The organism is Pseudonocardia alaniniphila, from assembly GCF_022524485.1.
Taxonomy (GTDB): domain Bacteria; phylum Actinomycetota; class Actinomycetes; order Mycobacteriales; family Pseudonocardiaceae; genus Pseudonocardia; species Pseudonocardia alaniniphila.
Map to the genome: position 1 here is coordinate 1 of NZ_JAKXMK010000048.1, position 57,671 is coordinate 57,671.

At 71.0% G+C, this 57,671-nt stretch carries 52 protein-coding genes, 1 tRNA gene and 1 pseudogene; 37 read left to right on the plus strand and 17 right to left on the minus strand.

Annotated elements, in window-relative coordinates; genetic code table 11:
* Positions 1-780 precede the first annotated feature (780 nt).
* Positions 781-2,421, minus strand: coding sequence for a hypothetical protein (locus tag MMF94_RS38945; protein WP_241042507.1), 1,641 nt, complete (start codon positions 2,419-2,421; stop codon positions 781-783).
* On the opposite strand from MMF94_RS38945, the gene MMF94_RS38950 reads away from it, so the two are divergent.
* The 10 genes from MMF94_RS38950 (at position 2,356) to MMF94_RS38995 (ending at position 13,159) form a co-directional block, all read left to right on the plus strand.
* Positions 2,356-3,579, plus strand: coding sequence for a hypothetical protein (locus tag MMF94_RS38950; RefSeq protein ID WP_241042508.1), 1,224 nt, complete (start codon positions 2,356-2,358; stop codon positions 3,577-3,579). The two genes, MMF94_RS38945 and MMF94_RS38950, sit on opposite strands and share 66 nt — an antisense overlap.
* Positions 3,576-4,703, plus strand: coding sequence for an HAD-IIA family hydrolase (locus MMF94_RS38955; protein WP_241042509.1), 1,128 nt, complete (start codon positions 3,576-3,578; stop codon positions 4,701-4,703). The genes MMF94_RS38950 and MMF94_RS38955 overlap by 4 nt, the downstream gene beginning before the upstream one ends.
* Positions 4,700-4,882, plus strand: coding sequence for a hypothetical protein (locus tag MMF94_RS38960; RefSeq protein ID WP_241042510.1), 183 nt, complete (start codon positions 4,700-4,702; stop codon positions 4,880-4,882). The genes MMF94_RS38955 and MMF94_RS38960 overlap by 4 nt, the downstream gene beginning before the upstream one ends.
* A 2-nt stretch (positions 4,883-4,884) precedes the next feature.
* Complete coding sequence (locus MMF94_RS38965; RefSeq protein WP_241042554.1) at positions 4,885-5,676, plus strand: TlyA family RNA methyltransferase; 792 nt, start codon at positions 4,885-4,887, stop codon at positions 5,674-5,676.
* Positions 5,673-6,587 (plus strand): NAD kinase, encoded by a 915-nt coding sequence (locus MMF94_RS38970; RefSeq protein WP_241042511.1) that lies wholly within the window; start codon positions 5,673-5,675, stop codon positions 6,585-6,587. Before MMF94_RS38965 ends, MMF94_RS38970 begins: the two co-directional genes overlap by 4 nt.
* 34 nt (positions 6,588-6,621) lie before the next feature.
* Positions 6,622-8,475 carry a DNA repair protein RecN gene (gene recN, locus MMF94_RS38975; RefSeq protein WP_241042512.1) on the plus strand — a complete coding sequence of 618 codons (1,854 nt, stop codon included), beginning with the start codon at positions 6,622-6,624 and terminating at the stop codon, positions 8,473-8,475.
* A 107-nt stretch (positions 8,476-8,582) separates the two neighbouring features.
* Positions 8,583-9,767: a putative cytokinetic ring protein SteA gene (gene steA, locus MMF94_RS38980; protein WP_241042513.1), complete on the plus strand. Its 1,185-nt coding sequence runs from the start codon at positions 8,583-8,585 to the stop codon at positions 9,765-9,767.
* Positions 9,764-10,684, plus strand: coding sequence for a copper transporter (locus tag MMF94_RS38985; protein WP_241042555.1), 921 nt, complete (start codon positions 9,764-9,766; stop codon positions 10,682-10,684). Before steA ends, MMF94_RS38985 begins: the two co-directional genes overlap by 4 nt.
* Before the next feature lie 127 nt (positions 10,685-10,811).
* A complete protein-coding gene (locus tag MMF94_RS38990) occupies positions 10,812-12,527 on the plus strand; it encodes a CTP synthase (protein WP_241042514.1) in 1,716 nt (571 codons plus the stop codon).
* Positions 12,524-13,159 (plus strand): NUDIX domain-containing protein, encoded by a 636-nt coding sequence (locus MMF94_RS38995; RefSeq protein ID WP_241042515.1) that lies wholly within the window; start codon positions 12,524-12,526, stop codon positions 13,157-13,159. Before MMF94_RS38990 ends, MMF94_RS38995 begins: the two co-directional genes overlap by 4 nt.
* A 12-nt stretch (positions 13,160-13,171) precedes the next feature.
* Here the strand turns inward: MMF94_RS38995 and MMF94_RS39000 are convergent, their stop codons facing one another.
* From MMF94_RS39000 to MMF94_RS39015, 4 genes are all read right to left on the minus strand, one after another.
* Entirely contained in the window at positions 13,172-13,678 is a 507-nt protein-coding gene (locus MMF94_RS39000) for a DUF1707 domain-containing protein (protein ID WP_241042516.1), read from the minus strand.
* An 81-nt stretch (positions 13,679-13,759) separates the two neighbouring features.
* Positions 13,760-14,725: a phosphotransferase gene (locus MMF94_RS39005; protein ID WP_241042517.1), complete on the minus strand. Its 966-nt coding sequence runs from the start codon at positions 14,723-14,725 to the stop codon at positions 13,760-13,762.
* Positions 14,726-14,738: 13 nt separating this feature from the next.
* Positions 14,739-15,698 (minus strand): phosphotransferase family protein, encoded by a 960-nt coding sequence (locus MMF94_RS39010; RefSeq protein ID WP_241042518.1) that lies wholly within the window; start codon positions 15,696-15,698, stop codon positions 14,739-14,741.
* Between the two features lie 60 nt (positions 15,699-15,758).
* On the minus strand, positions 15,759-16,817 hold the full coding sequence (locus MMF94_RS39015; protein WP_241042519.1) for a tellurite resistance/C4-dicarboxylate transporter family protein: 1,059 nt from the start codon (positions 16,815-16,817) through the stop codon (positions 15,759-15,761).
* Between the two features lie 97 nt (positions 16,818-16,914).
* Between MMF94_RS39015 and MMF94_RS39020 the strand changes: the two genes are divergently transcribed.
* From MMF94_RS39020 to MMF94_RS39040, 5 genes are all read left to right on the plus strand, one after another.
* Positions 16,915-20,607, plus strand: coding sequence for a nitrate reductase subunit alpha (locus MMF94_RS39020; protein WP_241042520.1), 3,693 nt, complete (start codon positions 16,915-16,917; stop codon positions 20,605-20,607).
* A 1-nt stretch (position 20,608) separates the two neighbouring features.
* Positions 20,609-22,282, plus strand: a complete 1,674-nt coding sequence (gene narH, locus MMF94_RS39025; protein WP_241042521.1) for a nitrate reductase subunit beta — start codon at positions 20,609-20,611, stop codon at positions 22,280-22,282.
* Positions 22,279-22,920, plus strand: a complete 642-nt coding sequence (gene narJ / locus MMF94_RS39030) for a nitrate reductase molybdenum cofactor assembly chaperone (protein ID WP_241042522.1) — start codon at positions 22,279-22,281, stop codon at positions 22,918-22,920. The genes narH and narJ overlap by 4 nt, the downstream gene beginning before the upstream one ends.
* Complete coding sequence (gene narI, locus MMF94_RS39035) at positions 22,917-23,660, plus strand: respiratory nitrate reductase subunit gamma (RefSeq protein ID WP_241042523.1); 744 nt, start codon at positions 22,917-22,919, stop codon at positions 23,658-23,660. The genes narJ and narI overlap by 4 nt, the downstream gene beginning before the upstream one ends.
* Positions 23,661-23,769: 109 nt before the next feature.
* Positions 23,770-24,729: a LysR family transcriptional regulator gene (locus tag MMF94_RS39040; protein ID WP_241042524.1), complete on the plus strand. Its 960-nt coding sequence runs from the start codon at positions 23,770-23,772 to the stop codon at positions 24,727-24,729.
* 17 nt (positions 24,730-24,746) lie between these two features.
* Here the strand turns inward: MMF94_RS39040 and MMF94_RS39045 are convergent, their stop codons facing one another.
* The 7 genes from MMF94_RS39045 to MMF94_RS39075 form a co-directional block, all read right to left on the minus strand.
* Positions 24,747-25,814 (minus strand): aldo/keto reductase, encoded by a 1,068-nt coding sequence (locus MMF94_RS39045; protein WP_241042525.1) that lies wholly within the window; start codon positions 25,812-25,814, stop codon positions 24,747-24,749.
* A gap of 118 nt (positions 25,815-25,932) precedes the next feature.
* The gene (locus tag MMF94_RS39050) at positions 25,933-27,441 is read right to left on the minus strand and encodes a PucR family transcriptional regulator (RefSeq protein WP_241042526.1); all 1,509 of its coding nucleotides are present in this window, start codon (positions 27,439-27,441) and stop codon (positions 25,933-25,935) included.
* The gene (locus MMF94_RS39055; protein WP_241042527.1) at positions 27,438-28,535 is read right to left on the minus strand and encodes a DUF917 domain-containing protein; all 1,098 of its coding nucleotides are present in this window, start codon (positions 28,533-28,535) and stop codon (positions 27,438-27,440) included. Before MMF94_RS39055 ends, MMF94_RS39050 begins: the two co-directional genes overlap by 4 nt.
* A gap of 42 nt (positions 28,536-28,577) precedes the next feature.
* Positions 28,578-29,681: a DUF917 domain-containing protein gene (locus tag MMF94_RS39060; RefSeq protein ID WP_241042528.1), complete on the minus strand. Its 1,104-nt coding sequence runs from the start codon at positions 29,679-29,681 to the stop codon at positions 28,578-28,580.
* Positions 29,678-30,772, minus strand: coding sequence for a DUF917 domain-containing protein (locus MMF94_RS39065; RefSeq protein WP_241042529.1), 1,095 nt, complete (start codon positions 30,770-30,772; stop codon positions 29,678-29,680). The genes MMF94_RS39060 and MMF94_RS39065 overlap by 4 nt, the downstream gene beginning before the upstream one ends.
* Positions 30,769-32,340: a hydantoinase/oxoprolinase family protein gene (locus MMF94_RS39070; protein WP_241042530.1), complete on the minus strand. Its 1,572-nt coding sequence runs from the start codon at positions 32,338-32,340 to the stop codon at positions 30,769-30,771. The genes MMF94_RS39065 and MMF94_RS39070 overlap by 4 nt, the downstream gene beginning before the upstream one ends.
* Positions 32,340-33,683 (minus strand): purine-cytosine permease family protein, encoded by a 1,344-nt coding sequence (locus MMF94_RS39075; protein WP_241042531.1) that lies wholly within the window; start codon positions 33,681-33,683, stop codon positions 32,340-32,342. Before MMF94_RS39075 ends, MMF94_RS39070 begins: the two co-directional genes overlap by 1 nt.
* 151 nt (positions 33,684-33,834) lie before the next feature.
* Between MMF94_RS39075 and MMF94_RS39080 the strand changes: the two genes are divergently transcribed.
* Together MMF94_RS39080 and MMF94_RS39085 are read left to right on the plus strand one after the other, a co-directional pair.
* Positions 33,835-34,824, plus strand: a complete 990-nt coding sequence (locus tag MMF94_RS39080; protein ID WP_241042556.1) for an LLM class F420-dependent oxidoreductase — start codon at positions 33,835-33,837, stop codon at positions 34,822-34,824.
* Positions 34,825-34,870: 46 nt separating this feature from the next.
* Complete coding sequence (locus MMF94_RS39085; RefSeq protein ID WP_277398933.1) at positions 34,871-35,785, plus strand: site-specific tyrosine recombinase XerD; 915 nt, start codon at positions 34,871-34,873, stop codon at positions 35,783-35,785.
* On the opposite strand, the gene MMF94_RS39090 is transcribed toward MMF94_RS39085, so the two are convergent.
* Entirely contained in the window at positions 35,762-36,154 is a 393-nt protein-coding gene (locus tag MMF94_RS39090) for a DUF4406 domain-containing protein (protein WP_241042532.1), read from the minus strand. The genes MMF94_RS39085 and MMF94_RS39090 overlap by 24 nt on opposite strands.
* 49 nt (positions 36,155-36,203) lie before the next feature.
* Here MMF94_RS39090 and MMF94_RS39095 point away from each other — a divergent pair, with 49 nt between their 5' ends.
* The 11 genes from MMF94_RS39095 to MMF94_RS39145 all read left to right on the plus strand — a co-directional run bounded on the left by MMF94_RS39095 (position 36,204) and on the right by MMF94_RS39145 (position 45,600).
* A complete protein-coding gene (locus MMF94_RS39095; protein ID WP_241042533.1) occupies positions 36,204-36,956 on the plus strand; it encodes a DeoR/GlpR family DNA-binding transcription regulator in 753 nt (250 codons plus the stop codon).
* Between the two features lie 186 nt (positions 36,957-37,142).
* Positions 37,143-38,033 (plus strand): ParA family protein, encoded by an 891-nt coding sequence (locus tag MMF94_RS39100; RefSeq protein ID WP_241042534.1) that lies wholly within the window; start codon positions 37,143-37,145, stop codon positions 38,031-38,033.
* A gap of 2 nt (positions 38,034-38,035) precedes the next feature.
* Positions 38,036-38,890, plus strand: coding sequence for a segregation and condensation protein A (locus MMF94_RS39105; protein ID WP_379660487.1), 855 nt, complete (start codon positions 38,036-38,038; stop codon positions 38,888-38,890).
* Positions 38,880-39,566: an SMC-Scp complex subunit ScpB gene (scpB, locus tag MMF94_RS39110; RefSeq protein WP_417715113.1), complete on the plus strand. Its 687-nt coding sequence runs from the start codon at positions 38,880-38,882 to the stop codon at positions 39,564-39,566. Before MMF94_RS39105 ends, scpB begins: the two co-directional genes overlap by 11 nt.
* A 38-nt stretch (positions 39,567-39,604) precedes the next feature.
* A complete protein-coding gene (locus tag MMF94_RS39115) occupies positions 39,605-40,381 on the plus strand; it encodes a pseudouridine synthase (RefSeq protein ID WP_241042536.1) in 777 nt (258 codons plus the stop codon).
* A gap of 2 nt (positions 40,382-40,383) precedes the next feature.
* Positions 40,384-40,746, plus strand: a complete 363-nt coding sequence (gene aroH / locus MMF94_RS39120; protein WP_241042537.1) for a chorismate mutase — start codon at positions 40,384-40,386, stop codon at positions 40,744-40,746.
* Between the two features lie 164 nt (positions 40,747-40,910).
* Positions 40,911-41,585: a (d)CMP kinase gene (gene cmk / locus MMF94_RS39125; protein ID WP_241042559.1), complete on the plus strand. Its 675-nt coding sequence runs from the start codon at positions 40,911-40,913 to the stop codon at positions 41,583-41,585.
* Complete coding sequence (locus MMF94_RS39130) at positions 41,582-42,223, plus strand: lysophospholipid acyltransferase family protein (RefSeq protein ID WP_241042538.1); 642 nt, start codon at positions 41,582-41,584, stop codon at positions 42,221-42,223. Before cmk ends, MMF94_RS39130 begins: the two co-directional genes overlap by 4 nt.
* Positions 42,224-42,294: 71 nt before the next feature.
* Positions 42,295-43,719 (plus strand): ribosome biogenesis GTPase Der, encoded by a 1,425-nt coding sequence (gene der, locus MMF94_RS39135; RefSeq protein ID WP_241042560.1) that lies wholly within the window; start codon positions 42,295-42,297, stop codon positions 43,717-43,719.
* 44 nt (positions 43,720-43,763) lie between these two features.
* A complete protein-coding gene (locus MMF94_RS39140) occupies positions 43,764-44,423 on the plus strand; it encodes a response regulator (RefSeq protein ID WP_241042539.1) in 660 nt (219 codons plus the stop codon).
* Positions 44,424-44,463: 40 nt separating this feature from the next.
* Positions 44,464-45,600, plus strand: coding sequence for a sensor histidine kinase (locus MMF94_RS39145; RefSeq protein WP_241042540.1), 1,137 nt, complete (start codon positions 44,464-44,466; stop codon positions 45,598-45,600).
* Positions 45,601-45,607: 7 nt separating this feature from the next.
* On the opposite strand, the gene MMF94_RS39150 is transcribed toward MMF94_RS39145, so the two are convergent.
* Positions 45,608-46,060, minus strand: coding sequence for a MarR family winged helix-turn-helix transcriptional regulator (locus MMF94_RS39150; RefSeq protein ID WP_241042541.1), 453 nt, complete (start codon positions 46,058-46,060; stop codon positions 45,608-45,610).
* Positions 46,061-46,223: 163 nt separating this feature from the next.
* Here MMF94_RS39150 and MMF94_RS39155 point away from each other — a divergent pair, with 163 nt between their 5' ends.
* The 5 genes from MMF94_RS39155 (at position 46,224) to MMF94_RS39175 (ending at position 50,242) form a co-directional block, all read left to right on the plus strand.
* A complete protein-coding gene (locus MMF94_RS39155) occupies positions 46,224-47,285 on the plus strand; it encodes a substrate-binding domain-containing protein (protein ID WP_241042542.1) in 1,062 nt (353 codons plus the stop codon).
* 57 nt (positions 47,286-47,342) lie between these two features.
* The gene (locus tag MMF94_RS39160; protein WP_241042543.1) at positions 47,343-47,627 is read left to right on the plus strand and encodes an FmdB family zinc ribbon protein; all 285 of its coding nucleotides are present in this window, start codon (positions 47,343-47,345) and stop codon (positions 47,625-47,627) included.
* Positions 47,628-47,663: 36 nt separating this feature from the next.
* On the plus strand, positions 47,664-48,911 hold the full coding sequence (fmdA, locus tag MMF94_RS39165; RefSeq protein ID WP_241042544.1) for a formamidase: 1,248 nt from the start codon (positions 47,664-47,666) through the stop codon (positions 48,909-48,911).
* A complete protein-coding gene (locus MMF94_RS39170; protein ID WP_241042545.1) occupies positions 48,908-49,948 on the plus strand; it encodes an alpha/beta fold hydrolase in 1,041 nt (346 codons plus the stop codon). Before fmdA ends, MMF94_RS39170 begins: the two co-directional genes overlap by 4 nt.
* Before the next feature lie 220 nt (positions 49,949-50,168).
* Positions 50,169-50,242: transfer RNA gene (locus tag MMF94_RS39175), tRNA-Pro, on the plus strand.
* 101 nt (positions 50,243-50,343) lie between these two features.
* On the opposite strand, the gene MMF94_RS39180 is transcribed toward MMF94_RS39175, so the two are convergent.
* Both MMF94_RS39180 and MMF94_RS39185 read right to left on the minus strand, forming a co-directional pair.
* The gene (locus MMF94_RS39180; protein WP_241042561.1) at positions 50,344-51,093 is read right to left on the minus strand and encodes a tyrosine-type recombinase/integrase; all 750 of its coding nucleotides are present in this window, start codon (positions 51,091-51,093) and stop codon (positions 50,344-50,346) included.
* A 455-nt stretch (positions 51,094-51,548) separates the two neighbouring features.
* Positions 51,549-51,755, minus strand: a complete 207-nt coding sequence (locus tag MMF94_RS39185) for a helix-turn-helix transcriptional regulator (protein ID WP_241042546.1) — start codon at positions 51,753-51,755, stop codon at positions 51,549-51,551.
* 1,288 nt (positions 51,756-53,043) lie between these two features.
* Between MMF94_RS39185 and MMF94_RS39190 the strand changes: the two are divergent.
* The 4 genes and pseudogenes from MMF94_RS39190 to MMF94_RS39205 form a co-directional block, all read left to right on the plus strand.
* Positions 53,044-53,355: pseudogene (locus tag MMF94_RS39190) on the plus strand (cbb3-type cytochrome c oxidase subunit I); the annotation flags it as partial.
* A 650-nt stretch (positions 53,356-54,005) separates the two neighbouring features.
* A complete protein-coding gene (locus MMF94_RS39195) occupies positions 54,006-55,043 on the plus strand; it encodes a methyltransferase (RefSeq protein ID WP_241042547.1) in 1,038 nt (345 codons plus the stop codon).
* Positions 55,044-55,202: 159 nt separating this feature from the next.
* Positions 55,203-55,754: an asparagine synthetase B family protein gene (locus tag MMF94_RS39200; protein WP_241042548.1), complete on the plus strand. Its 552-nt coding sequence runs from the start codon at positions 55,203-55,205 to the stop codon at positions 55,752-55,754.
* Positions 55,706-56,413 carry an asparagine synthase-related protein gene (locus MMF94_RS39205; protein ID WP_241042549.1) on the plus strand — a complete coding sequence of 236 codons (708 nt, stop codon included), beginning with the start codon at positions 55,706-55,708 and terminating at the stop codon, positions 56,411-56,413. The genes MMF94_RS39200 and MMF94_RS39205 overlap by 49 nt, the downstream gene beginning before the upstream one ends.
* Here the strand turns inward: MMF94_RS39205 and MMF94_RS39210 are convergent.
* Positions 56,410-57,247 (minus strand): IS5 family transposase gene (locus tag MMF94_RS39210; RefSeq protein WP_241042550.1). Its coding sequence is split into 2 segments (ribosomal slippage): positions 56,410-56,793 and positions 56,795-57,247, totalling 837 coding nucleotides; the frame shifts between segments, so codons are not numbered across the junction. The genes MMF94_RS39205 and MMF94_RS39210 overlap by 4 nt on opposite strands.
* Between the last annotated feature and the right edge of the window lie 424 nt (positions 57,248-57,671).

Consider the following 57,671-nt stretch of genomic DNA (forward strand, 5'->3'; position numbering starts at 1 on the left):
CGTTAGGGTGTGGGAGAGTAGGTCGCCGCCGACATTCAACGTTTGTTGTGGGCCCCCGCCGGAAGGCGGGGGCCCACTTTTTTGTATCATCTGCAGGTGAGTATCGCGGATGGTTCCGGCGATAACCGCCCGCGACGAGAAGATCGCGACGGGGCCCGGAGACCAGAGAATCGGCAGGGACGCGGCGGCGACCGCCTGGATCGAGGCGAGGAGCGCCGCGCCGGCGAGCGCGGGCGTCGTGACGACCGTGCAGGCGGTGGAGGCGGGCGCACCGGCTCGGGCTGGTCCGCGCGCGAGTCGGATCGCCCGTATCGGCCGCGCAGCGAGTCGCAATGGGGGGCCGGCGAGCGACGTGCCGGCGGCACGGGCAACCGCGATGCGGCCCGACGTGACGACCGCAGGCGTGACGATGGTCCGCGCGGTGGTGGGCGAGGTACCGACCGCTTCGGTGAGCGTCGCGGATATTCGGCAGGCGGCAGCCGGTACGAGCGCGGCGGCGCGGACGGCTCGCGGTGGTCCGGTAGTGGCGCGGGCTCGGATCGTCGACGTTCGGATGATGCGCCGTATTCGCGACGCGACGACGCTTCGGGCGCCGACCGTGGGCGCGGGGATCGGCCTGACAGAAGCCGCAGTGGCGGCGCGGACCGAGGCCGGTCCGAGGACCGGCCGAGGGGCGCGGGCTGGTCGGATCGCGGGAATACCGAGCGGCGGTCGCCCGAGGGCGGTCGCGGCGGACCTCGTGACGATCGCGGTCGGGAGCAGGGCCAGTACCGCGGCAGTTCAAGCGGCAGGGACCACGACCGGTACCGAGGAGACGACCGCGGCGAGCGGGGTGGCTACCGCGGTGGCTCCACCGGCGAGCGGAGTCGGTTCGCGAGGGACGATCGTGGAGGCCGGCCGGGGTATCGCGGCGAATCCGGTGGTGACCGGGGCCGCTATCAGGGCGGCGACCGCGGCGACCGGACCGGGTACCGCGGTGCGGGCGGTGGCGAGCAGAGCCGGTACACCACCGATGACCGGGGCGATCGCACGTCCAACCGGGGTCGTTCGGACTCCGGTGACCGGGGCGGCTACCGGGGCGAGCGCGGCCAGTACTCGCGCGACGATCGCAGCAGTGGCTACCGCGGCCAATCCGGTGGCGAGCGCGGTCAGTACCGACGCGATGACCGCAGCGGCGGCCACCGCGGCCAGTCCGGCGGCGAGCGCGGCCAGTACCGCCGGGATGACCGCGGCGGCGGCTACCGCGGCCAGTCCGGTGGCGAGCGTGGTCAGCACCGGGACGATCGCAGCGGTGGCTATCGCCGCGATTCCGGTGGCGAGCGTGGCCAATACCGGCGCGACGACCGCAGCGGCAACCGTGCCGAATACGGAGGAGACCGGAGCCGGTACCGGGACGACCGGAGTGGCAGCCAGGGTGAGACCGGCGGCGAGAGCGGTCGGTACCGGTCCGACGATCGGCGTGGCTATCGCGGCGACTCGGGCGGCGAACGTGCGTCCTACCGGGGTCAGACCGGTGGGGGCTACCGCGGGGACGAACGGCGCGACCGTGGCGGCTACCGGGGCGAGGCCGGCGGTCAGCGCGGTCGTTACCAGGGTGACGACCGCGATCGCGAGTCGAACCGTGGGGACGACCGCCCGCGCAGCCGTGGCGCCGGCAGACCGGATGAGCGCGCCGGGAGCGGATGGGCGGACCGTCCGGAGGTCTCGCGCCAGGAGCTTCCGGAGAGCAGCGACAACCGGCCGGAAGACCAGGCGAGCGATCGACCGGCCGCTCCGCGGGAGGACGCCGCGCCGGCCGACGCCGCTCGAGCTGACATCGCGCAGGACACGCGCCGGGAGCACGGGGCCGAGCGCGAGCCGCAGAGCAGCGGGCCGGTCGAGGAGCGAAAGAGCGAAGAGCGGCCCGCCTCGCCGGCGCCCACTCCCGCACCTGACCACGAGCGTGATCCCCCCGTCGACCGCGCGGACCGTCCCGGCGACGAGGGCGCCGAGGGCCGTGAGCGCGGCGGCCGTGATGACCGGGCCGACCGCGAGCAGCGTGAGGATCGGGGCCGCCCGGCGAGGGGTCCCCGCACCGAGCGCTCCTACGGTGCCGAGCGGGGCCGCCCTGCCCGGTCCGGCGATCGCGGTGCAGGCGGTCGTGGTGCGGGACAGCGTCGGGGTGAGGGGCCGGGCGGTGCGCCCGGGAGCCGTCCCCCGCAGCGGGCTGCGTCTCGTTCGGGCGGACGTCCGACCGAGGGCGTGCCGGTGGCGCGTGTCTCCGAGCCGCCGCTGAGCGATGAGATCACGACGGCAAGCCTCGATCCCGAGGTCCGCCGGGACCTCAGGGGCCTGCAGAAGGACACGGCGAACAGCGTGGCCCGCCACCTCGTCGCCGCCGGGATGCTCGTCGACGAGGACCCTGCGCTCGCGCTCGAGCACGCCCGGTTCGCCCGCACGCGGGCGTCACGGATCGCCGTCGTCCGGGAGGCCGCGGGCATCACGGCCTACCACGCAGGCGAGTGGGCGGAGGCGCTGAGCGAGCTGCGGGCCGCCCGCCGGATGGGCGGTGGTCCAGGGCATCTGGCGGTGATGGCCGACATCGAACGTGCACTGGGACGTCCGGAGCGCGCGCTCGACCTGAGCCGCGGACCCGAGGTCCGTGAGCTGGATCGAGCCGAGAGCATCGAGCTGCTCATCGTGGCCGCCGGGGCCCGCCGCGACATGGGTGAGCTGGACGCCGCCGTCATCAGCCTGCAGGTGCCGGAGCTGGACCCGGCCCGCCGCGATCCGTGGAGCGCGCGGCTGTTCTACGCGCACGCCGACAACCTGCTCGCCGCCGGGCGCGAGTCCGACGCGCTGCAATGGTTCGTGCACGCCGCCAATGCCGATTCGGACGGCGAGACCGACGCCGATCTCCGTATTGCCGAGCTGACCGGCGAGTCGCTCCCTGAGGAGGACATCGAGTTCGGTCCCGAAGAGTTCGACGAATTCGAGGACGGCTCAGATCGGGAGCCCGAACCGCAGGATTTGCGTCGGGGGGAGTCCGCCGATACGGATGCCGAGAGCGATGAGGAGCCGCTCGGGCACACCGCGGCGGAGGATGCCGACCGGGAGATCGAGGAGACCACCACTCCGGCGGATGAGGTCGAAGCTCGCGAGGAGTCGGGTTCCGCTTCCGCCTCGCCCGCTGAAGACGCCCTGGGCAGCGGGGAGTCTGCCGATGCGGATGCCGAGAGTGGCGAGGAGCCGCTTGGGCGCACCGCGGCGGAGGATGCCGACCAGCAACTCCAGGAGACCACCGCCCCGGCCGATGAGGTCGAAGCTCGCGAGGAGTCGGGTGGGGCTTCCGTCCCGCGGGCCGAGGACGCCCAGAGGGGCGCTGCGCCGAAGGCGGATGAGGGCCTGGGTGGTGGGGAGCTCGCCGAGGGCGTGGACGATGCTGAGGAAACCGCAGCACCGCCGGCCGGCAGTGCAGGCGAGGACGACGCACCGGGAGAGGACGCCGTGGGCGAGGCCGTGAAGGCGAAGGCTCCTGCCGAGGGGGTTGCGACGGTCGACTCCGGCGGGCGTGACTCAGCACGGGATCCGAAGCCGTGACCACCCACACGACAGACGCGGCCGACCTCCTCAGCCGCCACGACGCAGTGCTCGCCGACCTGGACGGCACGCTGTATCGGGGTCGGGGAGCCGTGCCGGGTGCGGTGGAGGCGGTGAAGGCGGCGCTCGCACGTGGCGTGCCCACGTTCTACGTCACCAACAACGCCTCCCGGCGGCCCTCGGACGTGGCCGCGCACCTGGTGGAGCTCGGCTACCCGGCCGACGACGGTGACGTGGTCACCAGCTCGCAGGCCGCGGCGGCGATGCTTGCCGCGCAGCTGCCTGCGGGGGCCCGGGTTCTTGTCGTCGGCACGGACGCGCTGGCGGCCGAGGTGGTCGCCGCCGGATTGGCCGTCACGGAGCGGGCCGAGGACGCGGTGGCGGTGGTCGAGGGGCACAGCCCGGATACCGGATGGCGAGTGCTGGCCGAGGCATCGGTCGCCCTGCGGGCCGGCGCCGTGTGGGTGGCGTGCAACCTGGACGCCACCCTGCCGACCGAACGCGGGCTGCTGCCGGGCAACGGCGCCATGGTGTCCGTGCTGCGGGTGGCCACCGGACGCGAGCCGCAGGTCGCCGGCAAGCCTGCTCCTGAACTCCTGCACACCGCCGTGGAGCGCACCGGGGCGAAGTCCGCGCTCATGGTGGGTGACCGGCTGGACAGCGACATCGAGGGCGGGCGCGCCGCCGGTCTTCCCACACTCCTGGTTCTGACCGGCGTCTCCGACCCGGCGGAGTTGCTCGCCGCGCCGCCCGCCTTGCGGCCCGACTACGTCGCTGCCGACCTCGGTGCGCTCACCCGCACGCCCGAGGAGCTCGCGCCCGGGCACCGTCCCGGTTGGGACGCGCATGTGACCGGACCGGGGCGTCTGACGCTCACGGGGTCCGACGGCACGGAGCCGCTGGACGCCCTCCGCACGCTGTGCGCGGTGCACTGGGCGGCGGGCGGCGGTGCGGCAACGGTCGTTGCCGACGGCCCCATCGCCGAGCGGGCGTTGCGTGCGCTCGGGCTCGGCACGGCGGGCTCCGGCTCGGCTACCGTGGGCGCTACCGGCGCCGCTGCGCCCGCAGCCCGCGGGGCGCGCGGCGACACCGGCACCGACGATGCGGGAGCGCAGCACCGATGACCGTGCCCAAGCCGGGCCCTCCACCAGGGACCGCCGATCCGCAGGAGATCGTCTCCCGCGCAATGGCGGGTCTCGACGGTCTGGGCGACCGGCCGCTCGCCGAGCACGTGGAGGCGTTCGAGCGGGTGCACGCCGCGCTGGGCGAGGCACTCGCCGCGGGAACTTCCGGCGCTGCGTGACGGTGGTCACCCGACGTCGTCTCGACGCCGAGCTGGTACGCCGCGGTTATGCCCGTTCGCGACAGCAGGCGAGCGAGCTGATCGAGCAGGGCCGGGTCGTCGTTCGCGGGGTGCCGGCCGGCAAGCCCGCCACGGTCGTCGACCCGGACACACCTGTCACCGTCACCGCGGGCGATGAGCGCGAGTGGGCCTCCCGTGGCGCGCACAAGCTGATCGGCGCGCTCGACGCGTTCGGCACGGATGTCACCGGGTTGCGGTGCCTCGACGCCGGCGCGTCCACCGGTGGGTTCACCGACGTGTTGCTCGAGCGAGGCGCCGCGCAGGTCGTGGCCGTCGACGTCGGGTACGGGCAGCTGGTGTGGCGGCTGCGCAGCGACGCCCGCGTGCAGGTGCACGACCGCACCAACGTGCGCGCGCTGGAACCCGACGCGATCGGTGGCCCGGCCGACCTGGTCGTCGCCGACCTGTCGTTCATCTCGCTGCGCACCGTGCTGCCCGCGCTCACGGCGTGCACGAGCGCCGACGGTGAGCTGCTGCCGATGGTCAAGCCTCAGTTCGAGGTGGGCCGCCAGCGGCTCGGCGCCGGCGGGGTGGTGCGCGACCCCGGCCTGCGGCTCGCGGCTCTCACCGAGGTGACGGCCGCGGCGCGGGCGCTGGGCCTGGTGCTGCGCGGTGCGGTGGCGAGCCCCTTGCCCGGCCCGTCCGGAAATGTGGAGTACTTCCTTCGGCTGTCGCGACATGGCGAGGACGCCGAGGACCTGGTGCTGGCCAGGGCGATCGAGGAGGGTCCGTGACCAGGGAGATTCTGGTCGTCCTGCACGCCGGGCGGGAGAAGAACCGGCGCACGGCAGCGGCGGTGGCGCACCGCCTCGCCGAGTCCGGCGTCCGGCTCCGGGTGATCGGCGAGGAGTGGGCCGAGGTGGAGAACGGCGGCCTGCCCGCCTCGCTCACCCCCCGTGTCGTCGAAGGGCGACCCGGCTGTGCCGAGGGCGCCGAGGTGGTGCTCGTGCTCGGTGGCGACGGCACACTGCTGCGTGCCGCGGAGATGGCCCGTCCGGTGGGGGTCCCGCTGCTCGGGGTGAACCTCGGACGGGTCGGGTTCCTGGCCGAGACCGAGGAGGAGTCGCTGGGCGAGGCCCTCGACGCGGTCGTGGACGGCAAGTACTCCGTCGAGGAACGCATGACGATCGACGCCGTCGCGCGCCTCAACGGGCACGTGCTGGTCCGCTCGTGGGCCCTCAACGAGGCGACCGTCGAGAAGTCCAGCAGGGAGCGGATCCTCGAGGTGGTCCTCGAGGTCGACGGGCGGCCGGTATCGGCCTTCGGGTGCGACGGAGTGATCTGCGCCACTCCCACCGGCTCCACCGCGTATGCGTTCTCCGCGGGTGGCCCGCTGGTGTGGCCCCAGGTGGAGGCGCTGCTGTTGGTGCCGAGCAACGCGCATGCGCTGTTCTCCCGGCCGATGGTGGTCGCGCCCGACACCGAGGTGGCGATCGAGGTCGACCCGACCGGCCCGCCTGCCGTCCTGGAATGCGACGGGCGGCGCAACGTGGTGCTGCCGCCCGCGGCGCGCGTCGAGCTCTCCCGCAGCAACGACCCCGTGCGGATGGTGAGGTTGGACGGGCAGCCCTTCGCCGACCGTCTGGTACGCAAGTTCGACCTGCCCGTCAGGGGATGGCGCGGCGCGCCGCAGTCCGGCAGCTGAGGCGTTGTCGGGCCGGCGCCGTACGCTTCGCCCCATGCTGGCCGAGATGCGGATCCAGGGCCTCGGCGTGATCGACGACGCAACGCTCGACCTGGATCCAGGGCTCACGGTGCTCACCGGTGAGACCGGTGCGGGCAAGACCATGGTCGTCACAGGGCTGTCGCTGCTCGGCGGCGGGCGGGCGGAGTCCTCGCGCGTGGCCGACGGCGCACGTCGAGCCGTCGTCGAGGGGCGTTTCAGCGCCGACCCGGCGGCGCTGAAGGTCGCCGACGAAGTGGGCGCCGACGCCGACGAGGACGGCACCCTCATCGCGGTCCGCACCGTCAGCGCCGACGGCCGGTCCAGAGCGCACCTGGGCGGGCGGTCGGTTCCTGTCGGGGTGCTGTCCCGGCTCGCCGAGGTCACGCTCGCCGTCCACGGGCAGAACGACCAACTGCGGCTCCTGCGCCCGGCCGAGCAGCGGGCCTTGCTGGATCGCTTCGCCGGCGACGTCGTGGCCGAGCCGCTGGAGCGCTACCGGGCCGTGCGGGCCGAGTGGCAGCGCGTGGCCGCCGAGCTCGTCGAGCGGCGGGACGGGGCGCGGCGGCTCGCCCAGGAGGCCGACCTGCTGCGCCACGGGCTCACCGAGATCAGGGCGGTCGACCCCCAGCCCGGTGAGGACGTCGAGCTGACCGAGCTGGCCCACCGGCTGTCCGCGGCCGACGAGCTGCGCGAGGTCGCCGCCGGTGCCCAGCTCGCGCTCATCGGCCCCGAGGACGGCGACCCGGACGCGCCGGGCGCACTGGCGCTGATCGGCGACGCGCGCCACCGTCTCGCCGGCGCGGGCGACCCGGCCCTCACCATGCTCGACGCGCGGCTGCACGAGGTGCTCGCGCTGCTCGGCGACGTCGGCACCGAGCTCACCGGCTACCTCGACCGGCTCGACGCCGACCCGGAACGGCTGGCGTCCGTGCTGTCCCGGCAGGCCGAGCTCAAGGCACTCACCCGCAAGTACGCCGCCGACATCGACGGCGTGATCGCCTGGGCCGAGGCCGCCGAGGAGCGGCTGGCCGGGCTCGACACGTCCGACGAGGCACTCGCGGCGCTGGCCGCGCGCCGCGACGCACTGGGCGTCGAGCTGGCCGAGCACGCTGCGGCCGTCACCGCCGCCCGCACCGAGGCCGCCGCTCGGCTGGCGGCCGACACCACCGCCGAGCTGGGCGGGCTGGCGATGGCCGATGCGCGGCTGCTCGTCGCCGTTGTCCCGCGCGAGGCCGGGCCCGGTGCGGCCGACGCGCTCCTGGTCGGGTCCGCCACGCTCGTGGCCGGCACCGACGGCGTCGACGAGGTGGAGCTGCGGCTGGTGGCGCACGCCGGTGCCTCGCCGCTGCCCCTGCACAGGGGAGCGTCCGGCGGGGAGCTCTCGCGCGTGATGCTGGCGCTGGAGGTGGCGCTCGCGGGGGCCGACCCCGTGCCCACGATGGTGTTCGACGAGGTCGACGCCGGCGTCGGCGGGCGGGCCGCGGTGGAGATCGGGCGGCGGCTGGCCCGGCTCGCGGCGCGCCACCAGGTGATCGTGGTGACGCATCTGCCCCAGGTCGCTGCCTACGCCGACCGGCATCTCGTGGTCGACAAGTCGGCGCGCGACGGCGGTGGCCCCACCCGTAGCCGGGTGCGCACGCTGGCCGAGAGCGACCGCATCGTCGAGCTCGCGCGGATGCTGGCAGGGCTCGACGACACCGACACGGGCCGCGCCCACGCCGAGGAACTGCTGGGAGCGGCCCGGGCCCACCGTGAGGCCGACCGCGCAGCCGCGGGCCGCGCCGCCGTGAACGGCGCCGGCCCGAAGAGCGCCGGGGCGGGCAGTACTGCGGCGAAGAGTCGCCGGAGAGCGGCTACTCGCGCCTGATAGTCGCGTTCGTCTCGCTCCGTGCGTGCGGGTGATCGCTCGGCGTGCCTTCGTCGTGTCGACAGCACCGGATGCCACAGTGCCACCATGGAAGGCGGGTGCCTGGAATGAAGATCTCCGGTCTGTTGCACCGCTCGCGGCCCGTGCTCCCGGGGCTCGCGGGCACTGCGCGGGTCGACCGGCGCACCGACGGTCTGCTCCGCCGCATCAAACCGGGGGAGATCGCGGTGCTCGACCAGGTCGACCTCGATCGAGCCACCGCGGACGCCCTCGTCGCGGCGGGGGTGGTGGCTGTCGTCAACGCGTCCCCGTCGATCTCCGGGCGATTCCCGAACCTGGGCCCGGAGGCGCTCATCGATTCGGGAATCATGCTGGTCGACGACGTCGGCGCCGAGGCGTTGCACGCCATCAAGGACGGCAGCCGCATCCGGCTGCTCGACGGCATCGTGTACGCGGGCGAGCTGCGCCTCGCCGATGGCATCGAGCAGACCGCCGACATGGTGGCCGACGCCATGGTGGAGGCGAAGTCCGGGCTCAGCCACCAGCTCGAGGCGTTCGCGGCCAACACGATCGAGTTCATGCGCAGCGAGCGCGCGATGCTGCTGGACGGCGCGGGTGTCCCCCAGGTCGAGGTCGAGCTGGCCGGCCGGCAGGTGCTCGTGGTCGCCGCCGGGTTCGACCACGCGGCGGAGCTCGCGCAGCTCAAACACTTCATCCGGGACCAGCGACCCGTGTTGGTGGGGGTCGGGGCCGGGGCGGACGTGCTGCTCGCGGCCGGATACCGGCCGCAGCTCATCGTCGGCGACCCGAGCGAGGTGTCCACCGAGGCGCTCACCTGCGGCGCCGACGTCGTCGTCCCGGCATTCGCCGACGGTCACGCCCCTGGCCTGCACCGTGTGCAGGATCTCGGGGCCGGGGCTGTGACGTTCCCGAGCACGGCCAACGCCGAGGACCTCGCGCTGCTGATCGCCGCGCACGACGGCGCGTCGCTCGTGGTCACCGTGGGGCTGTCCGCGAGCATGGCCGAGTTCCTCGATCGCGGGCGTTCGGGAAGCAACGCCTCGACGTTCCTCACGCGGTTGCAGCTCGGCGGCATCCTCGTCGACGGCCGGGTGATCGCCACGCTCTACCGCAGCCGCATCACGTCCGGGGCGATCCTGCTGATGGTCGTCGCCGCGCTGGTGGCGCTCGCCACCGCTCTGCTCGTCTCGCACGCGGGCGATGCCGCGGTGACGTGGTTGAGCCAGAGCTGGAGAGCGCTCCTCGATCACGTCACGGGATGGCTTCGGTGATCTCCCTGCGCTACCACGCGGTGTCGATCGGTGCCGTGTTCCTCGCGCTCGCGGTCGGCGTCGTGCTGGGCGCGAGCGGTGTGTCGGACCGGTTGCTCTCGGCCGTCGCCGCGCGGGCCGACGACCTCGGCGGGCAGGTCCAGACGCTGACGGCGCAGCGTGATGCCTTGGCCGCCGCCCAGCGAAGCGCCGACGAGTTCGCGCGGCGCACCGGCCCGGCGGCGGTCCGGGGGCTGCTGCAGGGCCGGACCGTCGCGCTGGTGACCGTGGGCGCCGACCCCGCCGACCGCGACGCCGTGCGGGCGCTGCTCGGGCCGTCGGGAGCCTCGATAGGCGGCGAGATCGCCCTGACCGACGCCGTCGGCGACCCGGCGCGTGCCGACCAGCTTCGTGAGCTCACCTCGCAGCTGCTGCCGACCGGAGCGCAGCTGCCCGCCGCGTCCGACACCGGCAGCCTGGTGGGTGGTCTTCTGAGTGGCGTCCTGCTGAAGTCGTCCGGGCAGGTCACGCCGGAGCAGGCCGACGCGGTGCTCACCGGGCTCATGTCCTCCGGGTTCGTGACGCCGGGGGAACGGCCCCGCCCGGCCGATCTGGTGCTCGTGCTCACCGGCGGCGCCGTCCCGGGCATCGACGGCGCCGACGCGGCGGCCGTCACGGCGCGCCTGGCGGCGCAGCTCGACCGGGCCGGAGGCGGTGCGGTGCTCGCGGGTCGCACGGGTTCGGCCGACGCGACGGGGCCCGTCGGGGTGGCCAGGGCCGACCCGAATGTCACCGCCTCGCTCTCCACGGTCGACGACGTGCAGACCGGCGCCGGTCAGGTCTCGGCGGTGCTGGCGCTGCGCGAGCAGCTCGACGGGCGTGCGGGGCGCTACGGCACCGCCACGACGGCCGCCGACGGCGCGGCGCCTGCGGCGTGACGCCCGATCACGGTGGGCGGTCGGGATCTCACCTTTGGTGATTTTTGGGCCGCAAATGGGGCGAGGCGTGTCGCAAGAGGCGGGTGGGAGCGGCCGGCGCGGCGCGTCCTATGTACCCTGAAACCCCGTGCAGCCTCGCGCGACGCGTCATCTGTTCGTCACCGGCGGGGTCGCGTCCTCGCTGGGTAAGGGTCTGACCGCCTCGAGCCTCGGGCAATTGCTCACATCTCGCGGCCTCCGGGTCATCATGCAGAAACTGGATCCCTACCTGAACGTGGATCCGGGCACGATGAACCCCTTCCAGCACGGCGAGGTCTTCGTCACCGAGGACGGCGCCGAAACCGACCTCGACATCGGCCACTACGAGCGTTTCCTCGACCGGAACCTCCACGGCAACGCCAACGTCACCACCGGCCAGGTCTACTCGTCCGTGATCGCCAAGGAGCGCCGTGGCGAGTACCTCGGCGACACGGTCCAGGTCATCCCGCACATCACCAACGAGATCAAGGACCGCATCCTCGCCATGGGCGAGCCCGATGACGACGGGATCACGCCCGACATCGTGATCACCGAGGTGGGCGGCACGGTCGGCGACATCGAGTCGCTGCCGTTCCTGGAGGCCGTCCGCCAGGTCCGTCACGACGTGGGCCGGGACAACTGCTTCTTCCTGCACGTATCGCTGGTGCCCTACCTCGCGCCGTCGGGGGAGCTCAAGACGAAGCCGACGCAGCACTCGGTGGCGGCGCTGCGCAACATCGGTATCCAGCCCGACGCGCTGGTGCTGCGTGCCGACCGGGAGATCCCGGACGACATGAAGCGCAAGATCAGCCTCATGTGCGACGTGGAAACCGACGGTGTCGTCGCCGCCCCCGACGCGCCCTCGATCTACGACATCCCCCGCGTGCTGCACCGGGAGGGACTCGACGCGTACGTGGTGCGCAGGCTCTCGCTGCCCTTCCGGGACGTCGACTGGACGGTGTGGGGCAACCTGCTCGACCGCGTCCACCATCCCGACGAGACGGCGCGGATCGCGCTCGTCGGCAAGTACGTCGACCTCCCCGATGCCTATCTCTCGGTCACGGAGGCGCTGCGCGCGGGCGGGTTCGCCCATCGCGCGCGTGTCGAGATCGTGTGGGTGCAGTCGGACGAGTGCCGCACCCCCGCGGGTGCGGCGGCCGCGTTGGAAGGCATGGACGGCGTCCTGATTCCCGGCGGCTTCGGTGTGCGCGGGATCGAGGGCAAGCTCGGCGCCGTCCGGCACGCTCGCACGCGCCGCATCCCCGTCCTCGGCCTGTGCCTCGGGTTGCAGTGCATGGTGATCGAGGCAGCGCGCTCGCTCGCGAACCTGAGCGACGCCAACTCCAGCGAGTTCGACGAGCGCACCCCGCATCCGGTGATCTCGACGATGGCCGACCAGCGTGACGTCGTCGCAGGCCAGCGCGATATGGGCGGCACGATGCGGCTCGGGGCCTACCCCGCCACCCTCGGTGCCGGCACCGTGGTCGCGGGGGCGTACGGCAGCCGGGAGGTGTCGGAGCGGCACCGGCACCGATACGAGGTCAACAACGCATATCGCAAACGGTTGGAGGAGGCCGGCCTGGTGTTCGGCGGCACCTCGCCGGACGGCACGCTGGTGGAGTTCGTCGAACTTCCGGTCGACGTCCACCCGTTCTTCGTCGGCACGCAGGCGCACCCGGAGCTCAAGAGCCGCCCGACGCGTCCGCACCCGCTGTTCAGCGCGTTCGTCCGGGCCGCTCTCGACTACCGGGCCGCCGACCGGCTGCCGGTGGAGCTGCCCGCCCGCGAACGTGCGGCGGCCGGGGTCAACGGAGCGCCGTCATGACCGCCCCGCGTCACGACTTTCCGGTCAAGGCGAGCAATGACATCTACGCCGGCGCGGTGATGGCGCTGCGCGCCGACGAGGTGGTGATGCCCGGCGGGGGTGTCGCCGTCCGGGAGATCCTGGAGCACCCGGGAGCCGTCGCGATCGCGGCCCTGGATGCGGACGACCGGCTGATGATGATCCACCAGTACCGCCACCCGGTGGGACGGCGGCTCTGGGAGCTGCCTGCCGGCCTGCTCGACGTCGACGGGGAGAACCCGCTCGACACCGCGAAGCGCGAACTCGCGGAAGAGGCCGGGCTGGCCGCCGCCGAGTGGTCCACGCTGGTCGACGTCGTGGCCTCGCCGGGCTTCTCCGACGAGTCGGTGCGGGTGTACCTCGCGCGTGACCTCACCGAGGTCGGCCGCCCGGAGCTGGGTGACGACGAGGAGGCGGACCTGTCCACCCGCTGGATCTCGCTGTCCGTCGCGGTGCGGATGGTGCTCTCGGGCACGATCGTCAACGGGGCGACGGTGGCCGGGGTGCTCGCCGCTCATGCCATCTCCGGTGTGCCCGCGGCGGCACGGCCCGCGGACGCCCCGTGGCAGGACCGGCCCACGCGCTTCGCCGAGCGGAAGCGCCAGACGGAGTAAGGGCGGGTCGAATCAGGGGCGCAGGGGACGTCCACGCGGGTCGGTGGGGCGCCCGGCGAGGATCACGATGCCGTCGATGAAGGCCCAGACCACGCCGATGACGACGAACGAGAGCAGCAGCTGGGCGACGGCGATCCCCATGTGGCCGGTGTAGAACCGCCCGATCCCGAACGGCAGCAGCAGTTGCAGCACGCCGGCCACGACCTTGTACCGATCGGAGTAGGGCATCCCGGTCGTCGGCTCGCGTCCGTACGGCGCTTCGGGGTCGCGCGGGTAACGGCGGGCGGGCGTGGCGACGGTGGGCGCAGGCAGCACGGTGGTGGTCTGCTCGTCGTGGGGGAGGTCCTCGAAGAGCGGCACGAGATCATCGCTGGTGCGGGCGGCGTACGCGGCGGTCGTGCGCTCCTCGTACTCCTCCTGGTCGAGCCGGCCCTGCGCGTAGTGCTCCCCGAGGGCGCGCACGGCCGCTTCCCGCTCCGTATTGCCGATGCGCATGGGACGGGGGCCGGGCGTGCTCATGTCAACGACGGTACCGGGGGTTCATGCCTCCGTGCCCATGCATGAGGCGTGTGGCTTCCATGTCTCTTTCGTCCGGATCGGTCACACGGCCTCCAGCCAGGCCGGCCAGCGGTGGTCGCCGATCGTCATCCGGCACCGCATGAGCTTCCAGAGCCCGTACTTGTGGTAGTCGAAGCCCCATGCCTGGTTCAGCCTGCTCTGCAGACATCCCCACAGACCCCATTTGAGGTCGGCCAGGGCGGTGAACAGCTGCACCCGCGCGGTCAGGGGACGGGTGGCGCAGCCGTAGTAGGCCTCGACGAGCTCCAGGGTCTGCCTCTCGCCGGAGAACATCTCGGTGACGAGCACGGCCAGGTCGTAGGCGCGGTCGTTGTTGGACGCGAACTCGAAGTCGATCATCTTCATCGGCAGGGCGCCGGCCCCGGAGCCGATGAGGAAGTTGCCGGGCTTGGAGTCGTTGTGGCACGGGACGAGGTCCATGCCCGTGGCCTCGAGTGCCTTCCTGGCCGCCGCGTACTCGGCGAGTATCAGGTCCGTGTCCGCAGGCAGGGCAGCCCCGAGCTCCCGCACCTGGTCCAGGTGCTCGTCGATCATGTCGAAGACGGTCTTGGTGAGGGAGAGCGGCTCGCCCGAGTGGAGCGTCCGGTAGAGCGCGATCGCCTGGTGCGCGAGCTCGGGCCGCGTGAGATCGCCGGTGGTGCAGGCTCGGTAGTGCTCGAGGAACTCGGCCACCTCGACTCCGCTGCCGGCGTCGAAGAGCACCATCCCCGGCCCGATCCCCAAGCTGTCCGCCAGCCGGGCCGCCTGGTTCGCGGCCGCGCGGTCGATGAAGGCCTCGCTGCCTGCGCCGGGGATCTTCATGAAGTACCGGCTGGGCGCGCCCTCCACCGTGAGGCACCAGTTGCTGTTCTGCAGGCCGCCGGAGACGGGTGCGTACCGGATGTGCCTGCCGGACCAGGCCGTGACGGCGCCCAGCGCCTTCTCCACCGCGCGTTCGGCGTCGGTGCGGGCCGTGCCGAGGACACGGCCCACGGTGTCGTCAGTCATGAGCATGCCGCCACTAGAGGCTCCGCAGCCTGTCGTCGAAATGTGGGTCGCGCAGGCCCGCCCGGGCGCGCAGGAACTGCCAGCCGGAGAACTTCGCGTACTCGTGGGTGCCCGGGCGCGCGGCGTCGGCGTAGGCGCCGACGAGGCCCCAGCGGACCGAGTCGGCGATGCCGTACACGCGGCACCGGTCGAGCAGGGCGTCGTCCGAGGTGCCCCAGTACATCTCGAACACCGCCCGGGCGTCGACGTCGGACGTACCCAGCTCCTGCAGCAGCACACCGAGGTCCTGCAGCGGGTCCATGAGCGCGGCGCAGTCCCAGTCGACGAGCCGAAGGCTTCCGTCCCCGTGCGCGATGAGGACGTTGGAGACGTTGCCGTCGCCGTGGCAGGGCACGAGGTCGTAGCCGCTCGCTGCGATCCGCTCCTCGGCCGTGCCGAGCATGCGCACCATCCACGGGAAGTCCTCCGGCAGCGCGCCGCCGGCGTCGACGACGAGCCGGTGCACGTCGCGAATGTCGTCGAAGACCGTGGCGCGGCGCGTGCAGCCGGGGAGGCCGTGCACCTTCCGCCGTAGCGCCACGAGCTGCTCGACGCGGTCGAGGTCGTCGAACCGGTCGAGTGTGGCGGTGGCGGCGAGCCCGGTGAGGTCCTCCATCACGAGCAGACCGCGGTCGACGTCGGCGAGGTGGACGCGGGGCCCGATCCCGGCGTCGCCCGCCTCCCGGGCGAGGGCGAACGCCGATGCGAGATCGACGTAGGCGTGCGCATGCGGCTCCATGACCTTCACGAACGCTGCGGTGCCCACCACCTGGTCGGGGACGGGTGAGCGCACCGACCATCGCCGAGAGTCGGCTCCCCACCAGCTGGGGCTGGCGATCGTCACGGCCGCATCGAGCATGAGCTCGGCGCCGCGCCACAGCCCGGCGGCCCCGAGGATCTCCTGCACCGTCGCGGTCACCGGCAACGCCACCATGGAGACCATCATGCTTCTTCGCGACGACGGTGAGCCGGTCGAGCGTGGCGGGATGCCAGGTCAACCGGCGGTCGTCGCGCGCGTGACGTGGTGGATGAGGCCGAAGAAGGTCGCTGCCCACGCGACCAATGCGATCGCCAGCGCCACCACGGGTAGCCAGGCGAGCATGCCGAGCTCGATCGCGAGTCTCATCTTGAAGGTGGCGACCGCGTACATGCCCAGCGGGAAGACCAGCGCCCAGTACGAGGGGTGGTAGCGCAGCGGGAAGCGGTTCACGATGTGCTTCCACACGCCGATCGCGATCATGAGTGGGAACCAGAACGTCGCGGTCGCCCACGCCAGCACGACGAACAGTTCGATCGCGGGTGCCATGCGTTCGAGCAGCGGGTCCGCGGTGCGGGCGAGGAGCAGGTTCGAGCCGGCCAGTGCGGTGATCGCCACGGCTCCGGCGGCGATCCAGGTCGGTGGGTCCTCGTCGGCAGGGCGGAGGCGGTAGAAGGTCCAGCGCGTGAAGATCATCGTCATGACGATCACGTAGAGCAGGATTCCGAGGCAGAAGAACGCGAGGCAGGTGAAGGCGAGCGCTTCACCACCGAGCTGCGGTTGCAGCAGCGCACCGAGCACGGCGATCGACTCGGTCGAGACGGTGAGCAGGAACCAGGTTCCGTTGATGGCGCCGAAGCCGGGCTTCTCCACGGACAGCACGACGGCGATGAGCGTTGTGTAGACCAGCACGGCCCACAGGGCGACGCCGACCCACCACAGGGCCAGGGCGAGCTGCCACCAGCCGAAGAGGATCAGGCTCGCTGTGCCGAGCACCTCGGTGCCGGCCACGGCGGTGGTGAACGCGAAGCCCTTGGCGTGACTCGTGATGTCGGCCGTCACGAGCCTCGGGTAGCGGACGAGCCGGGCTGTCGTGAGCGCCGCGATGACGACGTAGGCCACGGCGGCGATGACGTAGAGCACCTCGCCGAGCCAGGGGATGCCGAGCGACCGGCACCCGATCGCGATGATGCCCGTGGCCATCACCATCGCGAAGTAGCCGGGGAAGTACGACGCCAGTGGGCTCGGCCCCGGCTGGGTTTCGAGACCCGCCTCCCCGCTCGTAGGCTTACCCATGTCGCCTCCTCGCGGGGCATCCGTCCTGGTCAGCGAGCCAGCGTAGTACCAAGGGCGGCTGTATTGTGATGGTGATCACATCCCTGGGGAGGCCCGGATGGCGGTCCGAGGAGACGATCGGGAGGCGACCGACGGACCGGTCGTCGATGCTCTACTGCGAACGGGGCGCTTCTTCACGCGCCGCTCCGTGTCGGACGACCTGCGTGCGGTCTACCACGAGGGCGGGCGTGACGGCGACGTCTTCTATCGTGACAGGTGGAGCCACGACAAGGTCGTCCGCTCGACCCACGGGGTCAACTGCACCGGTTCGTGCTCGTGGAAGGTCTACGTCAAGGACGGGATCATCACCTGGGAGAGCCAGGAGACCGACTACCCGTCCGTCGGGCCGGACTCGCCGGAGTACGAGCCACGCGGCTGCCCCCGCGGCGCGGCCTTCTCCTGGTACACCTACTCGCCCACCCGGGTGCGCTACCCGTACGTGCGGGGTGTGCTCGCCGAGATGTACCGGGAGGCGAAGGCGCGGCTCGGGGACCCGGTGGCGGCGTGGGCGGAGATCACGGGCGACCCCGACAAGCGGCGGCGCTACCAGCGTGCGCGGGGCAAGGGCGGCCACGTCCGCGCGACGTGGGACGAGGCCGTCGAGATCGTCGCCGCTGCTCACGTCCACACGATCGCCACCTACGGACCCGACCGGATCGCGGGTTTCTCGCCGATCCCGGCGATGTCGATGGTGAGCCACGCGGTCGGCTCGCGGTTCATCCAGCTGATCGGCGGGTGCATGACGTCGTTCTACGACTGGTACGCCGACCTGCCGGTCGCCTCGCCGCAGGTGTTCGGCGACCAGACGGACGTCCCGGAGTCCGGGGACTGGTGGAACGCCACCTACCTGCTGATGTGGGGCTCGAACGTGCCGATCACCCGCACGCCGGACGCCCACTGGATGGCCGAGGCCCGCTACCGGGGGCAGAAGGTCGTCGTGGTCTCGCCGGACTACGCCGACAACACGAAGTTCGCCGACACCTGGCTGCCCGCCCAGCCCGGCACGGACGGCGCGCTCGCGATGGCCATGGGGCACGTGATCCTCACCGAGTTCTTCGTGCAGCGCTCGGTGCCGTTCTTCACCGACTTCGTGTCGCAGTACACGGACATGCCGTTCCTGGTGACCCTCGACAGCCACGACGGTGGCTTCGTACCGGGCCGGTTCCTCACCGCCGCCGACCTCGGGGACACGTCCGAGGAGGCCGCGTGGAAGACCGTGCTGATCGACTCCCGCACCGGAGAGGCCGTGGTGCCGAACGGGTCGCTGGGCTTTCGCCACGCCGAGTCCGGGATCGGGCGCTGGAACCTCGACCTCGCCGGTGTCGTCCCGCAGCTGACCGCCGCCGGGAAGGACCGCGCGGTCGAGGTGCTGTTGCCACGCTTCGACGCACTCGACGGGTCCGGCGCCGTGATGCACCGGGGCGTCCCGGTCGTCGAGGTGGGCGGGCGGCTCGTCACCACCGTGTTCGACCTGATGCTCGCCCAGTACGGCGTGCGCCGCGAGGGCCTGCCCGGCGCCTGGCCGGCCGGATACGACGATCACGCGGAACCCTGCACCCCGGCGTGGCAGGAGCCGATCACCTCGGTGCCTGCGGCCCAGGCCGTGCAGGTGGCGCGGGAGATGGCGCGCAACGCCGAGGAGTCACAGGGCCGCACCATGATCATCATGGGCGGTGGCATCTGCCAGTGGTTCCACGGTGACGCCACCTACCGGGCGGTGCTGGCGCTGTTGATGTTCACCGGCTCGATGGGCCGCAACGGCGGCGGCTGGGCGCACTACGTCGGGCAGGAGAAGTGCCGTCCGGCAAGCGGCTGGGCGACGATGGCGATGGCGGCCGACTGGCAGCGCCCGCCACGCACGATGATCGGCACGGCGTACTGGTACACGCACACCGACCAGTGGCGTTACGACCACTACCGCGCCGACGCTCTCGCCTCACCGCTCGCGCGGGGCCGGCTCACCGGGATGCACACGATGGATGCGGTCGCGCTGTCGGCGCGGCTGGGCTGGATGCCGTCGTATCCGCAGTTCGACCGCAACCCGCTCGACGTCGCCGACGAGGCTGCCGCTGCGGGGGAGGAGGTGCCCGCGCACGTCGCGCGCAGGCTGCGGGACGGCAGCCTGCGGTTCGCGGTCGAGGATCCCGACGCTCCGGAGAACTGGCCGCGGTGCCTCACACTGTGGCGCGCCAACCTGCTCGGCTCGTCGGCCAAGGGCGACGAGTACTTCCTGCGGCACCTGCTGGGCACGCACGACAACCTGCTCGCCGAGCAGGCCCCTCCCGACCTGCGCCCCCGTGACGTGCGGTGGTGCGAGGAGACACCACCGCAGGGCAAGCTCGACCTGCTGCTCTCGCTCGACTTCCGGATGACCAGCTCCACGCTGCTCTCGGACGTCGTGCTGCCCGCGGCCACCTGGTACGAGAAGCACGATCTCAGCACCACCGACATGCATCCGTTCGTGCACGCGTTCAGCCCGGCGATCGATCCACCGTTCGAGTCCCGCACCGACTTCGACGCCTTCCACGCCATCGCCCGCCGGTTCTCCGAGCTCGCCGCGGCCCGGCTCGGTACCCGTCGGGACGTCGTCGCGGTGCCGCTGCAGCACGACACGCCCGGTGAGACGGCGCAGCCCGGCGGCGAGGTCCGGGACTGGCGGGCAGGCGAGGTCGAGGCGGCACCAGGGCGCACCATGCCGGGGTTCGTGGTCGTGGAGCGCGACTACGCGGCCGTCGCGGACAAGATGGCGACGGTCGGTCCGCTCGTGGAACGGCTCGGGATCAGCACCAAGGGCGTCACCTACCACCCGGACGCGGAGGTCGCCGACCTGGCGGCCCGCGGCGGCGTCATGCCGGAAGGGGCGGGTGCGGGGCGCCCGGCGATCGACACCGACGCCAAGATGGCCGAGGCGATCCTCGCGTTCTCGGCCACGACGAACGGCAGGCTCGCCGTTGCGGGCTTCCGTGAGCTGGAGCGGCGCACCGGAAAGCGACTGGCGGATCTCGCCGAGGGCAGCGAGGAACGGCGGATCTCGTTCGCCGACACCCAGGCCCGGCCGGTGCCGGTGCTGACCAGCCCGGAGTGGTCGGGGAGCGAGACCGGAGGGCGCCGCTACGCGCCGTTCAGCGTCAACGTCGAGCGGCGCAAGCCATGGCACACGCTCACCGGGCGCATGCACTTCCTGCTCGACCACGAGTGGATGCAGGAGTTCGGCGAGACGCTGCCGGTCTTCCGCCAGCCCCTCGACATGCACCGGCTGTTCGGCGAGCCACGCATCGGCGACTCCGGTGGCACGTCGGTGACCGTGCGCTATCTGACGCCGCACTCCAAGTGGTCCATCCACTCCGAGTACCAGGACAACCTGTTCATGCTCTCGCTGTCCCGCGGCGGCCCGACGGTATGGCTGAGCGAGGCCGACGCGGCCGCGATCGGGGTGCGCGACAACGACTGGGTGGAGGCGGTCAACCGCAACGGTGTGCTGGTGGCGCGCGCGATCGTCACCCATCGCCTGCCCACCGGCACGTCGTTCGTCTACCACGCGCAGGAGCGGCTGGTGAACGTGCCGCTCTCGGAGACGACCGCGCGCCGCGGAGGGATCCACAACTCACTGACCCGGATCATGCTCAAACCCACGCACCTGATCGGCGGCTACGCGCAGCTCTCCTTCGCCTTCAACTACCTCGGACCCACCGGCAACCAGCGCGACGAGGTCACGGTCGTGCGCCGCCGCGAGCAGACGGTGAGGTACTGACATGCGCGTGATGGCGCAGATGGCCATGGTCATGAACCTCGACAAGTGCATCGGGTGCCACACGTGCTCGGTCACCTGCAAGCAGGCATGGACCAACCGCGCGGGCACCGAGTACGTCTGGTTCAACAACGTCGAGACCCGTCCCGGGCAGGGCTACCCGCGGCGGTTCGCCGACCAGGAACGCTGGCGCGGCGGCTGGGTGCGCAACCGACGTGGCCGCCTCGCGCTGCGCGCCGGGGGCCGGGTGCGCAAGCTCTTCTCGATCTTCGCCAACCCGGTACTGCCGACGATCCAGGACTACTACGAGCCCTGGACCTACGACTACGAAACCCTCACCGAGGCTCCACTCGGCGACGACTTCCCGGTCGCGCAGCCGCGCTCGTTGATCTCCGGACAGCCGATGGCCGTGGAGTGGAGCGCGAACTGGGACGACGACCTGGGCGGTGCTCCCGAGCTCGCGCCGCTCGACCCGATCGTCCAGCGGTTGCGGCGCGAGTCCGAGGACGCCGTGAAGCTGTCCTACGAGCAGGCGTTCATGTTCTTCCTGCCCCGGATCTGCGAGCACTGCCTCAACCCGTCGTGCGTGGCGTCGTGCCCGTCAGGGGCGATGTACAAGCGCGCCGAGGACGGCATCGTGCTCGTCGACCAGGATCGCTGCCGCGGCTGGCGGATGTGCGTCACCGGCTGTCCGTACAAGAAGGTCTACTTCAACCACCGCACGGGCAAGGCCGAGAAGTGCACCCTCTGCTATCCGCGCATCGAGGTCGGCCTGCCCACCGTGTGCAGCGAGACGTGCGTGGGGCGGCTGCGCTACCTCGGACTCGTCCTCTACGACGCCGACCGGGTCGGTGAGGCGGCATCGGTGGCCGACGAGAAGGAGCTCTACCGAGCCCAGCTCGACGTGCTCCTGGATCCGCACGATCCGCAGGTGTTCGCCGCGGCCCGCCACGACGGGATCCCCGAGGACTGGCTGGACGCGGCCCGCCGCTCGCCGGTGTACCGCCTCGCCAAGGTCTACCGGGTGGCGCTGCCCCTGCATCCGGAGTTCCGCACGATGCCGATGGTCTGGTACGTCCCGCCGCTCTCACCGGTGGTCGACCGCCTGACCGAGACCGGTCACGACGGCGAGGACGCCGGCAGCCTGTTCGGTGCCGTCGACGCGCTGCGGATACCGATCGGGTACCTGGCGGAACTGTTCACCGCGGGCGACCCGGCACCGGTGCGCGAGGTGCTGCTCAAGCTCGCCGCGATGCGCTCGTACATGCGCGACGTCACGCTGGGCCGTGACCGCGACGAGTCGATCGCCACGGCGGTGGGCACGACCGGCGCCGACCTCGTCGAGCTCTACCGGCTGCTCGCAATCGCCAAGTACGAGGAGCGCTACGTCATCCCCACGGCGCACGAGGGGGATGCCCACCAGCTCGAGGAGCTCGCCTGCAGCCTCGACGCCGACGGAGGGCCCGGGATGCTCGACAGCGGCCCGTTCGGCGAGTCGTCCGGTCGACCGTCACCGGTCTCGGTCGAGACCTTCCACGCGTTGCGCGACCGGCAGACGAGCGACGCCGTGTCGCCGACCGGCGGCCACGGAGGCCGGGTGAACCTCCTGAACTGGGACGGCCGGGGCCGTCCCGACGGCCTGTTCCCACCTCGCCGTGACGGGACGGCGGGGCAATGAGCGGCGACCGCGACAGCGCGGTGGTCCTGCAGGCGGCGTCGGTGTGCCTGCAGTACCCCAGCCACCAGGTGCGGGCCGACTTCCCCCTGGTCCGTGAGGCCCTCACCAGCATCGACGCACCCGCCCGGACACCCCTGCTGCGCTTCCTCGACCTCGTCGCGGGCGAGACCGAGACCGACCTCGCCCGCCACTACGTCTCGATCTTCGACGAGCGCAGGCGGTGCTGCCTCTACCTGACCTGGTGGTCCGACGGCGACACCCGACGCCGCGGCGGGGCGCTGGCAGCACTGAAGGCGCGTTTCCGGGAGGCAGGCGTGGCGCTCACGGGAACCGAGCTGCCCGACTTCCTGCCCGTCGTGCTGGAGTTCGCCGCCACCACCGACCTCACCGGCGGGTTGGCGTTGCTGCAGGAACATCGCCCCGGGCTCGAACTGCTCCGGCTCGCGCTCCGCGACGCAGGCACGCCCTATGCCGAGCCCGTGGCCGCGGTGTGCGCGCTACTGCCGGGTCCGTCCCCCGAGACCGTGGCGGCGGCCAAGGAGATGGCCCGGCGGGGACCACCACGCGAGCAGGTGGGGCTGGAGCTCACGCCCTTCTCGATCGCGCCCGACACGATCAGGCAGGGAGACCGCCGATGACGCTGCTCGACGTGATGCTCTGGGGCGTGCTGCCGTATGTCATGGTCGTGGTGCTCGTCGGCGGGACGATCTGGCGGTACCGCTACGACAAGTTCGGCTGGACCACCCGGTCCTCGGAGCTCTACGAGTCACGCCTCTTGCGCATCGGCAGTCCGCTGTTCCACTTCGGAATCCTCGTGGTGGTCATCGGGCACGTGATCGGCCTGCTCATCCCGCAGAGCTGGACCTCGGCGATCGGTCTCACCGAGCAGGGCTACCACGTCCAGGCCTTCGTGCTCGGTGGCATCGCCGGGATCTGCACGCTGGTCGGGCTCGGGATCCTGATCTACCGCCGCCGCACCACCGGGCCCGTCTTCCGTGCCACGACCCGCAACGACAAGCTGATGTACGTCGTGCTGGTGGCGGCCATCGTCGCCGGGCTGACGACCACCCTGCTCGGCGCGGGCGGGGGCGAGGAGCACAACTACCGGGACTCCGTCTCACCGTGGTTCCGGTCCTTGTTCGTGCTCCAACCCGACATCGAGTCGATGGCACGGTCGAGTCTCGCCTTCAAGATCCACACGCTGATCGGCATGGCACTGTTCGCGCTCTGGCCGTTCACACGCCTCGTGCACGCCTTCACCGCACCGATCGGCTACCTCTTCCGTCCCTACATCGTCTACCGCACCCGGTCCGGCGGGCGGCCGCCGCGGCGCGGGTGGGAGCAGGTCGATTCGGGCGGTCCTTCCGCCCGGCGGTGACGGCGCGGATCATCGCGGGCTCGGCCGCGCGGAGCCAACGGTAGAATCACCAGTCTCGTCAAGACGATTGTTCGGCGGTGACCCGCGACATCGAACAACGAGGAGCCGCATGGACATCCGCCAGATCGAGTCCTTCGTCGCGGTGGCCGAGGAGCTCAATTTCACCCGGGCCGCCGAAATCATGTACGTGACGCAGTCCGGGCTGTCGTCGTCGATTCGTGCGCTGGAGCGCGAACTGCGCACGCAGCTGTTCGACCGGACGCCGCGAACGGTCACTCTCGCCCCCGCAGGCCACGCGTTCCTCCCGCGAGCCCGGCGCATGCTGCGTGATGCGCATGCGGCTCAACGTGAGCTCGCGGCCGGGCCGGACGAGGTCTCCGGACTGCTCGGCGTGGGCACGGAGCAGTGCCTGGGCGACCTGGTCGATCTGCCCGACCTGCTCGCCACGTTCCAGGAACGATTCCCCGGTGTCTCGGTCCGGTTCGAGCAGCTCGGCTCGCAGACACTCCTCGATCGACTGCACCACGGCGAGCTGGGCGCCGCCCTGCTGGCGCAGCCCGGCAGCTTCGTGTCGCCGCTCGCCAGGGGTGAGCTGGAGTCGTTCGAGGTGGCCCGCGACGGCTTCGAGCTGGTGATGGCCCCCACCCACGCTCTGGCGACGCGGGACGACACCGGATGGACGGATTTCGAGGAGCACGCCTTCGTCGACTTCGACACGACCTGGACGGCCCGGCGGATCGTCGACTCCGCGTTCGCCTCGCGCCGTCTCGTCCGGCGCACCGCGTTCAGCGTCAACGACGTGCACATGCTCCTCGAACTCGTGCACCGCGGGCTGGGCGTCGCGTTGATCCCGGCTTCGCTGGCCAACAAGCCGCAGGCGGACGGCCTGGTCCGGCGTCCGTTCGTCGAACCGGACCTGCAATGGGCCGTCCATTTCGTCACCACTGCCGAGAGCGGGCCTCCGGCGCGCCTGCTCGCGAAGATGATGTTCTCGACGGAGACCATGGCCGAGATGCGCAAGGGCATCGGCGGCGCGAGCGCGGGACGGTCGTCCGCCCTCGTCGACTGATCGGGTTCTCGGGCCGCTCAGGACCGAGCGATGGTGGAGGCGTACCCGTCGAGGTACGGCGCCTCGCCGCGGTCGGGACGGTCCGTGGCGAGCATCGCCCGGTGCCAGAACGGGTACTGCACGGCCGGTTGGGTGACCTCGTCGATCTGCCGCGTCTCGTCCTCGGTGAGCACGAGGTCGACGGCTGCGAGGTCGTCGCGCAGCTGGTCCTCGTTGCGCGCACCGAACACGGCGCCCGTGATGCCCGGCCGGTTGAGCAGCCACGACAGCACGACCTGAGGCACGGAGACCCCTCGATCCTCCGCGACGCAGACGAGCACGTCGATGATGTCGAACGCCCGCTCGCGGTCGGTGACATAGGGCTCGGGCCAATCCGTGCCCTGCCGGGTGGTGGGCGGGACGGGCCTGCCGCGGCGCACCTTGCCGCTGAGCAGGCTCTGGCCGAGCGGGCTCCAGACGAGCGTTCCCAGGCCGCTGTCGACGGCGGCCGGGATGATCTCGTACTCGGCCTCCCGGGCCTCGGGCGTGTAGTAGACCTGCTGTGCGATGGGCGGGATGAGGTTGTGCGCGCGGGCCACCGCGGCGGTCTTCGCGACCTGCCACCCGGAGAAGTTCGACACGCCCGTGTAGCGGACCTTGCCGTCGCGGACGAGCTGGTCGAGGGTCTGCAACGTCTCTTCCAGGGGCGTCTCGCCGTCCCACTGGTGCAGGTAGAGCAGATCGATGTGGTCGGTGCCGAGGCGACGCAGCGACGCCTCCACCGCGCGCGTGAGGTGGAAGCGCGACGATCCCGCGTCGTTCGGGCCGGCTCCGGACGGGAAACGCGCCTTGGTGGCGATGAGCACGTCGTCGCGGCGGCCCTTGAGGGACGCTCCGACGATCTCCTCGGCCTGCCCGTGGGAGTAGAGATCTGCGGTGTCGATCATGTTCACGCCGGCGTCCATCGCGATCTCGATGAGACGCTGTGCGGTGGGCTGGTCGAGACCGCCCAGCGGAGCGAATTGTTCATGACTTCCGACGTTCAGCGTGCCCAGAACGAGTCGTGAGACACGAAGTCCTGAATTCCCGATCTTTCGGTACTGCATCGGTGGTCGTCCTTTCCGGCTCGCGTTCGTCTGCAACGCTATGTTTCGGGAAGTCCGAACGTCCAACAGCGTCCGGCGATGGCTGCGATGGCGGATTCGCGTGGCCCGTTCGTCGCCGTCAGGTGTGGAACAGCACGCTGCGGCAGGCCAGGTGCAGGGCGAGCCGCTCGTCGGGGTCGGTGAGCTCCATCCCCAGTAGCTCCTGGGCCCTGGAGATCCGGGCGGTCACGGTGTTGCGGTGGACGCCGAGCACCGCGGCGGTCTCGGTGAGTGAGGACTCCGCGTCGAGGTAGGCCGTCAGCGTGGTGAGCAGGTCGCCCGGCTGGTCACGCAGCGGTTCCAGCATCGAGCGGGCCGCCGGGAGGAACGTGTCGGTGCGGGTCCAGCCGAGCAGCAGCTGACCGAGCCCGAGCCGGTCCACGTGCACGAAGTGCCCGCTTGCCGATCGTGCTCCGGCCAGCCGGGCCGCGTCGCCTGCCTCGCCGAGGGTGCGGGCCAGCCCGGCGGCGCCGCGGTGCACGCGTCCGACCCCCATCGCGCTGGGCAGGGACGAGCGCAGCAGCCACTGCGCCCTGCGGGCGGCCGTCGCGTGGCGCTGCAGCTGCTCGGGTGGCGGTTCCTCGGGAAAGGTCGACCATGCACCCCAGCCGGAGCCCTGCTCGACGACGAACGCGCGCAGGTGTGCCGTGTGGAACGCGCGCAGCACCTCCGGGCGCGTGGTGACCGGGTCGACCGTGCCCGGGACGTCGATGCGGATCCCCACGTGCCAGCCCTCGAGCTGCCAGCCCGCGTCCAGGGCGCGCCGCCGGGTGGCCGCGTCCGGCTCGGCGGCGGTCTGGACCAGCTCCGCCAGCAGGGACATGCGCAGCCGCGCATCGCGCTCCAGGGCGAGCCGTTTCTCGGCCATGCGCTGCCCGACCGCACCGGCGGCGACAGCCAGCCCGGCGGTGACGGCCGTGAGCTCGGCCGGGATGCCCGTGGGCACCGCCGCGGCCAGGTAGCCCGAGAGCGGCCACTTCGGCCCGACGGCCCGGCGCAGCACCGTGACCGTCGACGATCCGGTGGGCGGTCCCGGCTCGGGCCCCGATGCCACCTCGCCCCTGCCGTCGAGCAGCCACACCGGGCGGCGCCACACCCTGGCGAGCTCGGCCACGAGCTCGTCGACGCCGCCCGTGACGGAGGCGCAGGCCGTCGCGGTGCGCGTCACCAACTCGGCGACGACCTGCTCGGACTCGCGCAGGAGGCGGGTAGCGGCCAGCGCGGTCGCCAGCGGATCGCCTGCGCTGAGCACGGTGAGCCCGACGCGGTCGGCGAGCAGGCGGCTCGCCGTCCGCAGCGGTTGCGGTCCGGGCAGCATCACCGCGGCGACGTCGGCGGCGCTCGCTCGTCGCAGCAGCACGTCGAGGTGCCAGTCCTCCCGGTCGCCCGACAGTGCGACGGCGAGGAGCGCGCCGGGCGGGCCGGAGGGATCAGCGCGCAGATCGGAGATCGTTCGCACGTCGTGAACCGCGACCGAGGCTGCGGCCGAGAGCGCGTCGGCGTCACCGGCCAGCACGGACACCCCGGCCCAGTCGGGGTGGGCGAGCAGCGCGCGCAGGGGAACCGGGGGCGGGCCCGGACCCCTCACGCCGGGATCCCCGCCAGATCGGACGACACCGCGGCGTCCGGTAGCAGCACGGCGTCGCAGTCCAGACCGAAGGCGCGCGGGTCGACGTGCCGCAGCCGCTCGGCGTTCGCGCTCCACCACGGTGGGCCGGGCAGCACCACGGCGAGCACGTCGTCGCCGATCCGGAGGCCGTCCACCGCGATCGGGGCGGCCGTGCGGCGATCGAGCAGGCAGATCAGGTCGGGACAGCTCGCCACCGGCTCACCGTCGAGCAGGGCGAGGAGGTACTCGTTCTCCGCCTCGATGCGCAGCACACCGCCGGCCGGCCTGTCGTCAACGACCGCGATGCCGGCCCGGCCGAACGACGCCGAGGACTGCCGGGCGATCTCCACCGTCCGTCCCGCAGCGAGCAGCCGGCCGCCCAGGGCGGCGGCGACCTCGTCCGCGGTCGGACGGGTGAGAGCCGCGTGTGCGCGCCCGAGGCACAGAGCGCGGGCGAGGGTGCCGACGCAGGCGTCGGTGCGGGCGCGTCGCGCCGGCACCGGGGCGAGCGCCCCGCCTGCCCAGCCACCGCCCTGCGCCACGACCGAGCGGGCGAGGCGTTCCAGCGCCTCCGGCCCCGCATCGTCGACCAGCACGATCTCGCCGGTGGGCTCGGCCATCGCGTAGGGCGTGACCGGGCCTCCGGCGACGGCGCGGGTGAGCTGGTCGAGGCGCGGCAGCGCGCGGCCCATCAGATCGGCGTCCACCAGCGGGAGGTCCAGCTCGCACGCGGCGGCCACGGCCATCGCCCCGTTGAGGCCTGCGGCCTCGTAGGGCATGACCGCCGCCGGCTCCACACCTGTCCAGCGCGCGAGCGCGCGCACCGCCGTGGTGATCTCCCGGCCGCTCGGCAGCTTCTCGGTGAGCACCCGGGTGGCGCCGAGCATCCCGACGGCGACGACGGGGGCGTCACCGAGGTCGGCGGGATCGTGCAGCACCACCGCGGCGCCGGCCAGCGCCTCGCGCAGCGCGTGCCGGAACGGCTGGGGGTCGCCGCCACCGCCCGACCCCAGGAACATCAGCCCGACGACCAAGGCGTCGACATCGCTCGCCGCGAGGCGTGCTCCGGTCATCACTGCATCGTCGCAAGCGGGTGTCACGAACGGGTGAAGCGCTCAGCTCACCGGCACGGCATCCTCGACCGGCCGGAACTCCTGCGTCAGCCCGAAACACGCCGGTCCGAACACCGCCAGCGCCTCGGGCGTGCGCATGATCGCGGGGGTGGAGATGCCGACGACCACCACCCGCTGCCCGTAGCGCAGCGTCTCCGTGGTGATGGGCTCCCCGGACTCCGCCTCCAGCACGCAGATCAGGTCGGGAACGATGCAGGCCACGACGCCGTCGACCTCGGCAACGAGGTTCTCGTTCTGAAAGACCGTGCGCAGCGTCGAGGTGCCGTCGAACGAGACGAACCGCGCCCGGCCCTTGGCGAACCCGTCGACGGTGCGGCGCTCCACGTCCGCGACCTTGCCCGCGAAGAGCACACGCAGGTGCGAGTAGGAGGTGGGGGCGAGGGCCTCGGCGAGCGCGGAGATCGGGTCGCGCAGCTGTTCGCGGGCCTCCCGAAGTGCCCGCCCGAGCGACAGGCCGAGCGAGAGGGTGCGCGGCACCGCCGTGCGCTTCACGTCGGCGCCGGACATCGGGTAGTCGGCGATCAGCGCTGCGCCCCCCATCCGGATCGTCGCGCCGCGCGCCAGCCACTCCATCCGCCGGTTGTCCGCCCCGGTGTCGATCGTGACCGTCTCGCCGTGGTCGCCCGCGACGACCATGGGCGAGCCCGGCACGCCGTAGACGCCGAACGTCTCCATCTGCAGTTCGGGGAACGCCCGGCCCATCCCGTCGGCGTCCACCACGGGGAGCCCGGTGGTCGCGGCCACGACCAGCGGGATCATCGAGTTGATGCCGCCGCACTCGATCGGCATCGTGGCGTCGGCGGAGCGTCCGAGGTGGCGTTCCAGGGTGCGCAGGGCGATCACCGCCTCGTCACCGCGCGGGATCTTCTCCACCATCACGGTCGGCGCGCCCATCATCGCGGTCGGCACGACGAACGCGGCGTCGTCGACCTCGCCGGGGTCGAGCACCGTGACCGGCCCGTGCTCGCGGATCGCCGCCTCGACCATGAGCCTGCCGATGTGCGGGTCACCCCCACCGCCTGTGCCCAACAGCGCCGCGCCGCGGGCCAGGTCGGGCAGGTCCTGCGGGTCCAGCGTCCACGTCACGGCCGCTCCCGGGCGTCGAAGCGGACGGGATCCGTGTCGTAGCCGAAGTACCGCGGGCCGACGAGCGCGATGCCGGCAGGGGAGTGCCAGCGTTCGTCGGCGGGCGCGGCGAGCACGCTCACGCGGTGGCCGAACCGCAGCGCCTCGGTGGTGACCGGCTCGCCCGAGTCGGTGTCGAGCACGATGATCAGGTCCGGGGTGGTGACCTCCACCCGGCCGTCGCGCAGGGCGACCAGGTGCTCGTTCTGGAACTCCAGGGTCAGGTCGCCGCCTGCGCCGGTGATCACGGCGCTGCCGCGGGCGAAGCCGGTGGTGGTCCGCCGTGCGACGTCGACGACCTTGCCGGTGTGCAGCACCCGGCCGCCGAGCTCGTCGGCCACCGCGCGCACCGCGTCGCCGTGCTCGGCGCGCACCTGCTCGACACGCCGCCCGATCCGGGTGCACAGGCTCAGCGTCCCGGCCACGAGACCCTCGCGCGCCTGAGCGCCGGTCATCACGTAGTTCGAGATGATCGCGGCGCAGCCCATCGTGATCGTCAGCGAGCGCGCGAGTGACTCGGCCCAGTGGTTGTCGATGGACGTGAGCAGCCCGACGTTGCCTTTCTCGTCCCCGATCGACATCGGTGTGGCCGCCACGCCGTGCAGCGTCGGCAGCACCATCTGCAGTTCGGGGAACGCGCGGCCCATGCCGTCGCCGTCCACCAGCGGGAGCCCCAGCTGTGCCGCGGCGACCAACGGGAACGTGGAGTTCACCCCGCCTGCCTCGATGCACGCGATGTGCGTCGGTGTGACACCCAGGTGCTCCGCGAGCGCGGCGACCGCGTGCCCGATGCGCTCCACCGAGGGCGTCTTCTCCACCATCACGGTGGGTGCGCCCATCATCGCGACCGGGAAGACGGTGGCGCTGTCGGGCAACTGCGCCGGCGCGACGAGCTGCACAGCGCCGTACTCCCGCAGCGCCTGGGCCGCGAGGAGCCGTCCGATGTACGGGTCACCTCCGCCGCCGGTGCCGAGCACGGCCGCGCCCCGGGCGAGCGACTCCAGGTCGTCCTCGTCGATCGCGGTGACGGGCGGGGTCAGCGTGCCGGTCATGCGTGCCGCCCGGCCACGTGCTCGATGCGCAGGTCGCCCACCGCTTTACAGCGGATGCGGGTCGCGTTTCCCGGCAGGTAGGGGATGGGAACCTCGTCGAAGTCGACGATCGCGACGGTGGCCGGGTCGGCACCCGCCACCACCGCACGGTCCACCGCCTCCTGACGGGCCTCGTCCACGGCGGCGTCACGGCGGCCGGGCTCGATCGCGAACACCCGGTCGACCTCGCCGCCGACCTGCGCGATCGCCGCGCCGATCGCGTTGGCCACCGCGAAGTGCTCCGGCCGGTGCACGGGCCCGAGGCCCGGGAAGGAGTCGGGCAGCAGCACCGAGCCGCCGCCGACGGCCACCACCGGCAGCGGGTCGGCGGAGATCCGCATCCGGTCGACGACATCGGCGACGTCGGCGCCGATCCGTTCCAGTGCCGCGGCGACATCCGAGGGCGCGAGCTCGGCCACGCGGGACGGATCGCCGATCGCGACCCGGCCCGCCGCCACGGCCACGTCCGTGGCGGTGAGGACGTCACCGCCGAACACGAGCGCCTGTTTGGTGAGCCGGTAGCCGACCGAGTCGGGCCCCACCGTCACGTCCGTCCCGTGCCCGCGCACGAGGCTGCCACCGCCGAGCCCGATGCTCAGCACGTCGGGCATCCGGAAGTTGGTGCGGATGCCCGCCACGCTCACCTCCACCGTGGCCTCCCGGGGGAAGCCGCCGGTGAGCACGCCGACGTCGGTGGTGGTGCCGCCCACGTCCACGACCGCGCAGGTGTCCAGGCCCGAAAGCACGGCCGCCCCGCGCATCGAGTTGGTCGGACCGGACGCGAACGTGGCCACCGGGTATCGGCGCGCGAACTCGACGTCCATCAGGGTGCCGTCGTTCTGGCTGAGGTAGAGCGGTGCGGTGATGCCGTGGCCCGCGATCGAGGCCGCGAGGCCGTCGACGATTCCCGCGGCGAGATCGCGCAGAGCGGCGTTGATGATCGTGGCGTTCTCGCGCTCCAGCAGCCCGACCCGCCCGATCTCGTGGGAGAGCGACACCGGCACGTCCGGGCCGAGCTCCTCGCCGAGCACCTCTGCGGCACGCTGCTCGAACTCCGTGTTGACCGGCGAGAACACCGACGAGATCGCGACCGAGCGGACGCCGTGTGCGGCCATGTCGGCGGCGTGGCGGCGCAGTTCGTCCTCGTCGAGCGGGGAGATCGGCCTGCCGTCGAACTCGTGCCCGCCGTGCGCGAGGTAACCGCGCCCGGAGATGGCCGCGACGAGCCGGTCGGGCCAGTCGACCATCGGCGGTAGCGACGCCGTGGCGGGAAGGCCGAGCCGCAGCGCCGCCGTCGGGGCCAGCCCCCGGGCCTCGACCAGCGCGTTGATGAAGTGCGTGGTGCCGATCATCACCGCCCGGACGTCGGCGGGCGGGAAGGGGTGCTGGCCCTGCAGCCCGTTCAACGCCATGACGATGCCCGTCGTCACGTCCGCCGTGGTCGGGGCCTTGACCGCGGCGAGCACCTGGTCGCCGTCCATGAGGACTGCGTCGGTGTTGGTGCCGCCGACGTCGATCCCGATCCGCATCAGACCACCTCTCGCTGTGCGGCGGACAGTTCCGTGCCCTCCGCTGTTCTGCTGAGCCCGACCCCCCGGACGAGCCCGAACTTTCCGGCAACCACGTAGAGCAGGAACGCCGCGATCAGCGAGTTGATGCTCGGTAGGCCCCACGCGACGAACTGGCCGACGAACGCGGCGAGCACCCAGATGACGAGCGTGGCGGGCACCCAGGTGGGCGCTGTCTCCGGCAGCGTGCCCGCGGCGCGGGAGCGGTCCAGCTCGGGGCGCCACTGCTTCACCACGAAGTACTCGGCGACCATGATCCCGGCGATCGGCGGGAACGCGATGCCGAGCAGGGTGAGGAACCCGGTGAAGCTGTCGAGGATGCCGCCTGCGGCCAGCACGCTGCCGATGACGCCGATGATCAGCGTGACCATCGCGCGGTTCACACGCTTGCCGAACACGGTGCCCACGAAGTTCACGATGCCGAGGCCGGAGCTGTAGAGGTTCCAGTCGTTGATCTTCAGCGTGCCCAGGATGATCACCAGGGTGCCCACCCAGCCGACCGACGACGTGACGATCGTGATGACGTCGTCGGACCGGATCGCGTGCGCGAGCAGCACACCCGACATGCCGATGAGGTACTCGCCGATCGTGAAACCGACGACGGTCTGCTTGACGACGTCGGCAGACGTGCGGTTGAACCGGGTCATGTCCGGGGTGATCACGGCCCCGACGATGAAGCCGCCCGCCACGAGGGTGGTGCCTTCCAGCAGCGACATGCTCGGGCCCGGCGGAGGTAGCGCGACGAGCGCGCCCACGTCGTGGCCGAACAGCTCGCTGCCCACCGACCACGCCACCAGCACGACGAAGGCGGGCACGGTCACGTAGGCGACCCACTTCATCGACGCGAAGCCCCACAGCACGATGAGCGTCACCACGAGACCGAAGAGCAGCGACCACGCCCAGGTCGGCAGCACCCCGATCAGGCTGAGCAGGCCCTCCGCCGAGACGCCGGACTGGATGCCGAACCAGCCGATCAGCGAGATGCCGATCGCGACGCCGACCACGGCGCTGCCGCCGTGGCCGAACCCTGTCCAGCGGGTCAGCACGGAAGTCTGCAGACCTTCCCGGCAGCCGATGATCCCGACGCCGATGCAGACCAGCTCCAGGATGACCGCACCGAGCGTGAACGCCCAGAACGCGTCCCAGAAACCCATGCCGAATCCGACGGTCGAGCCGAGCAGGAACTGGCTCAGCGCCGAGACCTGCCCGAACCGCTGCACAGCGACCGACCACCAGGAATACCGCTTCTCCTGGGGAACGCGGACCAGCGCGTAGTCGTCGACCCCCACATGTGCAGCAGCCATGGCGCACCCTCCTCCGACGTCGGATCGACGGTAGGTAGGGGCGATCACATGGTCACGAGGCAGATTGCCCGGTGGAGGCCCTCTCGCTGTGCACACTGCACGGGCGGGTGCTCGGTGCTGATCCGTCCTACTATTCAGGTCCGTGACCGGTATGCGCTTCGGAATGTTCGTTCCCCAAGGATGGCGACACGATCTGGTCGGTATCGACCCCGCCGACCAGTGGCAGGCGATGAAGGGGCTCGCGCAGCACGCCGACGCGGGCCCATGGGAGTCGATCTGGGTCTACGACCACTTCCACACCGTTCCCGTCCCCACCGACCAGGCGACCCACGAGGCGTGGACGCTGATGTCCGCGTTCGGTGCGGTCACCGAGCGGGTGCGGCTCGGGCAGATGTGCACGTGCATGAGCTACCGCAACCCGGTCTACCTCGCGAAGGTGGCAGCCACCTGCGACATCGTCTCCGGTGGCCGTATCGAGATGGGTATCGGCGCCGGCTGGTACGAGCACGAGTGGCGGGCCTACGGCTACGGCTTCCCGTCGGCGCCGGAGCGGCTGCGGATGCTCGACGAGGGTGTCCAGATCATGCGTCAGGCCTGGACCGAGGGCGTCGCCAGCCTGGACGGCAAGCAGTACCAGGTGAGTGACGCGATCGTCCGGCCCCTCCCGCTGCAGAAGGGCGGCATCCCGCTGTGGATCGCCGGGGGTGGCGAGAAGGTGACGCTGAAGATCGTGGCGAAGTACGGGCAGTACGCCAACATCGGCGGCGGTGACGCCGAGGTCTTCGCCCACAAGTCCGAGGTGCTCAGGAAGCACTGCGACACGGTGGGCACCGACTTCGACGCGATCGTGCGCTCGACGAACTTCAACGTGGCGATCGGCAGCTCGGAGGCGGAGGCCGAGCGGCGGATCGAGACGCTGAAGGCCCGGCTGGCGCCGCACGTGGGGGCGGAGCGCGCCGAGAGCAACGCGGAGTCCTACCGCGGCTCGGCCGCGTTCGGCACGCCCGAGCAGATCGTCGAGAAGCTCGGCAAGCTGCGTGAGCTGGGGATGAGCTACGGGATCTTCAACTTCCCGGAGGCCGCCTACGACCGTTCGGGCATCGAGCTGTTCGAGCGCGAGGTGATCCCCGCACTCTCGTGACACGTGCCTGCACGGCTTCGAGGCCGCCGTGCGGGAGGATGCCGCCGTGGGTGCCCGACCTGCTGACGTGGTGGAGGCGTTCCTGCACCACATGACGGTGGAGCGGGGGAGCGCTGCCAACACCATGCGCTCCTACGGCACCGACCTGCGGCGCTACCTCCAGTACCTCGAGACCCTCGGGATCGACGACCTCGGCGCCGTGCAGGAGGGCGACGTCGCCGGCTTCGTGACGGCCCTGCGCAGCGGTCCGTCACCGTTGGCGGCGTCGTCGGCGGCCCGTGCACTCGCGGCAGTGCGCGGGCTGCACCGGTTCGCGGTGCGCGACGGGCTGCTGGCCGACGACGTCGCGCGAGAGGTACGCCCGCCTGCGCTACCGGCCCGGTTGGCGCGCGCGCTCACGCTCGACCAGGTCGAGCAGCTGCTCGCCGGCTGTGTCGGTGATGGACCAGGCGCGCTGCGCGACCGCGCGTTGCTCGAACTGCTGTACTCCACGGGCGCGCGGATCTCCGAAGCCGTCGGGATCGACCGGGACGACCTCGACATCGCCGGCCGCACCGTGCTGCTGCGCGGCAAGGGCGGCAAGCAGCGGATCGTCCCCGTGGGACGCCCGGCGCTCGCCGCCGTCGACGCCTACCTGGTGCGGGCCCGGCCTGCTCTCGCCTCGCGCGGCCGCGGCACACCGGCACTCCTGCTCAACGCCCGCGGGGCGCGGCTGTCGCGGCAGAGCGCCTGGCATGCCCTGCGGGGCGCGGCGGAGGCGGCCGGGCTCGCCACCGACGTCTCGCCGCACACGCTGCGGCACTGTTTCGCCACGCACCTGCTCGCCGGCGGCGCGGACGTGCGGGTGGTGCAGGAACTGCTCGGCCACGCGTCGGTGACCACCACCCAGATCTACACGAGCGTCACGGTCGACACGTTGCGCGAGGTCTACGCGACCTCACACCCCCGTGCGCTCGGTTAGCGATTCCATCCCCGGGATCTCGGCGAGGTCGGTGTAGACGGGGATGCCGCGCTCGCGCGCGATGGCGACGTCCTGGTCCGCCCCGCTCGACGCGCCCGGCAGGCGCAGGACCGCGTCGCAGTGCTGCAGCAGCCGGTGCGCCGCTGGGTACATGACCTGCTGCGCCAGCGGGTCGGTCACACCCGTGGCGCCCGCTCCGCGCAGCACGGGCAGCGCCACCCACTCTCCGATCATCGGCACGTGCCCGGCCCGGAAGATCGGCCAGGCCGCCTCCTCCAGCCGCGCCAGGTTGGCCGCCATCAGGCCGGGGTCGTCGCCCGTGCCGGAACGGTAGGGGCCGGCGATCAGGATCATCAGTGGTTTCGTCACATTCGGCACGGTATCGTGCAGAAGTCGGCAAGAACAAGGGAGAACGTGCATGCTTGCGGCGCAGCGTCGTGACCTGCTCCTCGCCCGCCTCCGCAGCGAGGGGCGGATCGTGGCCAAGGACATGGCCGACGAGCTCGGCGTCTCGGAGGACAGCGTCCGGCGCGACCTGCGGGAACTCGCAGCGGCCGGTCTGTGCCAGCGGGTCTACGGCGGTGCCCTGCCGGTCTCTCCGGCGATCGCCGACGTCGCCGGGCGCGAGCGCGTCGAACCAGGCAGCAAGGCGCGCGTCGCGAGCATCGCCGCCGGCCTGGTCACGCCGGGCGGCACCGCGATCCTCGACGGGGGCACGACGGCGCTCGCCGTCGTGCGGGCGCTCCCGCTCGACCTCACGGCCACCGTGGTGACCCACAGCCCGTCCGTGGCCGCGGCTCTGGTGGACCACCGCGACGTCGAGGTGTTCCTGCTCGGCGGCCGCCTCTTCAAACACTCCCTGGTCACCTGCGGTGCGGCGGCGGTGGAAGCTGCGCAGGCCGTGACCGCCGACGTCTTCCTGCTGGGCGTCACCGGCGTGCACCACGAGGCAGGGCTCACCACCGGCGACGCCGACGAGGCCGCCATGAAACGCGCGCTCTCCCGGCGGGCCGCCGACACCTACGTGCTGGCCAGCGCCGAGAAGATAGGTGCGGCCTCCCGTTTCGCGGTGCTCCCGCTCGCCGAGGTGACCGGGCTCGTCACCGACGCCGATCCGAGTGCACCCGTCGTGCGCGAGCTCGTGGCCGCGGGTGTGCAGCTGGTGACCTGACCGCCACGAGGCACCTGCCCCCGCAACGCGTGGGCGCTGCCACGGGTAGCGTTGGGCAGCGGTCGGCCGACCTGCGCCGATCAGTCGGCCGGCGTACGGCGGGGCGCGTTGCCCGTCGTCAACCCGGCCTCCTAGTCTGCCGGGATCGACCCGCCCTGGGTCGCCCGCCGAAGACCGGAGCCCGCATTGGACACACCGCGGCCCTTCGCCCCCAGCCCGGAGCCGCTCGACGAGGACCACGACGCCGCCGAACACGACGGAGTCGGGAGGTCGCATGCCCAGGTACCGGAGCCGGCCCCCCTCACGGAGCACGGCCCGGCGCGGGTCATCGCGGTGGCGAACCAGAAGGGCGGCGTCGGCAAGACGACCTCCACGATCAACCTCGGTGCGGCGCTGGCCGAGTACGGCCGCAAGGTGCTCCTCGTCGACTTCGACCCCCAAGGTGCGCTGTCGGTCGGCCTGGGTGTGCAGGCTCACGAGCTCGACACCACGATCTACAACCTGCTCATGGAGCAGGACGTCGAGATCGACGACGTGATCCGCGAGACCTCCGTCGAGGGCATGCACCTGCTGCCGAGCAACATCGACCTGTCCGCCGCCGAGGTGCAGCTCGTCACCGAGGTCGGGCGCGAGCAGTCGCTCGGCCGCGCGATCAAGCCCGTGCTCGACCGGTACGACGTCGTCCTCATCGACTGCCAGCCCTCGCTCGGCCTGCTCACGATCAACGCGCTCGCCTGCGCCGACCAGATCCTGATCCCGCTGGCCTGCGAGTTCTTCAGCCTGCGGGGCGTGGCGCTGCTGATGGACACGATCGACAAGGTGCAGCAGCGACTCAACCCCGACCTGCGGATCCTCGGCATCCTGGCCACGATGTTCGACCCCCGCACGCTGCACACCCGCGAGGTCCGCCAGCGGGTGATCGAGGCGTTCGGCGACCTCGTGTTCGAGTCCGTGATCAACCGCACCGTGCGGTTCCCGGAGACCACCGTGGCCGGCGAGCCCATCACCAGCTGGGCCCCCACCTCGAACGGCGCCGAGGCGTACCGCCTGCTGGCGCGCGAGGTCATCGCACGGTGACGTTGGTCGAGACCGGAGCGCCGGTGCAGGACGGTCCCCCGCTGCTCGACGGCGGGCGGCCGCGGTTCCAGGTGCGCCTGCACAACTTCGAGGGCCCGTTCGACCTGCTGCTGCAGCTGATCGGGAAGCACGAGCTCGACATCACCGAGATGGCGCTGCACACCGTCACCGACGACTTCATCGCGCACCTCGCCGCTCTCGGTGATGACGCCGACCTCGACGAGACCACCGAGTTCCTGGTGATCGCGGCCACGCTGCTCGACCTCAAGGCGGCCCGGCTGCTGCCCGACGCCGACGTCGAGGACGAGGAGGACCTCGCGCTGCTGGAGGCGCGTGACCTGCTCTTCGCCCGGCTCCTGCAGTACCGCGCGTACAAGCAGGTGGCGGCGCTGTTCGTGGAGCTCGAAGCCGGTGCGATGCGCCGGTTCCCGCGGTCGGTGGCGCTGGAGGAGCGCTTCGCCGCGCTGCTGCCCGAGGTGCTGCTGGGCGTCGACCCCGCCACGTTCGCCGACCTGGCCGCCTCGGTGTTCCGGCCCAAGCCACCACCGACGGTGGGGCTCGACCACCTGCACGCCGCCAAGGTGTCGGTGTCCGAGCACGTCGCGATCCTGCGGGAGCGGCTCGCCGAGCTGGGGGTGGCCACCTTCGCGGTGCTCACCGCGGACTGCGCCGGGCCGCTGGAGGTGGTGGCGCGGTTCCTCGCCCTGCTGGAGCTCTACCGCGAGGCCACCGTCCTCCTGGAGCAGCCCGAGCCGTTCGGGGAGCTGACGGTACGCTGGAGTCCGCCTGACCAGCCTGGATCCCTCCCCGAGCCCGGTACCGCACAGGCGGCCGGCCCCGACGAGAGTGATGAGTGACGACAGGCCAGTGAGCCTCATGGATGTGAGCACCTCTCCCGACCCCGACGGTCCCGACGACGCCGGGCCCGTCTCCCCGGAACAGCTCGGCCCGGACCAGGACACCCCCGGCGAGATCGGCCCGGACGTGATCACGCTGAGCGACGCCGAGCTCGACGCCGCCCTCGAAGCGCTGCTGCTGGTGGTCGACGCCCCCACCGAGGACGAGGCCCTCGCGCTGGCCGTGCAGGAGCCCGTCGCGCGGGTGCGTGCGGCGCTCCTGCGTCTGTCGGCGAACTACGCCGAGACAGGGCGCGGCATCGACCTGCGCAAGACGGGAGGGGGATGGCGGTTCTACACGCGCGACGCCTACGCCCCCTACGTCGAGCGCCTGTTGCTCGACGGCCAGCGCGCCCGACTCACGCGGGCGGCGCTGGAGACGCTGGCGGTGGTGGCGTACCGGCAGCCCGTCACGCGGGCCCGGGTGTCGGCCGTTCGCGGGGTGAACTGCGACGGTGTGCTCCGCACGCTGCTCACCCGCGGGCTCGTGCAGGAGGCGGGGGCCGACCCTTCCACGCAGGGCACCTTGTTCTGCACCACCGAGCTGTTCCTCGAACGGCTCGGACTGTCGTCGCTGGAGGAGCTGCCGGCCCTGGCGCCGCTGCTGCCCGATGTGGACGCGATCGACGAGTTGTGACGAGTGAGTACCGAGACATGAGCATCGAGATGAGTCAGATGAGTACGGAAGCCCGGCCCGATGGGGTGCGGCTGCAGAAGGTGCTGGCCCAGGCCGGCGTCGCGTCCCGACGTGCGGCGGAAGAGCTGATCGCGGCGGGCCGGGTGAGCGTCGACGGCAAGATCGTGCGCGAGATGGGCCGCAGGATCGATCCCGACACCGCGGTGGTGCACGTCGACGGGGCCCGGATCGTGCTGCGCGACGACCTCGTGCACCTGGCGCTGAACAAACCCCGGGGGATCCTCTCCACGATGTCCGACGACCGCGGCAGGCCGTGTGTCGGCGACCTCGTCGTCGAGCGTGGCATCGTCGACGAGCACTTCGACGGTGCCCCTCGCGCGCGGCTGTTCCACGTCGGGCGGCTCGACGCCGACACCGAGGGGCTGTTGCTGCTCACCAACGACGGCGAGCTCGGCCACCGCCTCATGCACCCGTCGTACGAGGTGGAGAAGACCTACCTCGCCGAGGTCATGGGCCAGGTGCCTCGTGACCTCGGGCGCAGGCTGCGCGAGGGCGTCGAACTGGAGGACGGCCTCGTCGCGGTCCACTCGTTCAAGCTGGTGGACTCCAACGCCGGACGGTCCCTGGTGGAGCTGGTGATCCACGAGGGGCGCAAGCACGTGGTCCGCAGGCTGCTCGACGAGGTCGGGTTCCCGGTACAGCGCCTCGTGCGCACGGCAATCGGCGACGTGCGCCTCGGTGACCAGCGGCCGGGGCGCTTCCGTCCGCTCACCCATCACGAGGTGGGGTCGCTCTACCGCTCGGTCGGGATGTGACGGTGGCGGTTCGCGCGGTACGCGGTGCGATCCAGGTGGACGGCGACAGCCGGCAGGAAATCCTCGACGGTTCGGCGGAGCTCGTCAGCACCGTGCTCGAACGCAACGAACTGACGGCCGACGACATCATCTCGATCCTCTTCACGGCCACGCCGGACCTCACCGCCGAGTTCCCCGCGTACGCGGCGCGCCTGCTCGGCCTGACCGACGTGCCGCTGCTCTGCGCGTCGGAGATCGCGGTTCCGGGGGCTCTGCCGCGCACGCTGCGACTGCTCGCGCACGTGGAGACGGAACTGTCGCGCGCCCAGGTGCGTCACGTGTACCTGAGGGGAGCCGCGGCGCTGCGCACCGATCTGCCCCAGTAGCCTCCGAGGGCTTCCCGACCTGCGGTTTCGGCCCCGAGCTGAGATCATCGTCGGCCTGCACGGCATGATGGGTCGCGATCCGCGAACGGCGTGCGGCAAGGTGGTAGGGCCGCTGGCCCGGACAGGGGCGAACGGTGACAGGGCGGTTGCGCGGGGTCGTTGCGATGGACGGCCCCTCGGGCACCGGGAAGTCCACGGTCTCGCGGCGCCTGGCCCTCGCAGGCTCGGCCGCGTACCTCGACACCGGTGCCATGTACCGGGCGCTCACCCTGGCCGTGCTGCGCGCGGACCTCGAGGGCTCGGAGCCTGCCACCGAGAGCGTCGCGCTCGCCGCCGTGCCCGACCTGCGGTCGGTCGTCGATCCGGGCGCGCCCCGGATCCTGCTGGCCGACGAGGACGTCGAGTCCGAGATCCGCGGCCCCGAGGTCACGGCAGCGGTGAGCGCGGTCTCGGCCGTCCCCGCCGTGCGCACGGCACTGGTGGAGCGGCAGCGCGCGATCGTGTCCGACGCGCTCGCAACCGAGGGCGGCATCGTGGTCGAGGGCCGCGACATCGGCAGCGTCGTGGTGCCGGACGCCCCGCTGAAGGTGTACCTCACGGCATCGGAGCAGGTCCGGGCTGCCCGCCGCGGAGCCCAGGACCGCAAGGCGGGACGCAGCGCGGACATCGGCACGGTGCTGGCCGACGTCCGGCGCCGGGACCGCCTCGACTCCACGCGCAAGACCTCGCCGCTGCACGCGGCCGCCGACGCCGTCGTGCTCGACACCGACGACCTCAGCGTCGACGCCGTGCTGGAGGAGCTGCTGCGGCTGGTACGGGAGAGAGGTCTCCTGACGTGAGCGCCGATCTACCGCCTGGCTCAGTGCCATGGCTGCACGACCTCGCCCGCTGGGTCGGCACGTGGCTCTTCCTGCCCGTCTACCAGGTGCGGGTGCACCACCGTGACCGCATCCCGGCCACCGGAGCGGTCGTGCTCGTCGCGAACCACAGCGCGTTCGTCGACGGGCCGCTGCTGTTCGGACTACTGGGACGCCGCGCGGTGTTCCTCACCAAGCAGGAGATGTTCTCAGGCGTGATCGGCTGGTGGCTGCCGCGGATCGGGCAGCTCGCGGTACGGCGCGGAGAGCCCGACCGGCGGGCGCTGACGACCGCGCTCGACGTTCTGCGCGCCGGTGGTCTGATCGGGGTCTTCCCCGAGGGCACGCGGGGCGCAGGCGAGGTCGCCGCCGCGCAGCACGGGGCGGCCTGGCTGGCCCGCACCTCGGGAGCGGAGGTGCTCCCGGTGGTCTGCCGGGGAACCCGTCGTCCCGATGGGTCGGGCAGGCGGTGGCGCCCCAAGGTGGACGTTCTCGTGGGAGAGCCGTTGACCGTGGCCACCGGTGGTGGCCGGGCCGGTCTGGCCACCGCCACCGAGACCGTCCGGGCCGAGCTGGCCGGGATGGTCCGTGAACTCGATGATGTTCGGAGCAGGACGTGAGTGGTACCGAGGGCCCGCGGGTGGGGCCGAGCAACGACACCCGGCCGATCGACGACGGTGACGTCGCCGCGATGGCAGCGCTGGGGCTCCACCCCGGCGAGTTCGTGAGCGCCGACGACGAGGACGGCCCCGGTTCCGGCGACGAGGGCTTCCCCTCGTCGGACGTGCTGCCGCCCGCGCCGGTGCTCGCCGTCGTCGGGCGTCCGAACGTCGGCAAGTCCACGCTGGTCAACCGGCTGATCGGGCGCCGTGAGGCGGTGGTGCAGGACATTCCGGGCGTCACCCGCGACCGCATCGCCTACGACGCGCTCTGGAACGGCCGCCGGTTCACGCTCGTCGACACCGGCGGCTGGGAGCCCGACGCCACCGGGCTGCAGGCAGCCGTCGCCGCGCAGGCGGAGCTGGCCATCCAGACCGCCGATGCGGTTCTGCTGGTGGTCGACGCGAGCGTCGGCGCCACCACCACCGACGAGGCCGTGGCCAGGGTGCTGCGCCGCTCGGACCGTCCCGTCCTGCTCGCCGCCACGAAGGTCGACGACGACCGGCTGACCTCGGACACCGCCGCCTTGTGGCGGCTCGGGCTCGGCGAACCCCACGCCGTCAGCGGCCTGCACGGGCGCGGTTCGGGCGATCTGCTCGACGCCGTACTCGAGGCACTGCCGGAGAGCCCGCGGGACCTTCCCGGTGGGGGCACCGCGGGGCCACGCCGGGTGGCGCTGGTCGGCAAGCCGAACGTCGGCAAGTCCAGCCTGCTCAACCGCGTGTCCGGCGAGGTCCGCTCGGTCGTCCACGACGTCGCGGGCACCACCGTCGACCCCGTCGACTCGCTCGTCGAGCTGGACGGCGAGGTGTGGCGGTTCGTCGACACCGCCGGCCTGCGCAAGCGCGTCCACACCGCGAGCGGCATGGAGTACTACGCGAGCCTGCGCACCCGCGCGGCGATCGAGGCCGCGGAGGTCGCGGTCGTTCTGATCGACGCCAGCGAGCCCATCGCCGAGCAGGACCAGCGTGTGATCGGGATGGTGGAGGAGGCCGGCCGGGCCCTCGTGCTCGTTTTCAACAAGTGGGATCTCGTCGACGAGGAACGGCGGCTCGCGATGAAGCGCGAGCTGGAGCGCGACCTCGCGCGCGTCCAGTGGGCCGAGCGGGTCAACGTCTCCGCCCTGACCGGCCGTGCGGTCGCGAAGATCGCCCCGGCGCTGCGCACCGCGCTGCAGTCCTGGGACCGGCGGATCCCCACCGGCAGGCTCAACGGCTGGCTGGCCGAGGTGGTCGCAGCGACCCCGCCGCCGGTGCGTGGGGGAAAGCAGCCGAAGGTCCTGTTCGCGACCCAGGCCCAGACGCGGCCGCCGACGTTCGTCCTGTTCACGAGCGGTTTCCTGGAGGCGGGCTACCGGCGGTTCCTGGAGCGGCGGCTCCGCGAGGAGTTCGGGTTCACCGGGTCACCGGTGCGGATCTCGGTGCGGGTGCGCGAGAAGCGGCCCCGCAAGCGCTGAGCTGGATTGGGGATGACCGGGGCGCTCCGGTTACTCTCGGCCACATGGCGGTCGACGGGGCGCAGGGGAGAGCGCCCGTCCGTGTGGTGCTCGCCGACGACGAGCCACTGATGCTCGCCGGGCTGCGCACGGTCCTCGAAGCGGGGGGTGCGGTGCGAGTGGTCGGCCAGGCCGGAGACGGGGCCGAACTGCTCGCCGCCGTCGACGCCCACCGGCCCGACGTGGTGCTCGCCGACGTCCAGATGCCGGGCACCGACGGACTCTCGGCCCTGCGCGTCCTGCGAGCCCGGCCCGATGCCCCGCCCGCCGCGATCCTCACCACCTTCGACCACGACGACTACGTGGCCGAGGCACTGCGGATCGGGGTGCAGGGTTTCCTGCTCAAGGACACCGATCCCGATGCGCTCATCCGAGCCGTACGCGACCTCGCCGCAGGCGGCGCCGTGCTCGACCCGCGCATCACGGTGCGGTTGCTGCCCCGCCTTGCGGCCGGGTGGCCCTCGCCGCCACCCGCCGGGCTGACCTTGCGCGAGCAGCAGGTGCTGCGCGGCCTCGCGGCAGGCGAGTCGAACGCCGCGATCGCGTCCCGGCTGGGACTCGCCGAGGCCACCGTCAAGAAGTACGTCTCGGCACTGCTCACCAAGCTCGGGGCGGAGAACCGGGTGCAGGCAGCGCTGATGGCGCAGAACTGGGGCATCACGTGAGGAGCGGGGGACGGGTGCCCTGAGCGGGGGGAATCTGAAGATGAGCTGGATGCGACTACGTCGGCTCGCCACGGAGCTGGCCGTCATCTCGGTGCCGGCGATCGCGGTGCTCTGGGCGGAGCCGGCGTTCTCGTGGTCGGTGCCCGCGGCCCTCGTGGCCTGCGGGTTGCTGCCGCTGCGCCACGCCTGGCCCCCGCTCGCCGTCCTCGCCGCTCTGTGGGGTCTCGCGGGCGGTCTCGCGTGGCCCGCCGCGCTGGTCGCGCTCTACGCCCTCGGCAGGCGCGGCGCACGCGTGGCGACCACCGTTCCGTGGCTCGTGCTTCCGGTCGTCGCGGCCGTCACCCCGGTGCTGCTGACCCAGTCGCTGCCCTGGCAGCGGATCGTGCTCACCGTGGCGTTCGTCGCGCTGTACGCCATCGCGCCCACCTCACTGGGCCTGCTCATGACCACCCGGGAACGCCTGACGGAGAGCCTCCGAGACCTCGAACGCGCGCGTGAGAAAGCACTCGCGGCCTCCCAGGAGGCGGCGCGGGCACAGGAGCGGGCGCGGATCGGCCGGGAGATCCACGACTCGGTCGGCCACCACGCCACACTGATCGCGGTGGGTGCCGCGGCGATCGCCACCACCACCACGGAGGACGAGACGCGCCGGGGGGCCGAGCAGCTCCGGGTGCTCGCCAAGCGGTCGCTGGCGGAGATGCGGGTCGCTCTCGGCATGCTCGACGGGCAGGAGCACACCCCAGGGCTGACGGGCCTCGCAGCCCTCGTGGACGGGTCGCGGGCCGCGGGCGTCGCCGTCGAGCTGCAGCACACCGGCACGCCCGGCGATGCCGCCCCCGCCGTCGAGCGGGCCGTCTACCGCGTGGTGCAGGAGTCGCTGACGAACGCCGCCCGCCACGCGCCCGGCACCGCCGTCCGCGTCGACCTGCGGTGGCTCCCGCACGAGCTGGAGGTGCAGGTCGGAAACTCGGCTCCGGCCTGTCCGGTCCGGTCGCGGCGCGAGCCGCTGGGCGGCGGTGGAGCCGGCCTGACGGGCCTCGCCGAGCGTGTCGAGTCGGTGGGCGGCCGGCTCTCGTGGGGACCCGCGGTGGACGCCGGGTTCGTCGTGCAGGCGAGCTTCCCGTTGCGCACCGTGCCGCCTCCCGCCGCCCCGGCCCGCGAGGAACAGCCCGCGTAGCCCGCGCTCAGGCCGGGAGCGTGCGCAATCGCTCCAGCAGCTCGGCGAGCCGGGCGGCGTCCTGGGCGCCGAGCTCGTCGACCAGCGCCTCTGCGACACCTGCCACGGCCGGTGCGAAGCGGGCGTGGGTCCTGCGGCCGTGCTCGGACAGGAATACGAGTACGCGCCGCCGATCGACCTCGTCGGCCCGCCGGTACACCAGCGCCCGGTCCACGAGCCTGTCGACGATCTTGGTGAGGGTGGGCGGGGGCACCCTCACGTGACCCGCGATCTCCGTCATGGGGCGGCCGGTCCCGTCGGCGAGCAGGGCGAGCACCCGCCACTGCTCGAGCGTCGGGCCGTCCGGGCCAAGCGCGGCCTCGAGCCGGCGGGACATCTGGTAAGCCACCTGGCCGAGCAGCTCCGGAACCGCGGTCGTGGGCGCGGACGAATCAGCCGCAGGCACCCGAGAGAGGGTCACGTCATCCTCCTTCGGCCGCGTGACGTAGCCCTCGTCATCGTAAACACTGTCACCGACAGGGTCTCCTCATCGGGCCTCGTCGTCGGGCATCGTCAACGGCAGGAAGCCATATATCGCACGAAGTCACCTCGACACCGGGCGAGAGTGGGACCGGGGATGCGCCATGAGCCGTGACACGCTGGAAGTCGCCTTCGTGGTACCGCGCAGCGGGCCGGCGGCGATCGTGGGCCCGTCGTGCGAGGCGTGCGGTCTGCTGGCAGCCGACGAGGTCAACGCAGCCGGCGGGGTGCTGGGCCGGGAGCTGCGGCTGCAGGTCGTCGACGGCGGACGCGCCCCGCAGGCGGTGGCGGGCGACATCGACATGCTGCTCAGCACGGGAGCGGTCGAGGCGGTCACGGGCTGGCACATCTCTGCGGTCCGTCAGCAGGTCGCGCCGCTCGTGTCCGGCCGCGTGCCCTACGTGTACAGCCCCTTGTACGAGGGCGGCGAGCGAACCCCGGGCGTCTTCCTGGCGGGGGAGACCCCGGACCGGCAGCTGCTCCCGGCGCTTCGCTGGATGGCGGGCGAACTCGGCGTCCGGACGTGGTGTGTGGTCGGCGACGACTACGTGTGGCCGCTCGCCTCCGCGGCGGTGGCGCGCCGCTTCGCGCAGCACTCGCCTGACATCCGGATCCTCGACGAGGTGTTCGTGCCACTGGGCACCCAGGACTTCGCGGCTGTTGTCGAACGTGTCGAGCACAGCGGTGCCGACGGTGTGCTGATGCTGTTGGTCGGCTCGGACGCCGTCCGGTTCAACCGTGCGTTCGCCGCCGTCGGGCTGGACAACGCGTGCGTGCGGCTCAGCCCGCTCATGGACGAGAACATGGTCTTCGCCACAGGAGCGGCTGCCACCCGTGAGCTCTACGCCGCGTCCGGCTACTTCGAAGCGCTCGCCACTGCGTCCGGACTCGACTTCTCCCGCCGTTACTCGGCGCGATTCGGCGTACAGGCCCCGGTGCCCGGATCGCTCGGCGAATCCTGTTACGAGGGCGTGACGTTGCTGGCGAGGCTGGCCGAGAGGGCCGGTGCTCTCGGGTCCGACGAGCTCTCAGCGGCCGCCGAGACCCTCGCCTACGACAGTCCACGTGGGACGGTTCGGATGGCGGGCAACCACCTGATGCAGAGCGTCTACCTGGCCCGTGCCGACGGACTGGACCTGGACGTCGTCGCCCAGCTCAAGGCTTGACTCGATGTTTTGATCAAAATAGTTTCATCTGACAGTTTCAGCTGGAGGTGAGCTGCTGTGCCGACCTACGCATACCGGTGCCCCTCGGGTGATGACTTCGAACTCGTCCGGCCGATGGCAGAGGCCGCCGACCCGGCAAGCTGCCCCGACTGCGGGGAGGCCGCCCGCCGAGTCTTCGGCGGCCCGGCGCTGCGCAGGCTCGACCCCTCACTGCGCCGAGCGCTCGACGCCGGCGAGCAGAGCGCCGATTCCCCGCCGGTCGTGACGTCCGTGCCGGGCCGGTCCCGCCGGGCCACGCCCGTCACCAGGGACCCGCGTCACGCCCGGCTGCCCCGCCCCTGACCCGCTCGCAACCGCACGCGCCTTCCGGAGGTCCTCATGCCCGATGTCGTGTTCTCCGTCGACCAGGCCAAGTCCATGCGCGACCAGGCGGTACCCGGCCACAACCGCTGGCATCCGGACATCCCGCCCGCGGTCACCGTGCGCCCTGGCCAGTCGATCAGGGTCGAGTGTCGTGAGTGGACCGACGGGCAGATCGGCAACAACGACTCCGCCAACGACGTCCGCGACGTCGACCTGACCCACGCGCACATGCTGTCCGGGCCCATCTTCGTGGAGGGTGCCGAGCCGGGCGACCTGCTCGTCGTCGACATCCTTGACCTCGGCCCGGTGCCCCAGGAGGTCGGCGATGCCCCCGGCCAGGGCTGGGGCTACACCGGGATCTTCGCGAAACACAACGGCGGCGGCTTCCTCACCGACACCTTCCCGGACGCCTACAAGGCCATCTGGGACTTCGCCGGGCAGAAGTGCACCTCCCGGCACATCCCCGGCGTCGAGTACACCGGAATCACCCACCCCGGCCTGTTCGGTACCGCGCCGTCCGCCGACCTCCTGGCCCGCTGGAACGCCCGCGAGCGCGCGCTGATCGCCACGGACCCGGACCGCGTCCCGCCGCTCGCCCTCCCGCCGCTGGAGGAGTCCGTGCTCGGCGGCACCGCATCCGGCGACGCGCTGTCGGCCATCGGCCGCGACGGCGCCCGCACCGTTCCCGCCCGGGAGAACGGCGGCAACCACGACATCAAGAACTTCACCCGCGGCTCGCGTGTCTTCTACCCGGTGCACGTGCCCGGGGCGCTGTTCTCCGGCGGCGACCTGCACTTCAGCCAGGGCGACGGCGAGATCACGTTCTGCGGCGCCATCGAGATGGGCGGGTTCATCGACTTCCACGTCGACCTGATCAAGGGCGGCATGGAGACCTACGGCGTCACCACGAACCCGATCCTCATGCCCGGCAACGTCGAGCCGCGCTACTCGGAGTTCGTCACGTTCATCGGCATCGGCGTGGACCACACGAGCGACACGCAGCTCTACAACGACGCCACCGCCGCCTACCGGAACGCGTGCCTGAACGCCGTCGAGTATCTGAAGAAGTTCGGCTACTCCGGTGCGCAGGCCTACCTGCTGCTCGGCTCGGCGCCGATCGAGGGCCGGGTGAGCGGCGTGGTCGACATCCCGAACGCCTGCTGCTCGCTCTACCTGCCCACAGCGATCTTCGACTTCGACATCAAGCCGTCGGCCTCGGGCCCCGTGTCCGCGGACCGGGGGAGTTGTGCGGTGTCGTCATGACCGGCCCGGACGCGCCCTACGACGTCCACGAGATCCCGGACTTCACCCTCGAGTGCGGCGCGACGCTGCGCCCGGCGAGGGTGGCGTACCAGACCTACGGGACGCTCAACGCGGCGAAGGACAACGCGATCGTCTACCCGACCTGGTACTCGGGCAGGCACTGGGACAACGAGTGGCTGATCGGCGAGGGCATGGCGCTCGACCCCGATCGCTGGTTCATCATCGTGCCGAACATGCTCGGCAACGGGCTGAGCTCGTCGGCGTCGAACACGCCGCCGCCGTGGGACCGGGCCCGGTTCCCGCGGATCTCGGTCCGCGACAACGTGGCGTCACAGCACCGCCTCGTCACCCAGGTGTTCGGGATCGAGACGCTGCCACTCGTGCTCGGCTGGTCGATGGGCGCGGGGCAGACCTACCAGTGGGCCGTCAGCCACCCGGAGATGGTGCAGCGGATGCTGCCGTTCTGCGGATCATCACGGACGGCCCCGCACAACCAGGTCTTCCTCGACTCCCTCCGCTGGGCCATGCGCGCCGACGCCGCCTTCGCCGAGGGCTGGTACGCGCCGGACGCCTTGCCGGTACGCGGCCTGCGGGCGTTCGCCCGGATCTACGCGGGCTGGGGCTTCTCCCAGGCGTTCTACTGGGACGAGGTCTGGCGCGAGCTCGGGTACACCTCGCTCGAGGATTTCGCCGTCGGCTTCTGGGAAGGCTTCTTCCTCGACGACCGCGACCCCAACAACCTCCTGACGATGCTCGATACCTGGTGGTGCGGGGACGTCGGCACCACGCCGGGCTTCGGGTCCACGGAGGAGGCACTGGCCTCCATCCGAGCCCGCGCCATCGTGATGCCGGCGGAGAAGGACCTCTACTTCCCTCCCGAGGACGAGAAGTGGGCGGTCTCGCACATGCAGAACGCCGAGCTGCGCGTGATCCCCGGAGTCTGGGGCCACTTCGCGGGCGGCGGCGCCAACCCGGTGGACACCGCCTTCATCGACGCAGCGGTTGCGGACCTGTTGGCCCAACCTTCCGGAATCTGACGGTTACCGGACGGTACCCACGAAGGTCGCCTCAGAAGGGCGACCGAGGGCGGTGGTGTCCTGGCCCGGTGCGTCAGAGACTGACCGGGCCGTGATCCCCGGACATCCGGGCGAGAGCGGGCGGGCGAGTGGGGCTACCGGGGGAGTGGGGGGAGCCGCGACCGGCCGGTGGGGGCGGATTGGCGATGGGGTAAGCTGATCGCGCTCCCTCGGGGGCGGCCGGGACGTGGCGCAGCTTGGTAGCGCACTTGACTGGGGGTCAAGGGGTCGCAGGTTCAAATCCTGTCGTCCCGACGGCACGATGGGCGGTTCCCTACGTCGGGGGAGCCGCCCATCAGCGTTTCTACCTGCGGAAACGCTGATCGTCGCGTTCGGGCCGCCAGGCCGGTCACGATCTAGAGCGTGTGTGCTTGGGGACCACTGGGGGACCGCGGCGTTCTGAGGTAGGCGCTCAGGGCGTTGCCGGCCGCTGTGACGCTGCGGCGGTCTGGGTGCAGGTACCGCTGTGTTGTGGAGAGCGAGCCGTGTCCTGCGATGGTGCGCAGCACATGCACGGGGACGCCGGCGTCGGCCATCCACGTCAGGCCGGTGTGGCGAAGGGCATGTCGGCGGAGATGCTCGAGGCCGAGGTCACTGACCACCTCGTCCCAATGAGTGGCGTCGCGGAGTACCGCGGTGCTGATCCGGCCGCCGCGTGGTCCGGTGAATAGGCGGGCGTCGGGGCGGCCTTGTGCAGCATCGATGCGTTGCTGGACGAGTTCACGGACGTCGACGATCAAGGGCACGACGCGGGCTCGTTTGCCTTTGGTGCCCTTGTCTAGCAGACCTCCGGGGGACGGTGTGGTCTGTCGGCGGACGGTCCATAGCCAGTTGCTGGTGTCGATGTCCGCGACGCGGCAGCCGGAGACTTCACCGATACGGGCTGCGGTGCAGGCTGCGAAGATCGTTACTTCTCCCCATCCGCGGAAGTGGTCGGCGGATCGTGCGACCAGGGCGTCGGCGAGGCGCGTAAGTGTGGCCCAGTCGGGAAGGGCGAGTGATCGGGGGTTATCGAGTTCGTCCTCGGCCTTGCGGTACAGGCTCTGCCAACCGGTGATTCGGGCAGGGTTGCGATCGATGATCCCGTCGCGTACCGCTTGTTCCATCACGCGGACCAACGCTGCGATGCTGTTCTTGACAGTCGAGCGACTGCAGTCGTCGGCGATCCATCCGTGGACGGCGCGGTCAACGGCGCCGTTCGTGATCATTCGCGGCGAGAGGTGTCCGAGCGACGGAACAACCCGGTGGCGCCATCCAGAGAGATACGGATCGAGGGTCTTCGCCTCGAGCCCTCGCATCGCGAGGGTCATCACTGACGTGCCGTATTCAGCGAGGTTCATCGTGGCGGTTTCCGGATGGACACCGGCCCGCGAGAGCCGTTGCATCTGATCCAACCAGGCCACGGCAGGCCCCTCGGCGTTGAAGGCCTCCGACTTGGACCGGCGCTGGCGTGTGACGGGATCTGTCCAGCGGACTCGGGCTCGGTAACGCAGCGGTCGATCCGGTCGGTCCTCGATCGCGCCGTGGATAGTGACGCCGAGTGGGGGATCGGGGGAGACCATCATGGGGCCGGGCTTGGATCAATGCGCTGCTTGCGCAGCCACACTTCGACGTCCGTGATGCTATAAATCGTTCGCCGAGGTGACACCTTCACGAAGGGTGGGCCCTGCGGGGGCTGGGCAGTTCGCCAGCGGCGCACCGAGGATGGATCTACGCCGAGAAGTTCAGCGAGTTCTTCGGTCGAGTACCAGTAATCCTGCGGGTTCATCGAGCCTCCAGCGGTCGGAACACGTCGAACGTCAACAGCCGCCACAGACGATCCTGATGCGCGTTCCTGGCTCGTGGCTGTCTTGTGACCGGCAGCCTGCAGATCCGTAGTCAACGGCGACTGCGCTCGATCGCGGCCAGGGTCCGCAATCGCTGTTCGTCAACGAGCGCCGGCGCACGCATCAACCAGTGGGCTTCATCACCCCCGACACCGACACCGACCAAGCAGGTGGGCATCGGTGGCTGATGATCCGCCGCCATCTCGACACCGGTGAGCTCGCCTACTACCGGTGTTGGTCAACGACTCCGGTTCCGCTGGGTGAGCTGGTCCGTCGCCGGAGCCCGGTGGAGCATCGAGGATGCGTTCCAGGTCAGCAATACTCTCAGCAGTCTCGACGAGCACCGGGTCCTCTGCAGCCGCCGCCGCGACGAACCGGCGCAGCGCGAGTCAGACCATGAGCTATCTGGCCACGTGTGGTCAACTTCAGCACTGATCGGTCCAGTAGAGTGTAATGGCCCTCAGGGGTCATCACGGCAGGGGTACCGAGGCGGAAATGACTCGAGGAACAGACAATCTGGGATATCGCGGGATGTACAGAACGTACGCGATGGAGCCGAAGATTTGAAGGTGCCGGTGGAATAGGGCGTTGGAAACCAGAAAGTGGACTTGACAGTTCACTGAATCACGGAGATGGTTGGCCTGTCTGGTCCAGGAGAGTCGGTTGGTCCGTGGGGAGTTGGTTGCCAATCGCGCGTTCTTCCGGATCAGCTCCGTCGCGGCACGATCGTGGGGTCGCGTTGCTCAAGCCGTAGGGCGTCGTGGAGGCAGTCCCTGGGAGGGTCGGGGAAGTCCCCCGGCAATGGCCGTCGCTGACGGGGCGACGTCGCTCGGGAGGAGTTTCCGACACGAGTCGTGAAGGGTTGTTGGTTGAACACGGAGGTAACCGGTCTGAAATTTCTCGGCGGCTTCTCCTTCCCAGTTATCGAGCGGCGGCCCAGCGGGGTGCGATCCGCGATGCATAAGGCTGGTCGTCAACGCCCCTGCGAATCCCTTGTCCGCGAGCTGCGGGCGCGGTGGGCAAAGGCGTTGGCACCGGTCGCCGTAGCCCGCCATCGAGTGCCAGTGTTCTTCCGTCCCTGCCGGCGCCCACAGTCGAGCGTGGCGCTTTTGAGCTATCGGGGCATGTGAGGCCGCGAGCAAGAAAGTGTCCGACTCGGCGGGCTGGACCAGTTTAGGAGACGACATGCCACGAATTGTTTCCGCGCTAGCATCCATTCGCATGATCGCCAGGATGCTGCGAACGAAGGACCCTGAAGACCTCGCTATCCTCTACCTGGCCACGGCATTCGGCTTCTTCCCGGCCGGCGGTGCAATGGCGCTCCTGATGCCTGCGAAGCTGGGCCGGACCGGGACTCCAGTTCCTGTCCATGGAGCGGAACAACCAGCTGTTCACGATGCACGGCACGGTCATGCTGTTGCCATGCGCCACACCGATCCTGCTCGGGTTCGCCAACTACCTCGTGCCCCTACAGACAACTACCTCGTGCCCCTACAGATTGGTGCCCCCGACGTCGCGTTCTCGCGACTTAATCCCTTCTCGATCAGGCCGCAGGCACGGCTGGGATGACGCTGGCGGATCGGGCTATGCCAGACCGGCCGGCACTGATGTACTTGGCGCGTTGCACGCCTCGGGCTGCACCCGGGTGAGCTGACCTGGGATGGGACCTGTCTCGACGACGGCCGAAGACTGGCGATGGCAGAGGTTCCGTGATGGGCCTGCGGGTGTGCTCCCCGTAGTCAGTTGATCATGCTCCGGGTGTGACCTTGATCTGAGCGTCCTGTTCCGCCACTTCGTGGGGCTATGCGTGGACCGCGTGTTCGAGCCGGGAGCGACCCTGTGGCTTGAGGTTCGGGCGCGGGAGGCCGAGGCGCGGTGCCCAGCTTGTGAAGCTGCGTCGGTCCGGGTGCATAGCCGCCATCAGCGGCGTTTGTCCGACCTCGCCGTGGCTGGTCGGACAGTGCCGAGAAAAGTGGCCGCTACCGCGTACCGATCGCCAAGTACACAAGCGTAGCTTGCACCAACGGAAACCGAGGTTGAACGACGCGCTACGACAGTACAGCGCCTTTCTCGACGTTGATCGTGAACCGCCGAAACCCCGGAGAATGAGTAGGCAGATGCGGCTCTCAGGCCATCGCCAGACCAGAAACGAGGACGGGGCTATCGCGTCCCGAAAGCAAAGGAGGACGCACGTGCAGCAGGCCCACCCGGACGACGACGTGCAGCCGCAGGCGTTGCGATTGCTCGAGATCGTCAACGGCAGTTGGATGACCCAGGCCACGCGCGTGGCCGCCGAGCTGGGCCTGCCCGACCTGCTCGCCGGCAGCCCGCGTTCCGCGGGCGACCTCGCCACCGCCACGAACACCCACGCCCCGTCACTGTATCGGCTCCTGCGTGCCCTGGTGTCGCTGGACGTCTGTCGTGAGCGCGCGGATCACACGTTCGAGCTGACCCCTATGGGAACCCTGCTCCGGACTGACGCCGAGGGCTCGCTGCGCTCCTGGACGATCTACTGGGGCCGGGAGGCGTGGGGCGACTTGCCGCATCTGCTGGACAGCGTGACCACCGGCCTCAGTCGCCGTGAGCTGATGTCTGACGAGACGCCTTTCGACCGACTCCGTACCGACCCCGCGCGTGCCGCGGTATTCAACTCGGCGATGGCCGAGCTCACGCGTTTGACCTCACGGAGCGTCGCCGGCGCTTACGACTTCGCCGGTATGTCGCGGATCGTTGACGTCGGTGGTGGCTATGGCGAGTTGCTCGCCGGAGTCTTGTCGGCTAATCCCGGTCTGGACTCAGTGCTGGTCGATCTCCCCCACGCGATCGAGAAGGCCCGCCCCTATCTCGAGAAGCGTGGCGTGGCGGAGCGGTGCATGTTGCTGGCCGGTGACTTCTTCAAGGAGGTGCCTGCCGGCGCGGATGCGTACATACTCAAGACGGTTTTGCACGACTGGGACGACGAGCGCAGCCGTGACATCCTCGCCACCTGCCGGCGAGCGATGACCGACTCGTCCAAGCTCGTGGTGATCGAGCGGCTCGTTCCCGAGGTGATGGAGCCGGTGCCGGAGCACCGGTTGCTTGCTCGCGCCGACCTGCACATGCTCGTGGCCCTCGCGGCGCTGGAGCGCACCGAATCGCAGTTCCGCGACCTCCTCAGCGCCGCCGGGCTGACGGTGAGCGCCGTCGTGCCGCTGCCCATGGGGTACAGCCTGATCGAAGCGGTCCCGTAGGCCGACTGCGCGTCGTTCAGTGCCGGGGCTCCGATCGATCCACGCCTCCGTCGCATTGAGATAACCATAAATTCGACACATCAATATCGCCCAATCGATCAGTCCGAGTTGATTGGCACTGGAAGTTTACCCGAAGATCGACTTGCCACCCTGTCGCTGTTGCTGCAGCACGGTGGTCCCGATGGCCGATATCTCGCGCGCGGAGAGATGTGGGCCCTGGGTGCCACTCGGCTCGCGGTAACGGATCCAACCGGCAGCGCTCAGCCGTACCGTCTGGGTGACCAGATCAGAGTGGTATTCAATGGGGAGATATATAACCACCACGATCTCCGTAAGGAGTTGGAAGGTTTTGGTTACAAATTCCCGGACCGCTGCGGCGGATCTATTCTGCCCGCACTCTATCATCGTTACGGCCAAGATTTCGTTGAACATCTGGACGGCATGTACGGAATCGCTGTTCTCGACCTGCGCGGTCTGCCCACCCTGATACTTGCCACCGATGAAGCGGGGATGAAGCCCATCTACTACCACCGGGCCGGCGGCCAGATGTTCTTCAGTTCAGAGATCGGCGCACTTCGTTCGCTCGCAGATATCGGCGGCCACCGCGATATCAACGGCTCGACGCCTACCTCAGCACGAGGGCTCCGTTCGGGGGACGAACGATGTTCGCCGACGTCCATGTTCTGCCTCCAGCGGCCACCGCAGTGGTGACCGCGAACAGCGGTGGCATGACGATCCAGGAACGCCGGAAGTGGGACGCGCAGCCCGTGCCGACCGGGTTGGAGGCGGCGGCGGAACTGGTCCGTGAAACCCTTCGTGTGGAAACCGAGCGGTTGTCGATCGCGGATGTTCCGGTAGCCGCAGTGACCAGCGGAGGCCTTGATTCCAGCTTCGTCACCGCGCTCCTGGCCAGCAAGCTCCCTGGGCTGGTCGGGTTTCACGTCCGCTACCAGGGTCATTGGCCTTTTGATGAAGTCGTGTTCGCCCGCGATCTGGCCAACCAGTACAAGTTAAGGCTCCATGAGGTCGAACTCGATTCCGCTGACTTCCCCGACATGCTCGACGATGTTGTGAGGCATCTCGGACAGCCCAATGCAGATCCAATTACGGTGAGCACATTCGCACTTTTTCGGGCCGTCCACGCGGCTGGTTATCGGGTGGCGCTGACCGGTGATGGCGCCGACGAGTTCTTCGGGGGGTACGACAGAGTCAAGGCCGCCTTGCTGGACGGCGAGGACTGGGCTGACCGCTATGTGGCCGCGCTCGCCGCAGCGCCCGCACGACTCCGCTGGCAGCTCTACAGCGCGGACTACCAAGACTACCTGCGCGCACACGGAACCACTCAGAACGTGTTTGAGAAGATCAACTAACTGGGTTGTAAGACCCGTCGTTGTTGGCGGGTAGCCGGCCGGCCGCGGGCCAGTCGGCGGGTCATGGTGTTGATCGCGGCCCAGCGGATCATCGCCTCGGACACCGCGGTGTGGCGTTCGTAGTCGCGGGCCAGGCGGCGGTGGGCGGTCAGCCAGGCCAGTGTGCGTTCGACCGCCCACCGGCGTGGGATCACGGCGAACCCGCGTTGGCCGGCCGGTTTGCGTACTGCCTCGACGGTCATGCGCAGGACGGTCTGTGCCCAGTCCAGAAGGCGTCCGGCGAGCCCGGCATCGGCGAACAGGAACCGCACCGGGGTGGTCAGGTAGGTGGCCAGCAGCACCGTCTTCGCGCCATCGCGGTCCTGGCGCGAAGACGGTGCAGACCATGACGGTTAACAGCAGGCCGAGGGTGTCGGTGACGATGAACCGCTTCCTGCCGTTGATCTTCTTCCCGGCGTCGTAGCCCCGGGTTGTGCGTCCAACGGTGTCGGCGCCCTTCACACTCTGCGAGTCGATCAACCCGGCGCTGGGTTGCGCGTTGCGGCCGTCGGCCAGGCGCAGCTGTTCGCGGACCACGGGGAGAATCTTCTCGGTGACCCCGGCCTGTTCCCAGCGGGTGAAGTACCAGTACACCGTCTCCCAGGGCGGGAAGTCCGCAGGCAGGGCCCGCCACGCGCACCCGGCCCGCACGACGTAGAGGATCGCGTCGACGACGTCACGACGCGGGTGCTTCTCCGGGCGACCGCCGGTCCTCGCTGGCGGGAGCAGCGGCTCGATCAGCGCCCACTGCTCGTCGGTCATGTCCGAGGGGTACCGCGGTGCACGTCGGGCCATCACTGCACCGTGGAGGATCACGCGGGGTGGGTCACGTACGCACGCCGAGGCTTCTCAAACACGTTCTTACTAATCAATCAGTCAACTCGCGCAGAGCCGGCTAAGTTCCCAGGGACCGCGCGGGCTCCTGGCTCTCCGGCGCAGGACCCCGGGAGGAGTTGTCACTGAGCGACAAACTGAGTGACATTAAGTGCGACGCCACCCGGGCGGGTGTGGACTCCGGTGGACGTCTGACCAGGCCCATCGCGCCGTACCCGCAGGTCTGAAGGCGGGGTCAGATGCCTGGGGGTCAAGGGGTCGCAGGTTCAAATCCTGTCGTCGCGACGGCACGATGGGCGGTTCCCTACGTCGGGGGAGCCGCCCATCAGCGTTTCTACCTGCGGAAACACGAATGGGCGCCGGTTTTACTTACGGCCTTGTGGAT

Coding starts and splice junctions, on each gene's coding strand:
- MMF94_RS39065 (WP_241042529.1), bottom strand. CDS start 30,772: ATGACCGGCACGCTGACCCCGCCCGTCACCGCGATCGACGAGGACGAC.
- steA (WP_241042513.1), top strand. CDS start 8,583: ATGAAGATCTCCGGTCTGTTGCACCGCTCGCGGCCCGTGCTCCCGGGG.
- MMF94_RS39045 (WP_241042525.1), bottom strand. CDS start 25,814: ATGCAGTACCGAAAGATCGGGAATTCAGGACTTCGTGTCTCACGACTC.
- MMF94_RS39140 (WP_241042539.1), top strand. CDS start 43,764: ATGGCGGTCGACGGGGCGCAGGGGAGAGCGCCCGTCCGTGTGGTGCTC.
- MMF94_RS39115 (WP_241042536.1), top strand. CDS start 39,605: ATGAGTACGGAAGCCCGGCCCGATGGGGTGCGGCTGCAGAAGGTGCTG.
- narI (WP_241042523.1), top strand. CDS start 22,917: ATGACGCTGCTCGACGTGATGCTCTGGGGCGTGCTGCCGTATGTCATG.
- MMF94_RS39095 (WP_241042533.1), top strand. CDS start 36,204: ATGCTTGCGGCGCAGCGTCGTGACCTGCTCCTCGCCCGCCTCCGCAGC.
- MMF94_RS39005 (WP_241042517.1), bottom strand. CDS start 14,725: ATGACTGACGACACCGTGGGCCGTGTCCTCGGCACGGCCCGCACCGAC.
- MMF94_RS39075 (WP_241042531.1), bottom strand. CDS start 33,683: ATGGCTGCTGCACATGTGGGGGTCGACGACTACGCGCTGGTCCGCGTT.
- MMF94_RS39185 (WP_241042546.1), bottom strand. CDS start 51,755: ATGAACCCGCAGGATTACTGGTACTCGACCGAAGAACTCGCTGAACTT.
- MMF94_RS39155 (WP_241042542.1), top strand. CDS start 46,224: ATGAGCCGTGACACGCTGGAAGTCGCCTTCGTGGTACCGCGCAGCGGG.
- cmk (WP_241042559.1), top strand. CDS start 40,911: ATGGACGGCCCCTCGGGCACCGGGAAGTCCACGGTCTCGCGGCGCCTG.
- MMF94_RS39145 (WP_241042540.1), top strand. CDS start 44,464: ATGAGCTGGATGCGACTACGTCGGCTCGCCACGGAGCTGGCCGTCATC.
- MMF94_RS39015 (WP_241042519.1), bottom strand. CDS start 16,817: ATGGGTAAGCCTACGAGCGGGGAGGCGGGTCTCGAAACCCAGCCGGGG.
- MMF94_RS38960 (WP_241042510.1), top strand. CDS start 4,700: ATGACCGTGCCCAAGCCGGGCCCTCCACCAGGGACCGCCGATCCGCAG.
- fmdA (WP_241042544.1), top strand. CDS start 47,664: ATGCCCGATGTCGTGTTCTCCGTCGACCAGGCCAAGTCCATGCGCGAC.
- MMF94_RS39000 (WP_241042516.1), bottom strand. CDS start 13,678: ATGAGCACGCCCGGCCCCCGTCCCATGCGCATCGGCAATACGGAGCGG.
- MMF94_RS39080 (WP_241042556.1), top strand. CDS start 33,835: ATGCGCTTCGGAATGTTCGTTCCCCAAGGATGGCGACACGATCTGGTC.
- narJ (WP_241042522.1), top strand. CDS start 22,279: ATGAGCGGCGACCGCGACAGCGCGGTGGTCCTGCAGGCGGCGTCGGTG.
- MMF94_RS39055 (WP_241042527.1), bottom strand. CDS start 28,535: ATGACCGGAGCACGCCTCGCGGCGAGCGATGTCGACGCCTTGGTCGTC.
- MMF94_RS39170 (WP_241042545.1), top strand. CDS start 48,908: ATGACCGGCCCGGACGCGCCCTACGACGTCCACGAGATCCCGGACTTC.
- MMF94_RS39205 (WP_241042549.1), top strand. CDS start 55,706: ATGTTCGCCGACGTCCATGTTCTGCCTCCAGCGGCCACCGCAGTGGTG.
- MMF94_RS39040 (WP_241042524.1), top strand. CDS start 23,770: ATGGACATCCGCCAGATCGAGTCCTTCGTCGCGGTGGCCGAGGAGCTC.
- MMF94_RS39020 (WP_241042520.1), top strand. CDS start 16,915: ATGGCGGTCCGAGGAGACGATCGGGAGGCGACCGACGGACCGGTCGTC.
- MMF94_RS39180 (WP_241042561.1), bottom strand. CDS start 51,093: ATGGAACAAGCGGTACGCGACGGGATCATCGATCGCAACCCTGCCCGA.
- MMF94_RS39070 (WP_241042530.1), bottom strand. CDS start 32,340: ATGCGGATCGGGATCGACGTCGGCGGCACCAACACCGACGCAGTCCTC.
- recN (WP_241042512.1), top strand. CDS start 6,622: ATGCTGGCCGAGATGCGGATCCAGGGCCTCGGCGTGATCGACGACGCA.
- MMF94_RS39010 (WP_241042518.1), bottom strand. CDS start 15,698: ATGGTGGCGTTGCCGGTGACCGCGACGGTGCAGGAGATCCTCGGGGCC.
- MMF94_RS38995 (WP_241042515.1), top strand. CDS start 12,524: ATGACCGCCCCGCGTCACGACTTTCCGGTCAAGGCGAGCAATGACATC.
- der (WP_241042560.1), top strand. CDS start 42,295: ATGGCAGCGCTGGGGCTCCACCCCGGCGAGTTCGTGAGCGCCGACGAC.
- narH (WP_241042521.1), top strand. CDS start 20,609: ATGCGCGTGATGGCGCAGATGGCCATGGTCATGAACCTCGACAAGTGC.